Annotated in this window: 51 protein-coding genes and 1 pseudogene (1 of these 52 only partly in view); 23 read left to right on the plus strand and 29 right to left on the minus strand. The window is 62.8% G+C overall.

Annotation, left to right across the window (positions count from 1 at the left end; all coding sequences use genetic code 11):
• From flaF to ABLE86_RS21120, 26 genes are all read right to left on the minus strand, one after another.
• On the minus strand, window positions 1–89 hold the 5' portion of the coding sequence (flaF, locus tag ABLE86_RS20995) for a flagellar biosynthesis regulator FlaF (RefSeq protein ID WP_348780935.1). 259 nt of this gene lie to the left of the window's left edge; the window shows 89 of its 348 coding nt (coding positions 1–89); it begins with the start codon at window positions 87–89; its stop codon lies off the left edge, out of view.
• An 11-nt stretch (window positions 90–100) separates the two neighbouring features.
• Window positions 101–1,147, minus strand: a complete 1,047-nt coding sequence (locus ABLE86_RS21000; protein WP_348780936.1) for a flagellar hook-associated family protein — start codon at window positions 1,145–1,147, stop codon at window positions 101–103.
• A 4-nt stretch (window positions 1,148–1,151) separates the two neighbouring features.
• Complete coding sequence (gene flgK, locus ABLE86_RS21005) at window positions 1,152–2,603, minus strand: flagellar hook-associated protein FlgK (protein WP_348780937.1); 1,452 nt, start codon at window positions 2,601–2,603, stop codon at window positions 1,152–1,154.
• Between the two features lie 30 nt (window positions 2,604–2,633).
• Window positions 2,634–3,893 (minus strand): flagellar hook protein FlgE, encoded by a 1,260-nt coding sequence (locus ABLE86_RS21010; RefSeq protein WP_348780938.1) that lies wholly within the window; start codon window positions 3,891–3,893, stop codon window positions 2,634–2,636.
• 102 nt (window positions 3,894–3,995) lie between these two features.
• Window positions 3,996–4,664, minus strand: a complete 669-nt coding sequence (locus ABLE86_RS21015; RefSeq protein WP_348780939.1) for a response regulator transcription factor — start codon at window positions 4,662–4,664, stop codon at window positions 3,996–3,998.
• Between the two features lie 217 nt (window positions 4,665–4,881).
• Window positions 4,882–5,445 (minus strand): lytic transglycosylase domain-containing protein, encoded by a 564-nt coding sequence (locus ABLE86_RS21020; protein WP_348780940.1) that lies wholly within the window; start codon window positions 5,443–5,445, stop codon window positions 4,882–4,884.
• Window positions 5,408–6,763 (minus strand): flagellar hook-length control protein FliK, encoded by a 1,356-nt coding sequence (locus tag ABLE86_RS21025; protein WP_348780941.1) that lies wholly within the window; start codon window positions 6,761–6,763, stop codon window positions 5,408–5,410. The genes ABLE86_RS21020 and ABLE86_RS21025 overlap by 38 nt, the downstream gene beginning before the upstream one ends.
• Window positions 6,760–8,061 (minus strand): chemotaxis protein MotC, encoded by a 1,302-nt coding sequence (locus tag ABLE86_RS21030; RefSeq protein ID WP_348780942.1) that lies wholly within the window; start codon window positions 8,059–8,061, stop codon window positions 6,760–6,762. The genes ABLE86_RS21025 and ABLE86_RS21030 overlap by 4 nt, the downstream gene beginning before the upstream one ends.
• On the minus strand, window positions 8,058–9,296 hold the full coding sequence (locus ABLE86_RS21035; RefSeq protein WP_348780943.1) for a MotB family protein: 1,239 nt from the start codon (window positions 9,294–9,296) through the stop codon (window positions 8,058–8,060). The genes ABLE86_RS21030 and ABLE86_RS21035 overlap by 4 nt, the downstream gene beginning before the upstream one ends.
• The gene (locus ABLE86_RS21040) at window positions 9,293–9,925 is read right to left on the minus strand and encodes a hypothetical protein (protein WP_348780944.1); all 633 of its coding nucleotides are present in this window, start codon (window positions 9,923–9,925) and stop codon (window positions 9,293–9,295) included. Before ABLE86_RS21040 ends, ABLE86_RS21035 begins: the two co-directional genes overlap by 4 nt.
• Complete coding sequence (fliF, locus tag ABLE86_RS21045; RefSeq protein ID WP_348780945.1) at window positions 9,925–11,562, minus strand: flagellar basal-body MS-ring/collar protein FliF; 1,638 nt, start codon at window positions 11,560–11,562, stop codon at window positions 9,925–9,927. The genes ABLE86_RS21040 and fliF overlap by 1 nt, the downstream gene beginning before the upstream one ends.
• A 130-nt stretch (window positions 11,563–11,692) precedes the next feature.
• Complete coding sequence (locus tag ABLE86_RS21050) at window positions 11,693–12,574, minus strand: flagellin (RefSeq protein ID WP_348780946.1); 882 nt, start codon at window positions 12,572–12,574, stop codon at window positions 11,693–11,695.
• Window positions 12,575–12,740: 166 nt separating this feature from the next.
• Window positions 12,741–13,472 (minus strand): flagellar type III secretion system pore protein FliP, encoded by a 732-nt coding sequence (gene fliP, locus ABLE86_RS21055; RefSeq protein ID WP_348780947.1) that lies wholly within the window; start codon window positions 13,470–13,472, stop codon window positions 12,741–12,743.
• Window positions 13,469–13,945, minus strand: a complete 477-nt coding sequence (locus tag ABLE86_RS21060; protein ID WP_348780948.1) for a flagellar basal body-associated FliL family protein — start codon at window positions 13,943–13,945, stop codon at window positions 13,469–13,471. The genes fliP and ABLE86_RS21060 overlap by 4 nt, the downstream gene beginning before the upstream one ends.
• A 17-nt stretch (window positions 13,946–13,962) precedes the next feature.
• The gene (gene flgH / locus ABLE86_RS21065; RefSeq protein WP_348780949.1) at window positions 13,963–14,664 is read right to left on the minus strand and encodes a flagellar basal body L-ring protein FlgH; all 702 of its coding nucleotides are present in this window, start codon (window positions 14,662–14,664) and stop codon (window positions 13,963–13,965) included.
• Window positions 14,661–15,200 (minus strand): MotE family protein, encoded by a 540-nt coding sequence (locus ABLE86_RS21070; RefSeq protein ID WP_348780950.1) that lies wholly within the window; start codon window positions 15,198–15,200, stop codon window positions 14,661–14,663. The genes flgH and ABLE86_RS21070 overlap by 4 nt, the downstream gene beginning before the upstream one ends.
• A 9-nt stretch (window positions 15,201–15,209) precedes the next feature.
• The gene (locus tag ABLE86_RS21075; protein WP_348780951.1) at window positions 15,210–16,403 is read right to left on the minus strand and encodes a flagellar basal body P-ring protein FlgI; all 1,194 of its coding nucleotides are present in this window, start codon (window positions 16,401–16,403) and stop codon (window positions 15,210–15,212) included.
• Window positions 16,400–16,873 carry a flagellar basal body P-ring formation chaperone FlgA gene (flgA, locus tag ABLE86_RS21080; protein ID WP_348780952.1) on the minus strand — a complete coding sequence of 158 codons (474 nt, stop codon included), beginning with the start codon at window positions 16,871–16,873 and terminating at the stop codon, window positions 16,400–16,402. The genes ABLE86_RS21075 and flgA overlap by 4 nt, the downstream gene beginning before the upstream one ends.
• A gap of 6 nt (window positions 16,874–16,879) precedes the next feature.
• Window positions 16,880–17,668 (minus strand): flagellar basal-body rod protein FlgG, encoded by a 789-nt coding sequence (flgG, locus tag ABLE86_RS21085; RefSeq protein WP_348780953.1) that lies wholly within the window; start codon window positions 17,666–17,668, stop codon window positions 16,880–16,882.
• Window positions 17,669–17,682: 14 nt separating this feature from the next.
• Window positions 17,683–17,940 carry a flagellar hook-basal body complex protein FliE gene (locus tag ABLE86_RS21090; RefSeq protein ID WP_348780992.1) on the minus strand — a complete coding sequence of 86 codons (258 nt, stop codon included), beginning with the start codon at window positions 17,938–17,940 and terminating at the stop codon, window positions 17,683–17,685.
• Between the two features lie 62 nt (window positions 17,941–18,002).
• Window positions 18,003–18,416 (minus strand): flagellar basal body rod protein FlgC, encoded by a 414-nt coding sequence (flgC, locus tag ABLE86_RS21095; protein WP_348780954.1) that lies wholly within the window; start codon window positions 18,414–18,416, stop codon window positions 18,003–18,005.
• Window positions 18,417–18,420: 4 nt separating this feature from the next.
• Window positions 18,421–18,801 (minus strand): flagellar basal body rod protein FlgB, encoded by a 381-nt coding sequence (gene flgB / locus ABLE86_RS21100; protein WP_348780955.1) that lies wholly within the window; start codon window positions 18,799–18,801, stop codon window positions 18,421–18,423.
• A gap of 63 nt (window positions 18,802–18,864) precedes the next feature.
• Complete coding sequence (locus ABLE86_RS21105) at window positions 18,865–19,494, minus strand: hypothetical protein (protein WP_348780956.1); 630 nt, start codon at window positions 19,492–19,494, stop codon at window positions 18,865–18,867.
• Window positions 19,481–20,887, minus strand: a complete 1,407-nt coding sequence (fliI, locus tag ABLE86_RS21110; RefSeq protein WP_348780957.1) for a flagellar protein export ATPase FliI — start codon at window positions 20,885–20,887, stop codon at window positions 19,481–19,483. Before fliI ends, ABLE86_RS21105 begins: the two co-directional genes overlap by 14 nt.
• Window positions 20,888–20,899: 12 nt before the next feature.
• On the minus strand, window positions 20,900–21,622 hold the full coding sequence (flgF, locus tag ABLE86_RS21115) for a flagellar basal-body rod protein FlgF (protein ID WP_348780958.1): 723 nt from the start codon (window positions 21,620–21,622) through the stop codon (window positions 20,900–20,902).
• A gap of 10 nt (window positions 21,623–21,632) precedes the next feature.
• Entirely contained in the window at window positions 21,633–22,754 is a 1,122-nt protein-coding gene (locus tag ABLE86_RS21120; protein ID WP_348780959.1) for a DUF1217 domain-containing protein, read from the minus strand.
• A gap of 191 nt (window positions 22,755–22,945) precedes the next feature.
• Between ABLE86_RS21120 and motA the strand changes: the two genes are divergently transcribed.
• The 6 genes from motA to ABLE86_RS21150 are packed head-to-tail and all read left to right on the plus strand — an operon-like array spanning window position 22,946 to window position 27,805.
• Window positions 22,946–23,824, plus strand: coding sequence for a flagellar motor stator protein MotA (motA, locus tag ABLE86_RS21125; RefSeq protein WP_348780960.1), 879 nt, complete (start codon window positions 22,946–22,948; stop codon window positions 23,822–23,824).
• A 28-nt stretch (window positions 23,825–23,852) separates the two neighbouring features.
• Entirely contained in the window at window positions 23,853–24,785 is a 933-nt protein-coding gene (locus tag ABLE86_RS21130; protein ID WP_348780961.1) for a FliM/FliN family flagellar motor switch protein, read from the plus strand.
• A 40-nt stretch (window positions 24,786–24,825) separates the two neighbouring features.
• The gene (fliN, locus tag ABLE86_RS21135) at window positions 24,826–25,215 is read left to right on the plus strand and encodes a flagellar motor switch protein FliN (RefSeq protein WP_348780962.1); all 390 of its coding nucleotides are present in this window, start codon (window positions 24,826–24,828) and stop codon (window positions 25,213–25,215) included.
• Window positions 25,216–25,258: 43 nt separating this feature from the next.
• Window positions 25,259–26,266: a FliG C-terminal domain-containing protein gene (locus ABLE86_RS21140; RefSeq protein WP_348780963.1), complete on the plus strand. Its 1,008-nt coding sequence runs from the start codon at window positions 25,259–25,261 to the stop codon at window positions 26,264–26,266.
• 22 nt (window positions 26,267–26,288) lie between these two features.
• The gene (flhB, locus tag ABLE86_RS21145; protein ID WP_348780964.1) at window positions 26,289–27,371 is read left to right on the plus strand and encodes a flagellar biosynthesis protein FlhB; all 1,083 of its coding nucleotides are present in this window, start codon (window positions 26,289–26,291) and stop codon (window positions 27,369–27,371) included.
• A complete protein-coding gene (locus tag ABLE86_RS21150; protein WP_348780965.1) occupies window positions 27,368–27,805 on the plus strand; it encodes a hypothetical protein in 438 nt (145 codons plus the stop codon). Before flhB ends, ABLE86_RS21150 begins: the two co-directional genes overlap by 4 nt.
• Window positions 27,806–27,826: 21 nt before the next feature.
• Here ABLE86_RS21150 and ABLE86_RS21155 read toward each other — a convergent pair whose 3' ends face one another.
• Together ABLE86_RS21155 and ABLE86_RS21160 are read right to left on the minus strand one after the other, a co-directional pair.
• Entirely contained in the window at window positions 27,827–28,591 is a 765-nt protein-coding gene (locus ABLE86_RS21155) for a helix-turn-helix transcriptional regulator (RefSeq protein ID WP_348780966.1), read from the minus strand.
• Window positions 28,588–29,298: a LuxR C-terminal-related transcriptional regulator gene (locus tag ABLE86_RS21160; protein ID WP_348780967.1), complete on the minus strand. Its 711-nt coding sequence runs from the start codon at window positions 29,296–29,298 to the stop codon at window positions 28,588–28,590. Before ABLE86_RS21160 ends, ABLE86_RS21155 begins: the two co-directional genes overlap by 4 nt.
• A 513-nt stretch (window positions 29,299–29,811) precedes the next feature.
• Here ABLE86_RS21160 and ABLE86_RS21165 point away from each other — a divergent pair.
• From ABLE86_RS21165 to ABLE86_RS21245, 17 genes and pseudogenes are all read left to right on the plus strand, one after another.
• Window positions 29,812–30,837 (plus strand): ABC transporter substrate-binding protein, encoded by a 1,026-nt coding sequence (locus tag ABLE86_RS21165; RefSeq protein ID WP_348780968.1) that lies wholly within the window; start codon window positions 29,812–29,814, stop codon window positions 30,835–30,837.
• 172 nt (window positions 30,838–31,009) lie between these two features.
• Window positions 31,010–32,512 (plus strand): sugar ABC transporter ATP-binding protein, encoded by a 1,503-nt coding sequence (locus ABLE86_RS21170; protein ID WP_348780969.1) that lies wholly within the window; start codon window positions 31,010–31,012, stop codon window positions 32,510–32,512.
• Window positions 32,512–33,501 (plus strand): ABC transporter permease, encoded by a 990-nt coding sequence (locus ABLE86_RS21175; RefSeq protein ID WP_348780970.1) that lies wholly within the window; start codon window positions 32,512–32,514, stop codon window positions 33,499–33,501. The genes ABLE86_RS21170 and ABLE86_RS21175 overlap by 1 nt, the downstream gene beginning before the upstream one ends.
• Window positions 33,498–34,490: an ABC transporter permease gene (locus tag ABLE86_RS21180; protein ID WP_348780971.1), complete on the plus strand. Its 993-nt coding sequence runs from the start codon at window positions 33,498–33,500 to the stop codon at window positions 34,488–34,490. The genes ABLE86_RS21175 and ABLE86_RS21180 overlap by 4 nt, the downstream gene beginning before the upstream one ends.
• A 1-nt stretch (window position 34,491) precedes the next feature.
• Window positions 34,492–35,517, plus strand: a complete 1,026-nt coding sequence (locus ABLE86_RS21185; protein WP_348780972.1) for a LacI family DNA-binding transcriptional regulator — start codon at window positions 34,492–34,494, stop codon at window positions 35,515–35,517.
• 13 nt (window positions 35,518–35,530) lie between these two features.
• Entirely contained in the window at window positions 35,531–36,775 is a 1,245-nt protein-coding gene (locus ABLE86_RS21190) for a Gfo/Idh/MocA family oxidoreductase (protein WP_348780973.1), read from the plus strand.
• Between the two features lie 6 nt (window positions 36,776–36,781).
• The gene (locus ABLE86_RS21195) at window positions 36,782–37,687 is read left to right on the plus strand and encodes a carbohydrate kinase family protein (protein ID WP_348780974.1); all 906 of its coding nucleotides are present in this window, start codon (window positions 36,782–36,784) and stop codon (window positions 37,685–37,687) included.
• Window positions 37,688–37,909: 222 nt separating this feature from the next.
• Window positions 37,910–38,572, plus strand: a pseudogene (locus ABLE86_RS21200) (XRE family transcriptional regulator); the annotation flags it as partial.
• Window positions 38,573–39,089: 517 nt separating this feature from the next.
• On the plus strand, window positions 39,090–39,986 hold the full coding sequence (locus tag ABLE86_RS21205; RefSeq protein ID WP_348780975.1) for a glutamine amidotransferase: 897 nt from the start codon (window positions 39,090–39,092) through the stop codon (window positions 39,984–39,986).
• Between the two features lie 4 nt (window positions 39,987–39,990).
• Entirely contained in the window at window positions 39,991–40,725 is a 735-nt protein-coding gene (locus tag ABLE86_RS21210; protein ID WP_348780976.1) for a GXGXG domain-containing protein, read from the plus strand.
• A 12-nt stretch (window positions 40,726–40,737) separates the two neighbouring features.
• On the plus strand, window positions 40,738–42,066 hold the full coding sequence (locus ABLE86_RS21215; protein ID WP_348780977.1) for an FMN-binding glutamate synthase family protein: 1,329 nt from the start codon (window positions 40,738–40,740) through the stop codon (window positions 42,064–42,066).
• A 27-nt stretch (window positions 42,067–42,093) separates the two neighbouring features.
• Complete coding sequence (gene glnT, locus ABLE86_RS21220) at window positions 42,094–43,437, plus strand: type III glutamate--ammonia ligase (RefSeq protein WP_348780978.1); 1,344 nt, start codon at window positions 42,094–42,096, stop codon at window positions 43,435–43,437.
• A gap of 55 nt (window positions 43,438–43,492) precedes the next feature.
• Entirely contained in the window at window positions 43,493–44,746 is a 1,254-nt protein-coding gene (locus ABLE86_RS21225) for a sarcosine oxidase subunit beta family protein (RefSeq protein ID WP_348780979.1), read from the plus strand.
• Window positions 44,747–44,763: 17 nt separating this feature from the next.
• The gene (locus ABLE86_RS21230) at window positions 44,764–45,096 is read left to right on the plus strand and encodes a sarcosine oxidase subunit delta (RefSeq protein WP_348780980.1); all 333 of its coding nucleotides are present in this window, start codon (window positions 44,764–44,766) and stop codon (window positions 45,094–45,096) included.
• Entirely contained in the window at window positions 45,096–48,077 is a 2,982-nt protein-coding gene (locus tag ABLE86_RS21235) for a sarcosine oxidase subunit alpha (RefSeq protein WP_348780981.1), read from the plus strand. Before ABLE86_RS21230 ends, ABLE86_RS21235 begins: the two co-directional genes overlap by 1 nt.
• Complete coding sequence (locus ABLE86_RS21240) at window positions 48,070–48,711, plus strand: sarcosine oxidase subunit gamma family protein (RefSeq protein WP_348780982.1); 642 nt, start codon at window positions 48,070–48,072, stop codon at window positions 48,709–48,711. The genes ABLE86_RS21235 and ABLE86_RS21240 overlap by 8 nt, the downstream gene beginning before the upstream one ends.
• A 123-nt stretch (window positions 48,712–48,834) precedes the next feature.
• Window positions 48,835–49,398 (plus strand): DUF2380 domain-containing protein, encoded by a 564-nt coding sequence (locus tag ABLE86_RS21245; RefSeq protein WP_348780983.1) that lies wholly within the window; start codon window positions 48,835–48,837, stop codon window positions 49,396–49,398.
• Window positions 49,399–49,504: 106 nt separating this feature from the next.
• Here ABLE86_RS21245 and ABLE86_RS21250 read toward each other — a convergent pair.
• Window positions 49,505–49,628: formate--tetrahydrofolate ligase (locus ABLE86_RS21250; RefSeq protein ID WP_348780993.1), on the minus strand; the 124-nt coding region annotated here is incomplete at its 5' end.

The following is a 49,628-nucleotide window of genomic DNA, read 5'->3' on the forward strand; positions in this document are numbered from 1 at the left end:
TCGATCGAGCGGCTGAGAAGCTGCTTTTCGCGATCCTTGGCGTCTGCGGCGGAGTCGGCCTGGACGTCTGCGTAGGAGAATTGGTACATCGTATTCCCGATCAGCTCAGGTATCGCAGCAGGCTGAGCTGCTGGATACGCGCGGTAATCGCGTAGGCGGTCTCGATATGAGATAGCAGATCGGAAACCCGTGCCGCGGCCTCGTAGGGGTCCACGCCCTCGGTCGCCAGAATGTGCTTCTGGATCAGGGTGCTTTGCTGCTCCAGTCGGTCGCTCGCATCGGCGACGCGCTTTTCGGCGATGCCGACCTCACTGCGCTGCTTGACAAGGTCGCTGATCGCCTCTCCGACCAGTGCAAATGAACGCTCAACAAGGGCTTTGCTCGCGGCAGTATTGAGGTTCCCCGTCATTAGCTCGTTCATCAGCGTCGCCGCCATGGCAAGCTTGCGCGGGGCAGCCCCATTAGCGCTGACAGAGGTCTCGGTGGTGTCGTTAAGGGAAATGCGACTGACGATGACCTGGTCCGAAGCGTTGGACCAGTTTTGCCAGCCTGCTCCCAAAAACTGAGGTTCGACGATATTGGTCAGAAAGTCGTCCATGTCGGCTGCCGTAATTGAACTGGCGGCCGGGTCGCTCGCGGTAAAGCCGAAGCGGTTGAAGAAGGCATCATCGAAGGCAATCTTGCCGTTCGTGGCAGGATCCTGCAAATCGTTGAGCGGCCTCACGTCGGTGTTGATCCCGGCGAACAGATATTCGCCGTCCATGCTGGTATTGAACATGGCGTCAAGGCTGGCCAGCACGTGCTTCGCGCCGTTGGTGACCACGTGAGGCATGGCGTTGCCGGAGATAACGGTGGCAAGCAGCGAAAGGAAATTCTGCGCCGTATCCGAGACCTGGCTCAGCGCGATCTGCGTAGATGACAGTCGCGCAGCGGCCCGGGTGTTGGAATCTACTATTCCGTTGATGCGTTCCAGTTCGCGGTTGAAGGTTACGGACTGCGAGCTGCGAGCTCCGAGCGCCTGGCCCTTGTCGGCGAAGAAGCCAGTTGTCTGCTCCTTCTGTGCCTTCGCCAGAGCTGCCTGCGTTTTCATCAGCGAATAGCGCATCGCTTCTGAAACGGCTGAGGATGAGACGAAGCTAGCTTTCATCGGATTACCTCACTGCGGCCAGCAGGGCTGCCAGCATTTCATCCACGGCCTTTATGAGGCGGGCGGACGCTTGATAGGAGTGCTCGAGATCGAGCAGCATGGACATTTCCATGTCGACATTCACGCCCGTCATGTTGGAAAGCGCTTCGGCGCTGCGTACCGCAAGAGCTTCCTTCGTCTCTGCCGCGCGCGAGGCTTCCTGCCGAAGACCCTGGAACCAGCCGATCGAATTCGCCGAATAGGCAGCGACACTTGCCTTGTCACCGATTCCGGCGGCCGGATCGAAGCTGACCGGCTCGTCCAGCCGTTGGCTGTAGGCGATAATCAACTCTGCGTAGGAAGAGCCGCCGGGATTATGAATGTAGTTGGCACCATTGGCCCCGCCGTCGCGCAAATATTCCGGATGGGTAACGAAATCGGGGTTGAGTGAGATCGCGCTTGCCAGTCCATGGACCAGACCGGTCAGCGGCATGCCCGGTGCCGGCGGCGGGGTAGTGAACAAACCGGCCATCGGATCGCCGGGGGGCGGGGCAGACGGGTTTGTCTCGGCAAAAGCATTGATCAGCCCGCGCGCAATCTCGTCAAGCTGGCTTTGCATGGTCACGGCCACGCTGTCGCGCAACTGGACAAGAGCGGCGAGCTTTCCGCCCGCACCGACAGTGCCGCCCGAGCCGATCGGCACGGGTACGCCGTCGATATAGATCTTGTTGCCTGCTTCACCGGCCGGATAGGCAGGCGAAGCCTCGAAAGCGATGCTGCGCGGGATCGTTTCGAAAACCGTCGTACCGTCGCTGGTCATGATGACCATGTCATTGTCGCTGCGGGTGATGGTCGAGATCGGCAGAAAGTCGGAGATCTGCTTCAGCAACCCGTCGCGTCTGTCGAGTTCGTCATTGACGTCGCGCCCAGCGCGCGTGCCCGCGACGATCCGATTGTTGGCATCCTTGAACTGCGCCAACAGGTTGTTGAGATCATCGACCGCGTAGGCGATTTCCTGGTCGGTTTCGGCGCGGAATGCCTGGATTGAACTCGCGCCGTCATTGAGGCTGCGCACGACTTCGCGCGCGGCATTGATGGCATTGTCTGCCAATGTCCGGTTGGACGGCGCGGCGGAATATATCTGCAGAGCTTTCTGCAGCTCCGTGATCGAGGCCGCCGGAGACATCGCGTTTTCGACGCCGTTCACCCGCAGGTTCAGGTGGTCGAGGCCGATATACAGTGTGGCCTGCCCGCTGTAGGCGGACACCGCCGACAGGTTCTGGCGGAACAGCTGTTCGTTGGTTGCGCGCTGGATGACAACAACGCGCGCACCGGGGGCCGAACTTGAGAGCACCGCTGTCCGCCGCGCATAGTCGCTGTTGTTCTGCTCCATGACGTTGCGCGAGACGACGTTTGTTTGACGGCCCGTATTGAGGAGCGACGACTGCGCGATGCTGAGTGCGGAGGATAATGACATACTTTATTCCTGTTCGGCTTTCGCGCCGGACTACCTTTTCAGGTTGACCAGAATGTCCATAAGGTCTGCGCCTGTCTGGAACACTTTCGAGTTGGCGGTGTAGCTGCGCTGCGACTCGATCATGTCGGTCAGCTCTTGCGCTATGTCGACGTTGGAATTCTCCAGCGCGCCGGCCACTATCTTGCCCCGGCCGCTGTCGTTGGCCCATCCCATCTGGACGGTGCCTGAGCCTGCCGTGGTGGCAAACACGTTGCCGGGCAGAACCTGAAGCAGATCCGGGCTTGCCACATCGGCAACCGGGATGCGGAACAGTGCCTTCACGGCGCCGTTTTCGTAGCGCGCGTAGACGACACCATCCTCGGAGATTTCCACGCCATCAATGCCGCTCGGTGCGGCGCCGTCGTTCTTCGCATCGATGACGGTGTAGCTCTTGTCTAGCTGCGTCATCTTGGAGAGGTCGATGGTGAGCGACTGCCCCCCCGGCACGGTGAGCGTAATGTCCGTGGCGCTTGCGGGATCCAGCTTGCCGTTCGTTGGGTCGAAGGTCAGCGTCTGAACCTGCAACGCAGCCGCCCCGTATGGGAAGGAGGTGTCCGGCGCCGCGTCAGCCTGGTTATAGATCGCAACTTCCCAGGTGGTGGGGCCCGTCTTGGTGTAGTAGACGTCGAGGATAACCTCTCCACCGAGATTATTGTAGGCCACGAGGGACGACTTCGCGGTGTAGCTTGCGGTGGCCGCATTCAGCGAAGGCAGATCGCCGGCGGCAACCGGCGTTGCGCCCGCCGGAAGGTTGGCGGTGAAGACACCATTCTTGGACGGCACCGCCACCAGCTCGTTCTGCGCGATGGTGACCGGCACCAGGCCGCCAAAGCCGTTGGCCACCGCGGCCGGGTCGCCGTTTGCGAAGCTGTAGCCCATCAACTGGAAGCCGGCAGCGTTGATCAGTCGGCCCTGGGCGTCCGGCACGAATGAGCCGGCGCGCGTAAGCACCGGCGCGCCGCCCGGACTCTGGACCACGAAGAAGCCGGCGCCGTTGATGGCCAGGTCGCTTCCCGACGTCGTGTATCGAAGGTCGCCTTGCTGGCTGATAGCGGTGCGTATCGTGGTCGTGACGCCGCCGGAGGTATAGTTTCCGGTCACGGTCGGGATGATGAGAGACGAAAACTCCGCGCTCGAGCGCTTGTAGCCGGTAGTGCTGGAATTGGCGATGTTGTCGGCCACGGCGCCAAGGCGATTAGCCTGCGCGTTCATGCCGGAAACGCCGGTTCGCATCATTCCATACAAGCTCATCGAAACGTCTCCTGATTTTCCGACCTCGGTTGGAGAGGCTATAGGCGCTGTCTTGCGCGAAGCTGGCGATTTGCTCTCGGCCGCGCCGTAGCGCGGCGCGGTTCAGACTATCAGCCGGTAACCGAGGAAACGCTTGGAATCGATCGGGTCGAAACCCAGCTTCTCGCGCAGTTTCTTGCGCAGCTTGCTGATGTGGCTTTCCACGACGTTCTCTTCGACCTCTTCGTCGAAAATTCCGTAGATCGCGTTGAACACCTGGGTCTTGGTAACGCGCCGGCCGCTATTGCTGGCCAGATATTCAAGAATGCGGCGCTCACGACGCGGCAGAGGCATGGGCTCGCCGTCGATTTCCGGGTCCCGGCCATCCAGGAAGATCCGCATCGGCCCGATCTGGGTGAAACTCGGGTCTTCCTGGGCACGGCGGCGGATCGCGTTGATGCGCGCCAGAATTTCGCGAATATGAACCGGCTTGTGAACCACGTCATCGACGCCGGATTCAAACAGCTTGAGGGTGTTTTCGAGCGAATGGTGCTCGCTCAGCGCAATAACCGGCGCACTGCTTCGGTCGCGGATCTTGCGAGGCGCAAACATATCGTCGCCGCAATCTCCGATCAGAAACGCCCGTACGGATTTGAGATCCGATTCGGCTGCGCTTTCGACCCACTCTCCGAATTCGCCCGAGCGGAAGCCGGCGCTAGCCACGCCCTCCCGGTTGAACATTGAGTGATATCCATTTTTGACGAGCTCTCGCTCGTCCACGATCACGATCATCGGCCGCCCCCGAATCATATGAATTGCCCTTACGGGGAAGTGGTAGACCCTGGCGGGAGTCCTGAAAAACCATCAATTCTTGTGGCTGGTTTCTTGGGTGTTGGGAATCGCATGGGTTGCACCGCAATTTCCCGCCGGAGCGCGCGATAGCTGCCGGGGGCAGCAAAACAGGGCGTTTGCGATTCAATCCTGCCGGAACGTGCAGGCAAGAATGCTACTATGGCGAGCAAAAGGACCGCGCATTGCTGGTCCATTTGCCGAAACCGGTGGCCACCATGTTGGCGATGACGCGACAAACGTAGCGCTTTTGGGCCGGGTCGTTGTCGGGCCCTGCATGATATCGTGCGACCGCCATCGACCATGTGCTGTGCCGTGCGCGCAATTGCGCCAGGAAACGCGCGGCGTAGTCGACATTGCGGTGCGGGTCGAGCATCTCGTCCACGCTCCGAAAATGCTGGCCGTGATAGTGGTGATTGATCTGCATGCAGCCGAGATCAATCAGTTTCGCACCATCTCTGCGCGCGGCGTTGAAAGCCGTGAGGGCATCCGACCTGGACTTCGGGAAGACGGCCTTGCCCTCGATGTTCATCGCGTTGGGCTGGAGGCTGCCCTTGCGCCCGGTTTCCGTAAGGCCGACGGCGTAAAGTATTCCGACGGGCACGCCGTAGCGATCCGCGGCGCGCAGGATCTCTGGCTCGCAGGGATTGCCGGCGGCGGCCGCCGCCACCGACGATGCCGCCACGCTAGATATAAAGACCGTCGCTAGCAGGGTTCGAAGCATTGGACGCGGCATTGCTGGACCCTGTGGCCCCATCGCTGGTGTTGGATGCGGAAGCCTGCTTGCCAGAGCCGCCGCCATTGCCGCCCGACTGGGCGGAGGTGGAGGATTGCTGGTCGCGCGCCGCAAAGCCGGCGGCCGCATTGTTGTCGTCGGCGCGCCCTTGGGATGCCGACGATGCCTGGGGCTGCTGGATGGTAACCTGGTCGATGTCGAGCCCCATGGCGCGCAGAGATTTGACTATGTTTTCGCTGTCCGCGGTCAGGCGACGATAGGCCTCGCCGTTCTCGACCCGCAATTCGACCGTGAGCTGCTCGCCGGTGAGGCGCAGATTGGCGGTGACCATGCCAAGCTCGGCAGGATGAAGCTGAAGCTTCAGCGTATGCGCGGATGCAAGGCCGGAGGCCGCGGCCAGGGGCTGGAAGGCTTGCGTGGCTGCGGCGCGCCAGGTGGGCTCGGTCGCGATGAGATTGGACAGCGCCGAAGCCGTGGACGTGCTCGGCTGGGCGACCGGGGCCGGGATGTTCTGTTGCGCAACGATGGTGGGGCGCTCGCTGCGCTGATCCATCCGCCTGCCAAAGCCTTCGGCCCCAGCGCGACCCTGGCCACTGCTCGCCGCCAGCGTCTTGAGGAGGTCGCGATTGGACGAACCGAGCGCGGGGTCGGTGGCGGTGTCAGCCGGCTGATTGCCGGGCGCCAAAGACAAGGCAACGGGAGCCGTCCCGCCCGGCATCTTGCCAAGGGAGGCCTCGGAACGCTGCGCGGCAGGGGTCGTCGGCTTGTCGACGACAAAGAGTTCTCGCGACAGCGCGGCGGCTGCGCTACCTGGCATCTTGAGCTGGGCTTCAGCGGCGCGGGAGGAATGCTCCCCCCCGTCGGGCATTTCGATGACTGCCCTGGCTGCACGGTGCTCGGCCGTTGTTGCGGTGGTCCCATGGGGCCCTGCAGCCTTCGCGCCAGCCTCCCGCCCGCCGGAGCGCTCTGCCAGATCGCGCGCGGCCATCATTGCGGACAGGGAGGCTCCCGCGTCCTTTATGACATTCGCACCATCAATGGTCGCCTCGATGTCCGCCTTTTCTTTGGGGCCATTGGCGTGACCTTCCCGGTGAGGTGCTTTCGCGCCTATTCGTGAGCCACGCGACCACCGTTCCCCCTCTTGCCGGGAGACGCTGGCGGTTTCCTTTTGTCGCTCCTTGCCGTGTTTCGGGGCATCGAGTTCCGCCCCGAAATCGGCTTTGTCGTCGTGGGTTCTCGTGCCCATCCCGTCCGGTTTGACCGAAGCGGTCGCCGCAACTCCACCAGGGTTGACGCCTATGGTCATTGAACGCCTCCCAACATTCTATCGATCTCATCAAGTTTCTTGCGCGTCGACGCGACAACCTCGTCCGTCGGTTCTGACGGAACCGCGTTGTCTGCCTGCTGCACAGGCTCCTGGGGTTGAACGCTTTCGGGCTGCGCGGTTTGCGGTTGTTCCCCGGTTGTCTTTTCAGCCTCGATTATGATGAGCTCGTCCGCATCGTCTGCCTGAGCCTCAGCGCCTGGCTGATCGGCAGGCGCCTCCTCATTCAGCGTCGGGGGGCGGGCGGTGAGCTTGGTGGCGACGGAGGCGACGGCATCATAGAGCTCCCGATCGCTTTGCGACAACTTGCTGCGATCGATGCGGCTCAGCTTTGCGTTGATCTCTTCGGAGGTGCCGGCGGAGATCGAGGCCAGGCTGGAATAGAGCAGGGCGCGCGGATCATCGCTCTTGCCCACCACCTTGCCTTCCTGTTCGACCTTGGCCGAAGCGAAGGCAGAGAGTTCCTTGAGGCCGTCGATGCCGGCACGCCGGGCGATCCGAAGATAGATCACACGCTCCTGCTCGGCCTCCATCATGGATGTGATGGCCTCGACCGTCGCGGTGTCCAGCGAGCCGTGCAACGCAATGACCCCGGACACGAAGGAATCGGCAAACTGGCTAGCATAAGGCGAGCGCAGATAGCGCTCCACATATTGGATCGAGGAGAGGGTGAAGCGGTGGGCATCGCCAAGTGTGGCGGTCAGGTCGACAGAGCGGCGCAGCGCGCCTTCCTCGATCAGCGTGCCTGGAGCAAGCAGGCGGGCCTGATCGAACAGGGTCAGCGCTTCCTGGGGCTCGTCTACGGCGATTACCGATCCTTTCACCAGCGCCACAAAGGCGCCGAGGTCGGGCGGCAGGGCGATTGGATCGACCGGCGCAAGGGCGGCGCGTGCCTCCAGGACTTCGCCGTTCAGATAGCTGGACACGCCCTTGCCGATATCTCCGGTGCTCGTATCCAGTTCAAGCCGCGACAGAACGGTTCTTATCGTCGCCGGGTTTCCGCCGCTCATCGCATAGACCAGCAGGGCGCGCAGGTTGCGCGGATCGGAAAAGTCCTCCTTGCTGCCCGAATTCAGCCTGCGGTCGATGATCTCCAGCAACTTGCGCTGCATGGGCATGATGGCGTGTTCGCCCGCGGCGATGCGGTCCTGCACGATCTGCAGGGAACGGACCATCTGGAACGGCTGCAGCCTGCTTGTGCCATCCTCTGCCCGGCCGGGCAGAGTGGCTGCCAGCAGCGCGAAGCCGACAAGACCGCCTAGCCGCGCCGCCAATCTCATTCACTGGTCTCCAGCAGTATTTCGATGCGGCGGTTGACTGCCGCAAGCGGCGTGCTCTCGTCCTTCAGCTTGCGGTCGGCGAAGCCCGCCACCTCCCTGACGCGGCTTTCATCCAGTCCCCCGCGCACCAGCATGTAATAGGCGGAATGCGCACGGGCGGTGGAGAGACGCCAGTTGTCGTATTTCTCGCCCTTGAAAGGCCGCGCGTCGGTGTGGCCGCTGATGATGATCTTGCCCTTCTGCTCGCTCAGGGCCTTGCCGATCTTCTCCATCGCCATCACCAGTTCGCGACGCGGAACGGCCGAGCCGATCTCGAACATGCCGAAATCGAACTGGTCGGTGATGGAGATGGTCACGCCTCCTTCGGTAGCCACAACAGAGATACCGTCGAGCAGCTTGTCTCCCGGCTGGAAGGCGGCATTGAGTTCGCGCGAGAGCGCCTGGGCGGCCTGCATCGCGGCTGCCGACGGGCCCTCATCCTTCTTCGCCGGCTCGGCTTCGGTCGCCTCGGCCTTGACCTCGAGCCGGGTTTCGTTCTCGGCCTTTGTCAGTTCCTGAAGCGGCGAAACGTCTTCGGCCGGCTTGAATTCGGCGGCCTGTTGGCTGGTTTCGCCGGCTGCCCGCTCAGCACTCGCCTCGGCAAGCGGCGTAGCAACCTGCTGCGACCAGAAGTCCGGAGCAAACGGATCACGATAGGATTCGCCACCCGACGCGCCGGTAGCCGGGCCTGCCTCTTGCGCACCGCCATCGCCCTTGTCGCTGACGTTTTGCCGAATGCCTGAGTTTGCCGCAATCTCGGCCAGCACGGCATAGGGGTCCGCAAACAGGTGTTCGTCGGAGTGCTGCGTCGCATCCAGCGAGGCGGCAGAATTCTCCTGCGTCGACGGGCCGGAATTGCCGACGCCATCGATGCCGCCCTGACCTTCTGTTGGCTGCGGGGATTCGGCTGTTCGGCCGACAGCATTGAGGCCGTCCCCTTCTTCCTCGATACCTTTGCCGCCCGAGGTCCTGTCGATCAGCTTGACCGGGTTGAAATAGTTGGCAACCGCCGCCTTGGTGTGCTCGTCGGCCGCATTGATCAGCCACATGACGAGGAAAAAGCACATCATCGCCGTCATGAAGTCGGCGAAGGCGATTTTCCAGACGCCGCCGTGATGGCCCTCTTCGTCCTCGCCGTAGTTGCGGCGGACGATGATGATCTGATGCTTGACGTCGCCGATATCCACTGTGTTCACGACAGAATCTCCGACATCGCGGTGGACCATTCCGAAATGCGCGTTTCGAAGATGTCCTCGTCAATTGCCACTGTAAGGTCGAAACTGGGCTCCTCGACGTGATCGAGGCTGGCGGCCAGTTCCGGCACGGCGGCGCTGAGCGCTTCGAACAGCGCCTGCGGCCCCTTCACCTGTATTCGGGTGGCTCCCGCAGTGGCGGCCCGGATCGAACGAGCCAGGCTCTCGATGGAGCGCCTTTGCATATCCTCGTTCAGCATGTTTCCGAGGATGCGGGCCGTTGCGGTGGTGGCGAGTTCTGCTACGCGTTCTTCCAGTTCTGCCATCCGGGCAGCGATCGCGATTGCAGCCTCTTCGCCAAGCCGTCGCGTCAACGCCTCCATCTCGGCGGCGTGCTGTTCGCGTTCTGCTGCCAGCGCGGAGGCGTGCTCCTGTTCCAGCCGTTCGCTCAACTCGGCTTCGGCGCGGGCTACCTCTGCCGCTATCAGCTCGGACATGTCGGGCGCGCCTTGCGCCTGGGCGATTTCGTCTTCCGGCGTTTCGAAGAATGAGCGCATGGGCGCGGCATCGCCCGCGCGGGGCGGGCGTTTGCCGAAATCCTGGAGGATATCGAAAAGGGCGATTGCAGACATCAGCCGGCGGCTTCCTGATGCGCCCACTTGCGCAGGATGAGCGCGGTGCGTTCCTCATTCAGGTCGACCATACGGGCGAGGCGTTCCTGCGGCGCGGGCTTGAGCTTGCGGCGAAGTTCATCCAGCGGGCTGTTGCGCGGGGGCAGCGGCAGTGCGCCGCTGTCGCCGGTTTCGTCGAAGGCGAAGTCGGGCGTCGGCAGCGTGCGCTGGATGTCCTCGAAGCTCGGAGCCGGCAGTTCCTCAGACTGGTTGAGGCTCGCCATCATCGGACGCAGGCCGAAATAAGCGACGAGGAATGCGACGATGACGAAGGCGGCCGCGTTGATGATCGTGCCCAGATGCTGGCTGAGCGTGTCCAGCATGCCGGGCTGGGCGATCTGCACGCCGTCGAGGCCGTCGATGAACTCGACGGAAGAGACGATGATGATGTCGCCGCGGGCCTGGTCGAGGCCGGTGGCGGAAGCGACGACCTTCTCGATCTCGGCGACGCGGGCGGTGATCATTTCGGGCGTGGCACCCTCACCGAGGATCTCGGCCAGCCGCTGCTGGTTGACCACGACGGCGATCGACATCTTCGTCACCGTGTAGCCATTGCTGACGGTTGCGATGCGCTTGGAGTTGATCTCGTAGTTGGTGGTCTCTTCCTTGCGCTCGCTCTGTTCAGACGATTGCGGACCTTCCACGGTGCCGAGGTTCGCTTCCGGCAGGTTCTGCTCCACCGTGGCCGGCGCAGCCGCGTCGCGACGGTTGGCGTTCTCGTTGGAGCGAACGACCTGCACCGAGCGCTCGACGCGGGATTCGGGGTCGAAGATCGTCTCTTCGGTCTGCTTGGAATCGGTGTTCACATCGGCTTTGACGCTGGCCCGGAAATTGTCGGGCCCGAGATAAGGCGTCAGCGCGCGGCGGATGTTCTCCTCGATCTGCATCTCGACAGTGCGCTCGACGCCGAGCGAGCGGCTGGCGCTGGAGTTGATCGGGTCGTCGCCGGCGGCAAGCAGCGTGCCGGCGGAATCGAGCACGGTCACCTTCTCGGCGCTGAGGCCGGGCACGGCGGCGGAGACGAGGTGGCGGATCGACATGGCGCTCTTGACAGCATCGATGCCGCCGGATGCGCGGATGACGACCGAGGCGGAAGGCGGCTGCTCTTCGCGGCGGAAATTGGCGCGCTCGGGCATCACGATGTGGACGCGCGCCGCGCGAATGCCGTTGATCGACTGGATGGTGCGCGCGATTTCGCCTTCCAGCGCCCGCACGCGGGTGATCTGCTGCATGAAGGAGGTGAGGCCCAGCGAGCCGACATTGTCGAACAGTTCGTAGCCGGCATTGGTGGAGGTCGGCAGGCCTTTTTCAGCCAGCAGCATGCGGGCGTCCGCAGTCTTGCCCACCGGTACCAGAACCGAGGTGCCGTCCGAGCCGACGTCGAAGCCAATGCCCGCTTCGCTGAGCGCCAGGCCCATCTGCGTGACGTCGGAGCGCTCGAGGCCGACATAGAGCGTCTCGTATGCCGGGCGGTTCAGATAGAAGGCGCCGATGCCGATGACGGCGAGCACCAGCGCCGCCACGCCTGCCATGATGCCCAGCCGGCGCGGGCCGAAACTCTGCAGGTTCTCGATGATGGTCTGAAGCTGTTGCGGCACGGTTCGACGGCTCCTGCATGACTGTCCGCCGGAACAGTAGAGGTCGAAGCTTGTGCGAAAATGAAATCGGGCCGCGCTTCCGGGGAAGCGCAGCCCTTGGCTGTCCGTCAGCTTGTGACGGAAACCGGTCTTAGCGGAACAGAGACAGGATCGACTGGCTGTTGCCGTTGGCGATCGACAGCGCCTGGATGCCCAGCTGCTGCTGGACCTGCAGAGCCGCAAGGCGGGTCGATTCCTTGTTCATGTCGGCGTCGACGAGCTGGCCAACGCCGCGGTCGATCGAGTCCTGAAGACCCACCAAGAAGCTTTTCTGGCTGTCGATCTGCGACTTTGCTGCGCCAAGCGTGGCTGCACCCTGGATGAGGTCTGCCAAAGCTGCTTCAACGTCATCGAGAAGACCACCCGTGCGGGCACCGGTGGTCGCATCCAACGCGCCAGCGATAACGTCATCAGTCATTGCCGCGGCAAAGAACCCATCGGTTATGATGGTGTCCACCATAGCTTCAGCGTCGGTCTCATCCTTGTCTACAGTGATCATATCAAAGGAAACGGTCGTCCCGGTTCTGTTGTATGACGAGACTATTTCCAAATCTGCTGAAGGGGACTTCAGGAGGTTTGATCCGGCGTAGTTGGCGTTGTTAATCGCCGACTTGATGTTGGCAACAATGGATTTTACTTCGGCTTCAATCTTTGCTTTGTCATCCGCGCTCGCGCCGATCGCCGATACAAGCTTCTCTTTGATCTGATCAACAGAGTCTTTTACCTTGTTAATCGCAGAGTACGCCGTATCAACCTTGCCAGCTCCGAGGCCGAGGGCGTCCTGAACGGTGGAGTTGGCCTTGTTATCAGATTTCATTGAGGTCGCGATCGACCAGTAGGCGGCGTTGTCGGAAGCTTCGGCAACGCGCAGGCCGGTCGAGATGCGGTTCTGGGTGGTGGCGAGGTTCTTGTTGGTGCTCGACAGCGTCTGCAGAGCGGTCATTGCGGACGCATTGGTGAGAAGGCTGCTCATATGTATTGCCCCGTTATGTAAGGATTTTCTGAAAGGGACATGCCGGTCTTCTACCGGCCAGGACGGAGCGGCTTCATGCCTGTGGTCTCGGTTGAAACCACCCTCCCTGTATGAATGTCTTTATGGCCGGGCAGTTCCTACCAAACTGCTAACGGGCACCAGCAAATTAGCTGAATGATCGCACAAGGCTGCCGACCAGCAGATTCCATCCGTCGATGAGAACAAAGAACAGCAGCTTGAAGGGCAACGACACCACGGTGGGCGGCAGCATCATCATGCCCATGGCCATGGTGATTGTGGCCACGATCAGGTCGATGACCAGGAAGGGCAGCACGATCAGGAAGCCGATCTCGAAACCGCGGCGGATCTCGGAAATCATGAAGGCCGGAACCAGCACGCGCAGATCGACATTTTCGCGCGAGATGGTCTGGCCCTGTTCACGCGCAAGGTCGGCGAAAAGGTCAAAATCCTTGTCGCGCACATGCTTGGCCATGAAATCCCGGAACGGGTCGGAAATGCGCTCCAGCGCCTGCTGCTGGCTGATCTCGTTGTTCATCAGCGGCCTGACGCCGTTGTTCCACGCCTGATCGAAAGTCGGCGCCATGACGTAGAAGGTCATGAACAGGGATAGGCTGATCAGAATCAGGTTGGCCGGGGTGGATTGCAGGCCCATGCCGGCGCGCAGGATGGAGAAGGCGATGACGAAGCGGGTGAAGCTGGTCACCATGATGAGCAGGCCCGGCGCGACCGACAGCACGGTCAGGAGGCCGAACATCTGGATGATGTAGCCGACCGTGGCGCCGTCGGCCTGGCTGATCGCCCCGAGGTCGAACTGCTGCGCGCTGGCGGCCGTGACCGTTGCGATCAGGGCGGTGCCGGAGATGAGAAGTTTTTTCATTCGAAGAGCAGCGTCCGGATAAGTACCTGTTTGACGTGGCCGCTGCTGCGAATCCTGGCCCGCTCCTCGAGATCGGCCTTCAGGTTGCGGAAGCCGCTGGCGCCTTCGATCTGATAGACCTTCACGGTGCGCATATAGGCGAGGAGGTCCTGGTGAATCTCGTCGGCAAGGGTCGGGGAGGGCGGCTGGTCGAGCACGATGGAGGCCTCCAGGCGCACCCACATGGTGTTCGGCACCGCCAGGTTGGTGGTGATGGCTTCCAGCTGGATTTCGGTTCCACGGAGCTGGTCCTGCTCTGCGGCGGCATCCTGGGTTTCCACCGCAGCTGCGGCTTCGGCGCTGCTACGGTTCAGATATTGTCCCGCAAACCACCCCAACGCGATCGCGGCCACGGTCACGGCGGCCAGGACACCTGCCTGAAGCGGCAGCGACGGCGTTTTCGGCTGAGGCGAGAATTGCTCGATGATAGACATTCTGGTCCGCTTCCCGCCTAGAACGGAAGGACGTTGTCGAGGATCTGCTGGCCATATGGCGGCTGCTGCACCTCGGTCAGTCTGCCGCGGCCGCCATAGGAAATGCGTGCCTCGGCGATGCGCTCATAGGAAATCGTGTTGTTCGGGCCGATATCCTCCGGGCGCACGATACCGGCGATCGTCAGGATGCGCAGCTCGGCATTGACGCGCACTTCCTGCGAGCCGTTGATGATCAGGTTGCCGTTGGGCAGCACGTCGCTCACCACTGCCGCCACCGAAAGCTGGATATTTTCCGAGCGCTCGGTCTTCCCCGATCCCTTCGTCGAGGTGTTCGAGCCGACATCGGCATTGAACGAGCCGCCCTGCTTGGTGCCGTTCCAGCCGAAATCCATGCCGAGGCCCAGGCCGCGCGCCACCTTGCGGTCGCGGTCGGACTCGTTCTTGAATCGCGCGCGATCGTTGATCTCGATCCTCACGGTCAGAATGTCGCCGGGCATTATCGCGCGCGCATCGGTGAACAGGCGGCGCTGGCGGTCGTCCCACAGCGAGAACTTCTTCACCGGCTGGGCTGGCTGGTCGGGATAGTTGTAGACGGCGGGCGACTGGGCCAGGCCCGCGCCGACCGGCGAAAGCGCCGGCTCCCGGCCGATCTCTTCCCTGGGGGTAGTGCATCCGGAAACCGCCAAGGCAGCCAGCGCTAGGAGGCAATAGCGTTTCATGTCGGGTCTTCCTTGCGTGCGGCGAGTGCCATTATGCGCGTCAGTTCGGCAGCGGCGTCGCGCTCCATCTCGTTGAGGATGACGCCCGCCTTGCGCGAATCGAGCTTCATGAGGATGCCTGCGGCGACCAGCGCATCCACAGCGGCAAGTCGCTCCGCTGCGGCGTCCGGCTTCATCGTGGAGTAGATCTTGGCGACGTTGTCCTCGGTCTTGGACAGGAAATCGTCGCGGCGCTTCAGCCACTCCTCATATTCCGCGCGCTTATCCTCAAGCAGCTTCATCCGCTCGTCGATGTCCTTGCGCAGGGCTTCCAGTTCCTGGGTCTGCAGCGCATAGCGACGGTCGCGGGCGGCGTCGGTGATATTGGAGCAGAAGCGCTCGATCTCGGTAGGCTGCGGTTCGTCGGCGCCAGTCGCCGTTTCGGCGGTTGTCTCGGCAATGGCGATGGCCGGAACCGCCAGCAGTGTGGCAAGCGCGCCGGCAGCCAGCAGCCGGCGCCTCCTTGCGGAAATCGAAAATGCGGGCAGGACGCTCATAGTCAGTCCTTATTGCAGCACGAGGTCGGCCTGCAGGGCGCCCGTAGACTTGATGCCCTGAAGGATCGCGATGATGCCAGCCGGCTTCACGCCCAGTCGGTTCAGGCCGGCGACCAGCTGGTCGAGGCTGGGACCGTCAAGGATCGCGACCTTGGCGTTGGGCTGATCGACTTCGATATTCGTCGAAGGCTCGACCGCGGTCACGCCGCGCGAGAACGGATCCGGCTGGACGACCCGAGGCGTTTCCGTGATCCGCACCGTCAGCGTGCCGTGGCTGACGGCCACGCGCGAGATCCGCACGTCCTGCCCGATCACGATGGTGCCGGTGCGCTCGTCCACGACAACGCGGGCGGGCATGTCCGTTTCGACCACGAGATTTTCCAGTTCGGCATAGAATCGGGCGGTCGATATTCCCTTCGGACGACGAATGACGACCGATCGGGCGTCCTGTTCCGTGGCAACGCGGCTGCCGAAGCGTGCGCGCGAATACTCGTTGATCACGTCAGCCACGCGCACCGCCGTCGAATAGTCGGCATTGTGAAGCTGGAGGGTGAGCACTGCCTGCTCGCCCAGCGCCGCCTGCACTTGGCGCTCTATGATGGCGCCATTGGGAATGCGGCCGGCGGTGGGTGTACCTTGCGTGACCCGTTCGGCCTGCCCTTGGGCATCAAAGCCGGCAACGAAGACCTGACCCTGCGCCACGGCGTAGATTTCGCCGTCGGCAGCCTTCAGCGGCGTCATGACGAGCGTGCCGCCGGCAAGCGAAGTGGCATCGCCCATCGACGAGACGGTCACGTCGATGCGCGCCCCCGACTGCACGAATGGCGGCATGTTGGCTGTCACAATGACGGCGGCGACGTTTTTCGTGCGTGTCCTGCCGCCTTCGCTGGCGATGCCAAGATTTTCGAGCATGGCGGCCATGGACTGCTCGGTGAAAGGCGCATTGCGCAGGCTGTCGCCCGAGCCCTGCAGGCCGATGACCAGGCCATAGCCGATCAGCTGGTTGTCGCGAGAACTTTGAAGCTGGGCAATGTCCTTGATGCGCGAAATAGGGCCACCGGCGCCGGGAATGCGGCTGTCGGCGTAGCGGCCTTCGGAAGCCAGCGCCCCGTTCGAGCCCAGGAAGCGTCCGTCGGGACCGTCGGCGAGCGCGGGTTGAAGCCCGGTCAGCATCGCCATTGCCAATGCCAGAATTCGAATCATAGATCGCCCACCCGAACCGATCCGTCGCCCATGACGGTGCCGGTCAGAACCTTGCCGCTGTCTACGTTGCGAACCTTGATCAGGTCGCCAGAGCCGCCGGGCTCAAGGGTCACCGCAGCGGTTGAAATTGTCAGCGGCCCGGAAACGAAAGTGAGCTGAACCGCCGCGCCCCGTTCCACGAGCCATGCGTCGCGCACTGAGCTCAAGGCCACATATCGGCCGGGCAGCAGGGTGCGCCGCGCGACCTTGCCTTCCAGGTCCGATGTCGACAGGGCAACCGAGGCAGGGGGCACCTTGCCCTGGCGCAGGGTCACTTCCTTCAGCGCGTCAAGCGGGATTGTCTCGCCCGGATAGATGACGCGGTTGGTGGTCGCCACGGTTTCCTGGCCAAATGCCGCCGCGGCTCCCGCAAACAGCGCCGCGCCAGCGGCGACCGCGACAACGAGGCTACAAGAGATGCGCGGCGCCATGGCTGCTTACCTGATGTTCTTGGAGACGACGGCGGCCATTTCATCGGCGGCCTGGATGACCTTCGAGTTCATTTCATAAGCGCGCTGCGCCGAGATCAGCTCGGTAATCTCCTTGACCGGGTCGACATTCGAGCTTTCCAGGTAGCCTTGCTGGATCGCGGCAAAGCCGGGATCGCCGGGCACACCTTCAGTCGCAGGGCCCGAGGCAAGGGTTTCCTGGAATAGATTGTCGCCGAGCGGTGCGAGGCCTGCCTCGTTGGCGAATGTGGCGAGCGTCAACTGGCCCAGAAGCTCAAGCTCCATCTGGTCTTCGCGGCGTGCGAAGACCTGGCCGCTCTTGTTGACGATCACTTCCACCGCGTCCTGCGGAACCGTTATTGCCGGTATCACCGAGAACCCGTCGACGGTGACGAGTTGGCCGGTGCCGTTGGTGTTGAACGCGCCGGCACGGGTGTAGAGAGTCTGACCGTCCGCACCTTCGATCTGGAACCAGCCCTTGCCGGTCAGCGCGAGGTCGAGCGAGTTGCCGGTGCTGGTCAGCGAGCCCTGGATGTGCACGTTGCGCACGGCGGCCGTCTTCACGCCCAGGCCGATCGAAACGCCTTCCGGTATGACATTGGCATTGGCGCGGTTCGGCACGCCCTGCAGGCGGTCGACCTGGTACAGAAGGTCCGTGAATTCGGCACGCGCGCGCTTGTAGCCGGTGGTGTTGATGTTGGCGATGTTGTTGGCGATGACCTCGAGATTGGTCTGCTGCGCGTTCATGCCGGTTGCGGCGATGGCCAGGGCTTTCATTGTCGTGTTCCCTCTCAGATCGCCATGCGGCTGATTTCAAGATAGGCGGTGACGATCTTGTCGCGGATGGCGACAGCCGCCTGCAGCGACTGCTCCGCATTCATCACGGCATCCGCCACCTGGCGGGCATCGGCGTCGCCCTGCAGAGCCTTGATGGAAACCTGCTCGGCGGCCTGCAGCGTGTCGATGGTTCGATTAGCGGTTTCAGAAACCATCGCTGCAAAGGATTGACCCGGATTGACGCCAGCCGACGCCGCGCCGGTCGACGACATGGTTGCGAAACCGTCAGAACCCTTCGACAGGGAATTGATCGGCGCGATGCCGCTGATCATGGTTAGCCTCTCATAAGATCGATGGTCATGGAGATGAGGTCGCGCGCCTGTTTGACGACTTGAAGATTGGCCTCATAGGAGCGGTTCGCCTCGGTCATGTCCGCCATTTCAACGAGCACATTGACGTTCGGCATCTTGACGTAGCCGTTCTCGTTCGCCGCCTCGTGGCCCGGCGAGAATTCCAGCGGATATGCCGACCGGTCGCGGTCGATGGAGGCCACATTGACGGTCGAGGCACCGACAGAACGATCGAGCTCGGCCGAGAAGACGATGGTTTTTCTCTGATAGGGATCGGAGCCAGGGGTTTCGCCGGTCGACTGGGCGTTGGCGAGGTTTTCCGAAACGATCCGCAGGCGTTCCGACTGGGCGGTCAGGCCGGAAGCCGCAACCTTGAGAGTGGCTGACAGTGCATCCATGGCGTCAGCTCTTCACGCTGAGCATCGTCATGCGATGGAACGCCTTGACGATTGCAGTGTTGAGTTCGTAGCTGCGACGGACCTCGCCAGCCTTCATCAGCTCATTCTCGAGCACGACCGTGTTTTCGGACGGCAATACCGAGTTCTTGCCATTTTCGTTGCGTACGTCGAAGCCGGCGTTGGTGACGCCAGCGCCGAAATGGCCTTGCTGGGTTGCACGCAGCGTGACGCGCTTGTTGTCGAGAACCTTTTCGAAGGGCTCGATCTCGGCGGTGCCGTAGCCGGGCGTGTTCACATTCGCGATGTTGCCGGCGATGGCCGACTGGCGAACGGCCAGCCACTGGGATTGCTGCGAGGCAAGTTTGAACAGATTGACAGGCTGCATTGGAGTCTCCGGGCAGATTTCCAGACTCTAGGCAGCCAGTCTTGCGCGGGCCTTGCGCCCGCCCTACCGGGTAAGCGTGATCGCTCTCTCCCGGTCGGTGAGCAAAACCCATGTCCCGCCGCGCTGCTCTATGGCGGCCACGCGGCTGCTGTCGGGCAACAGGGAGCCTGTCTGCACCACCCAAAGGCCTGTATCGTCTTCAATCAGCCCGCGGCCATTGGCGACGTGCAGCAGACGGTAAGGAGTGTCTACAGTCGGGAAGGGCTGTTCGCGAACCGGCGCCTTCTTGTCTTGCTCGTCTGCAAGCGTACTGGTGGTGAACGGGTCCAGCTTTCCTTCAGCGCCGTCTTCCTCGGCAATTTGCTCGCTGGGAAGCAAAAAGCGCGAGGTGAGCGCCAGCGGGCGCGAAACGCTTGACCGACCTTCGTGGTCAAACCTCAGTGCTTCAACGCCGAACTTCTCCGGATTGAAGAAAATATACCAGGGAAACATCGCGCAAACGAGGCCGAGTGTTATGCCGAGGCCCGCAACAACCATGTCGCTGCGGCGGCTGGACGACCGCATCGAACCTTTGAGTGCGTCGGCGGTGCGCTTGCGAAGCTGCACCCACCGCTGCAGGCGCCGCTGCTTCTTCGCCGCCTTTTCCGCCTCAAGCATCACCTCAAGGGTCTGCTCAATTTCACTGGGCTGCATGGGGCTTGTCCTTTGCTCGGAGATGGCCGGCCAGATCGGCGAGCGGATCTATCGATGGCGGGTCGGCTGGCGACTGCGTCAGAACCTCGTAGACGAGGGGCACCTGGCGAACGGCCATGTCCAACTCGGGGTCAGCGCCGGGCTGGTAGGCGCCCAAGAGGCGAATGTCGCGCGTGTCCTCGAACCGGGAAATCATCGACTTCAGGCGAGACACCAATGCTCGCTCGTCGTCGCTCCAGACCTTGCCGGCAAGGCGCGATATCGAGGACAACGGATTGACCGCCGGGTAGCGTCCTTGCTCGACAATGGCTCGATCCAGAACGATGTGGCCGTCCAGAATGCCGCGCACGGAGTCCGCCACCGGGTCGTTGTGGTCGTCGCCGTCCACCAGCACCGAGATAATCGCAGTGACCGAGCCGGAACCTTCGACCCCGGGGCCGGCGCGCTCAAGCAGCTTGGGCAAATCGGTGAACACGGATGCAGGATAGCCACGCGCGATGGGCGGTTCGCCAGTGCCGATCGCCACTTCGCGAAGCGCATGGGCAAAGCGGGTGATGGAATCCAGCACGAGCAGAACACGGTCGCCCATCTCGGAAAAATGCTCGGCGATCCGCATGGCGGTGTCCGGTGCGCGCCGGCGCATCATGGCGCTTTCGTCGCTGGTCGCCACCACGGCGACCGTCTTGGCCATGCCGCTCTCGCCAAGCGTGTCTTCCAGGAATTCGCGAACCTCTCGGCCGCGCTCGCCCACCAAGGCCACGACGACCGTGTCGAAGCTAGCGGCTTTCGCAAGCATGGCGAGCAGTGTGGACTTTCCCACGCCCGATCCCGCGAAAATGCCGAGCCGCTGGCCAAAACAGATCGGCGTAAAGATATCGATGATGCGAACGCCGGTCAGGAAGGCGGTTCCTACGCGCTGGCGCGCAAGGGCGGCGGGCGGGGCGGCATCGCCTGCCGCGCGAAAGTCGCCGTGCAGCAGCGCTGGTCCAGCGTCGATCGGGCGGCCGAGGGCGTCTATCACGCGTCCACGCCAGGAGACGTGAGGTGCAACTGTGAAGGGGCCTCGGTTGAAGACCAGGTCACCGACGCCGGCGTCGGCGGTCCGTTCGAAGGGCGCGATCAGAACCTCGTCGGACCCGATCTGCACGATCTCGCCATGTCTCGTTCCGGTGTTGCCTCGGTGCTCCACGATGTCGCCGAGCCTTGCCGTGGCGGAAAGACCGCACACGCGGTAATGCGTCGGCGAAACCTCAGTGACCCGTCCGCCGCGCTTCACGATCGTGCGTTCGTCGGCGAAGCGGCGAAACGCGCGCTCCAGCATCGTCAGCCTGTTGTCGCCGGGATGGCAAACGGGCTGTTCGGAGTTGACCGCAACCGGCGTGATGCTCGACATAAGCGTCTGCGCTTACTTCGATCCGAGCGTCTTGACCGCCTCGGAGAAGGTCTGTTCCGAACTCCGCATGAGAGCCGCAGTGTTTTCGAAGGCGCGCTGCACGCTGATCAACCTCGTCATTTCCAGGATGGGGTTGACGTTGGATTCCTCCACGTAACCCTGGACGACGCTCACGTCGATGCGGTCGACCACGGGCTGCGGCGCGCCATTGGGTATGATCCCGGAATTAGCGAAGCGGGTGAAATTCACGCCCGGATCGAAGGTGAAAAGGCCGAGGGCGCCAACTGGCTGACCACCCTGGCGCAACATGCCGTCCGCGCCTGCTTCCGGCGTGCCGTTGCGCGGATCAAGCTGGATCGGCGCACCGCCCGCATCCAGCACAGGGTAGCCTTCGACCGTAACAAGCTGCCCGTCTTCCTGCATGGTGAAACGACCGTCCCGGGTCATGACGATGCCGGCCGGGGTGTCGATACCGAACCAGGCATCCCCCTTGATGGCAAAGTCGAGCGGATTGCCGGTTTGCCGAAGCGCGCCTGACGCCGTCGAAAGATAGGTGTCGCCGGAGGAGACAAAGGCAACCGACTTCTGCCCGAGGCCCGAAACCACGTCTTCGAATTTCACGCCAGTGGCGCGAAAGCCCACCGTGGAGGCATTCGCAACGTTGTCGGCGATCGTGTTCAGGCGACGTTCCAGCGCGATCTGCGAGGAAAGGGCAACATAAAGACCGTCCTGCACGTGGTTGTCCTCAGCGTTTCATTTTCTGGATGGCGAGCATGAGATTGGTGGAGACGCCATACTCGGGCGGTTGACTGAACAGCACACTGAGCGAACTCTGTGCAGGCGATGATGGATTTTCGATCTCCCACATCGTGGTGAAGCGGGTCATGAGCTTTTCGAGCGCCTTCGGGTCGGACAGATCCGAAATCTTCAGGCGCTTTTCGAAATATTGCACCTGCTTGTCGATGTCGGTCTGGGCGGAGCTGGGGGGCAGGGAAAGAACCGTGCGTATCACCTTGGCGAGCGCGGGGTCGCCCAGCACCTGGTACCACGACTTGATGGTTGGCGCCTTCCGCTGGAAATAGAGAGCAAGCCGCACGCCCTCGTTTTGCGCGCCGGCATCTTCCTCAAGCGTCTGTCGAAGAAACTTGTCGACCGCCGGGCGCTGCGCCGCGTTGTAGGTCGTTGCCGCTTCGCCATGCGCCTCGAAATTGAAGGCCGAAACGAAGGCCGCATAGCGAGGCTCGCTCGCCTTGTTGGCCTTGCTGTTCGGATCGCGCACGCCGCCTTCCAGCATCTCGCGGATCAAGGCCTTGGTGTCCGTCTCGGAATTCATGCCGAAGGCGGTCATGGCATAGCTGTAAAGCCTGTCGTTGGCCAGGAACTCGTCGATCGACTTCACCTTGACGATGTTGGCAAGGTAGTAGGCGGTTTCGTTCTTGACGGCCTCGGAATTGGGGTCGATGCCTCCGATCTTGGCCTGGGTCGCAAAGTTCGCAGCGGTGAAGTGCTGCGCCTTGTTGTAGACTGTGGCCTGCTCGCCATGCTCGGCGAAATTGAACGCCGCGACGAATTCGGCATAGCGCTTGTCGTTGAGCTTGTTGGCGAAGCTGTTCGGATCGGACACGCCTTCCTTGAGCGCCTTCACCATGAACGCCTTGGCATAGTTCATCTGCTCGAGGCCGAATGCCTTCATGGCGTATTTGAAGAGACGGTCGTTTTTCACGAACTCGTCGATGGATTTCACTTTGGTAATGTTTTCCAGATAGTACTTGGTGTCTCTGTCGACCAAAGGCTGCTTCTCGACCCGGGCGAGCGAGGTCTTCAGGTTCGAAGCGATCATCTGGTAGTTTGTATAGGTATTGAGCACGTCGCAATCTCCGCCCGGATGATAACAATCGACGCTAGCAGGGCTTCCTTGCGCGAAACTGAATCCGATCGCGGGCATTCGACCGACCGCCGGGAGGTTTCATGCCCCGGACGGAAAAGGAGCAGTTTCAAGCCTCACACAAGGCAAGCGCGGTAGTTCCTTGCCGAAGACGAGTTTCGGAAGGGCTTACAGTGGGCATACTTATCGGTATCGTTGTTACCATGGGCTGCGTGCTAGGTGGCTTCATGGCCATGGGTGGCCATGTAAACGTGCTCATGCAGCCGTGGGAGTTCGTCATCATCGGCGGCGCTGCCTTTGGCACGTTTCTGGTTGCCAACCCGATGTCGACGGTGAAGGATACCGGCAAGGCCTGCATAGAGGCATTCAAGCAGGCGGTTCCGAAGGAACGCGACTATCTCGAGACGCTCGGCGTATTGCACAGCCTGATGCGGGAATTGCGCACCAAGTCGCGCAGCGAGGTCGAAGCCCACATCGACAGCCCCGACGAATCCGCCATTTTCCAGGCTTTCCCGACCGTGCTCAAGAAGCAGGACCTTACGCATTTCATTTGCGACTATTGTCGCCTCATCATCATCGGCAATGCCCGGCCGCACGAGATTGAGGCGCTGATGGACGAAGAAATCCACACGATCCGCGCGGACAAGCTGAAGCCGTATCATGCGCTTTCCGCCATGGCGGACGGTCTGCCGGCGCTCGGCATCGTTGCTGCGGTGCTGGGCGTGGTGAAGGCCATGGGCGCGCTCGACCAGTCGCCCGAGATCCTGGGGGCGCTTATCGGAGCGGCTCTGGTGGGCACCTTCCTCGGCATCTTCCTGTCCTATGCCGTGGTCGGTCCGATTGCCACGAAGATCAAGATCGTCCGCGAAAAGAACAATCGCCTCTACATCATCGTGAAGCAGGCGCTGCTCGCCTACATGAACGGATCGCTGCCGCAGGTCGCGATCGAGTTCGGGCGCAAGACCATCTCTTCGTACGACCGACCGTCTATCGATGCCGTGGAGGAGAGCACGATGAACGCTGCCGTCGCTGACAGCAAGAAAGCTGCCTGATCGTGACTGACCGGTGCAAGGACAAGACATGGTAAGTCCGGCAAGTCCCGCGGAAACACGCGCCTTCATCGTTGAGCGACTGGTTGGTGACACCGGTGAGCCCGACCGCGTTATCGCAGCCGCAAGGGCGCTGGCGGAAAGGTCCCTTCCGTCAGTCATCCAGAAATTGGATGAGACCCTGGCGACGCCAGTCGACATTGAAGTCGAGGCGGTGGAGCTGGTGCGCTTTGTGCAGGCCCGGCCGGCAGACAGTCGCCACGCCATGACGGTGGCATCCTCGGCATCATCGCCGGACGCCCTGATCCTGACCATGGATCCCTCGGCAGTCGCATTGTTCGTGGACGCCTTGTTCGGCGGCGATCTGGAAGAATCCGTGCCGCAACAGAGCCGGGACCTTTCCCCGGCGGAGACCGAAACGGCTTCGATGGTGTTCGACGTCGTTGCCAAGTCGTTTAACGGAACCGGTCCTCGCGCGTTCGAATTCAGGCTGCCCTTGCCTGCCGCGATCACGGGCGCCGAACTGAAAAGGCACATCCTGCGCGACGGCCCCGCGGTGCAGGTGGTGTTCTCGGTGTCGGCTGCGTCCAGGAGTGGAAACATCCGCCTCACCATGCCGCAACGCGTTCTGCTCAAGCATCGCGGCGAAGCCGGCAAGCAGGCGGCGGGCCCTCAGCCGGAGGCGGATTGGCAGGAGCGCTTCAGCGAAGAGGTGATGCGCTCGACCGTGAATTTGCAGGCCACCTTGCCGCTGGCGCGCATGACGCTGGAAGAAATTGCGTGTCTGCAAGCCGGCCAGATCATAGAGCTTGGTGAGGCGGCGCAATCGGAAGCGCGTCTTTCTGCGCGTAACAGCACGTTGTTTATGTGTGAATTCGGTAAACTGGGGCAACATTACACGGTGCGAATCAGGCATCCGTTCGATGCCGGCCAGGACTTGATGGACACCTTGTTGCCGGAATGACGAACGTCGTTTCGCGTATGCCCTGAATTGGAGACGGCTGATGATGCAGACCAACCCGGCCCCGGAAACAGACATCCCGGAAGAACAGCTGAACCGGGCTATCGAGGAACTGCGTGGAGCTCTGCATGACGAGGAGGCGCGGGAGCCGGAAAAGGCCCGCCCGGAGCGTCAGTCGCCCAATGCCAGCGTGATCATGAACATTCCGGTTGATGTCCAGATCGTTCTGGGCAGCGCGGAAATGCAGGTCTCCGAGCTGATGTCCTTGCAGAAGGGCTCTACCGTTGCGCTCGACCGGCGCATCGGAGAGCCGGTCGACGTGGTGGTCAACGGCCGCAAGATCGCACATGGAGAGATCACCGTCCTTGAGAACGATCCGTCGCGGTTCGGCATCAAGCTCACCGAAATCATCACTGCGGCGAAGCCGGCCTGATGTTTGACTGCGCCTTCATAGCTCGCTCCAAAAGGTTTGCGGCATGACGACGCCGTTAGCCAACCTGACTCGTGCGCAGAAAGCCGCGGCCATTCTGGTGGCCATGGGCAAGCCATCCGCGAGCCGTCTTCTCAAGTTCTTCAAGCAGGAAGAGCTGAAAGCGCTGATCGAGGCTGCCCGGCTGCTGCGCACCATCCCGCAAGCCGATCTGGAACAGATCGTCGAAGAGTTCGAGGCTGAATTTGCGGAAGGCGCAGGCCTGCTCGACTCGGCCGAGGACATGAACGCCATCCTGAATGAATCGCTGACGCCGGAAGAGGTGAACGCGATCATGGGCCGCGGCCGGAAGGGACCCGATGGGCTGGTGCCCGTGTGGCCTGAACTCGAGAAGGTCGATCCGGGCCGCATCGGCGCGTTCATGACCACCGAACACCCGCAGATATCGGCGGTCATCCTGTCGAAGCTTGCGCCGACGGCGGCTGCCAAGGTGCTCCTGACGATCGAAAAGCCGGTGCGCGGCGAAATAATCCGGCGCATGATGGCATTGGGGACAGTGCCGGAGGCCGCCACGCGTATCGCGGAGAACCAGTTGCGCAGCCGCGTTCTTTCCGACCGGGCAACCAGGGATATTTCGGCCGGTCAGAACCGCGTTGCCAGCCTGCTCAACGAGATGGACAAGGAACAGGCCGAGGAGGTCATGGCCGACCTGGAGGCTCAGGGCACGGCCGATCTCGACGGCATCCGTGCACGGCTGTTCTCCTTCGACGACGTGGTGCTTCTCAGCCAGAAGGCACGGGTGGCGCTGTTCGACGGTCTGTCGACGGAACTCGTTACAATGTGCCTGCGCGGGGCAGCGCCCGACATGGTCGAAGCGGTGCTGTCCTCCATCAGCGTGCGGTCGCGGCGTATGGTCGAATCCGAGCTGGGCCAGGAGTTCGATGGAGTTTCGATGGCCGACGTGGTAGCCGCGCGCAGAACCGTGGCCTCCACCGCCATCCGCATGTCGCTGGAAGGGGCCCTGGAGCTTCCGTCTGCCCAGAACGCCGCCTGACGCCGGCTGATCGGAAGTCATCATGTCGGAGGATGCCGACAAGGACAGTAAAACAGAAGAGGCGACAGAGAAGAAGATTCGCGACACGATCGAGAAGGGCAAGCTGCCCGTCTCGAAGGAAACATCGATCTTCGCCTCCTTTCTGGCCATTCTGGTTTTTGCCGTATTCTTTGCCCAGGGCAGCATCGGCCAGCTAGGGGCATTCCTTTCCATGTTCATGGAGAAGCCCGAGGCCTGGCCGCTGGCGACGGCGCGCGATGTCACCGACCTGTTTCGCGTCGTGTTCTTCGAGGTCGCCAAATTGCTCGGCGTGCTGATGCTGTTGCTGGTGACTGCAGGCATCGGCGCGTCTGTGCTGCAGAACATGCCCCAGTTCGTGGCGGAACGCGTACGGCCTCAAGCCTCACGCATTTCGATCAGCAAGGGCTGGAAGCGGCTGTTCGGCATCCAGGGCTTCGTCGAGTTCCTGAAGTCGCTGGGCAAATTGGGTCTGGTGTCGCTGGTTCTGGTCTTTGTTCTGAGCGGCGACTATCGGCTGCTCCTGGCCGGCATGTTTACCCATCCTACCGCATTCGTGCTGACCATCCGCGAACTCGCCATCGATGTGGTCGTGTCGATCGTCTTCGTGATGGCGCTCATTGCAACTGTCGACCTTGTCTGGTCGCGGTTCCATTGGCGCCAGGAACTGAGGATGACGCGGCAGGAGGTCAAGGACGAGATGAAGCAGTCGGAAGGGGATCCGATCGTCAAGTCCCGTCTGCGTTCGCTTGGTCGTGACAGGGCGCGCCAGCGCATGATGCAGGCTGTGCCGCGCGCGACCCTCGTCATCGCCAATCCCACGCACTTCTCCATCGCGCTGAAATACGTCAGGGACGAGGATACGGCGCCGCTCGTGCTCGCCAAGGGGCAGGATCTCGTAGCGCTCAAGATTCGCGAGATTGCCGAGGCGAACAATATTCCAGTCTTTGAAGATGTTGCGCTCGCCCGCTCCATGTACAAGCAAGTTTCGGTCGATAGTGTTATCCCGACTAAATTCTATCAGGCGGTCGCAGAACTCGTGCGCATCGTCTATGGCAACCAGGCGCAGCGTAAAGTCATCTCATGATCAAACAGCAGCACGCATCAAGACGCGAGATAATCGTTGCCAATGCCATCAAGGAAGTGGTGAGCGAGCTACGCCTTGTCGATGTTGCCGATTACATTGCCTTCATCCGGCTGGAGCAGTTCGGCTGTGTGTCCGACCTGGTCGATTCCGCGGCCGAACTTTATTTCGTTCCTGGGTCGCTGAAGCTCGGCCATGGCGGCGAGGCCCATGTAGGGTGGACCGAAACGCCGCGGATCGTGCTCGATCTCGAACTGCGGCCAATCGGAGCAACTGTCTACTTCACACTGTCCCTGACGGCGCTGAATGCAATCGTCGAGGTGAACTATGTCTCGTTCGCCGATCCGCATGAAGACCCGGAGCTGAATACCGCGTTTCTGGCAGATACCGTCGAGCGAGCGAGAATCCGCCGCACGGCTCCGCTCGCGAGCGGTTGACCAGGCTTCGGCATCTTCTTTCTATTCGATCAGGCCCAACCGGAGTGCCTTTGCCACCGCGTGCATGCGGTTGACGGCATTGAGCTTCTGGGTGGTGTTGGTGAGATACTGGTTGGCCGTGTGCACGGACAACTTCAGCCGGGTCGCGATCTCTTCGCTGGTCAAGCCATTGGCGGTGAGCTTCAGGCATTCCAGTTCGCGCTTGGAGACCGAAGGGATCGCGTCGCAATCGTCCGCGCGGATGCGCGCCACGGCGGTGAACACCGTGAAGCAGCGGGCATGGATCTCCGGAAGCTGATCGGATTCAAGCCCCATGTCGTTACCGAAGAACATGACGAAACCGCATTGGTTGCGCTCGGCAAAGACGGGAAACGCGATGCCGTCGGTTTCAGGCAGGAGCGGCGCGATTCTCGTTGTCCAGTCGAGCTTCTCGAAGCGCCTTGCTGCGGCTGACTTGCCGCCGCTGCTCCACCAGCATGGGGTGGTGGACATGCGACTGTGCCGGGTCAGTTCCTCGCTGCTCATGTCCGAGATGAACTTCGCCATCGGAGAGTTGCAAGGATGGTCGGAGTCGAAGCAAGGCGTCAGCCGGGCCCGCTCTACCGACGGGCTCACAAAAAACAGCCCGAAGGCGCTGGCGTTGAGGTCGGCTGCAATCCAGCGGCACCGCCGCACGGCATCCGGTATGGTGACGGCCGGCACCTGTTCGAGGCCGGACGCCGACGAGCCGAACGGGCGCTGCCGCTCTGCGGCCATGGAGAAGCTTGCCACTGCTGCCTGTGTCAAATGATGCCGCTCCTGATCGCCGTTGCCACCGCCATGGCGCGGTTGCTTGCGGAAAACTTCCGGATCGCCTGGGTGATGTAGCTGTTGACCGTGTTGGACGACACGCCAAGGATCACCGCCACCTCATCGGTTGTCTTGCCCTCCGATACCCAGAACAGGCACTCGCGCTCCCGTTCGGACAGCGGGTCCTGCGTGGCCACGGAGGCCAGCAGTTGCGGCATCCGGGACAGGGCGTAGCAGCAGTGGAACTGCGCCGTCATCAGCGCATCCGGATCGATGCGGCCGACGCAGGCTGCTGAAAAGAGGACGAACAGGCACCGGCGCCCGACATTCAGCTTGAGGGAGTAGATTTCGCCGTGGCCGAGCACGTCGAGCAGCCTGGCCTTTTCTCCGCTCAGTCCTTCGAGATCCGGCGCGGCCGCGGTGACGATGCTGCGCGGCCTGCCGCCCGGCGCCGTGATCAGCGCGCTCTGGGCCAGGCAGGCGATGACCTTCTGTCCGGTGAGCTGGACGGCATCGTAAATCCAGTTTGACGCTATGATCTGTGCGTCGCTCTTGTCCTGGTCATGCTGAATGGCGAGCAGCATGTAATTGTCTGCGCCAACCGCTTCCGTAGTTTCCATGAGAAAGGCAGTCAGATCGCCGCGAGACGCCGGTCTGTTGCCGGGGATCTCAGTGTCGGAAAGGTTGGCGGCGATACTTGTCATTACAAAAAGGCGGCTCGAAATTTGCCAGAATCAATCCAAATGCCCGGACTTGGCTGCGCCGCGACCGAGCTTGAGAACGCTTTCACTGGATACGAAAACATGCACCGAAAGGGTGCTGCGTGATCGGCCGACCGCTTTGAGTTTCGCCCCGTTCCGCCCAACCTTTCCGCTGCAGAAAGACAGCAGTGGGGCGGTCGGTTGGTTCGCTGAATCTCGCGGATCAGCTGATTCGAACCAACTGTAACCCACGGGAATCAAACATCAAACCCGAAAGTTAACCTGGTGTTAACTTTCGTGACCGGGGGGGCGTGCCGCGCCAGCATTTTGGCGGCCTCAGGCGCGATCGCGGCTGTGGATGAAGGTGTCCGTGGGAGGAAGTGCGGCGGCTCGGGCCCTTGCCTCGATGCGCCACTGCCGTCTCCCTCAAAGCGCCCTTTTTCGCTTCTGATTGGCTATTGAAATCGATTTCATTCGAGATAATATCGCTTTGGATCAGTAGTCCGGGAGGAACTCATGAAAAAGCTAACTACGCTCGCCTTGACCACCGTTGCCGCCATGGCTGTGTCGGTGTTTTCCACGCATGCGGAAGATTTCAAGATCGGCCTGAGCAATGGCTGGGTCGGCAGCGAATGGCGCACCCAGATGATCGACGAGGCCAAGGCAGCCGCCGAAGCCTGGAAGGCGAAGGGCGTCAATGTCGAGGTGGTGGTGCAGAGCGCCAATGTCGACGTGCCCGGCCAGATCGCCCATGTACGCAACTTCATGAGCCAGGGCGTCAACGCCATCATCATCAACCCGAACAGCCCGACAGCTTTCGACCCGATCTTCAAGCAGGCCAAGCAGCAGGGCATTCTGGTCATCTCCACCGACGCCGAGGTGTCGTCGAAGGACGCGACCTATGTCGGTATCGATCAGAAGGCCTGGGGCGCGGCCGGCGCCAAGTGGCTGGCCGAGACGCTCGGCGGCAAGGGCAATGTGGTCGCCATCAACGGCGTGGCTGGCCACCCGGCCAACGAGATGCGCGTGGCCGGCTACAAGGGAGTGTTCGCCAACTATCCTGACATCAAGCTGGTCAACGAAGTGAACGCCAACTGGGATCAGGCGCAGGGCCAGCAGGCGATGCAGAACCTGCTTGCCACCTATCCCGACATCAGTGGCGTCTGGGTGCAGGACGGCATGGCTGCCGGCGCCTGGAAGTCGATCATCGACGCCGGCAAGCAGTCGTCGATCGCCGCCACCGGCGAGATCCGCAAGGACTTCATCGACATCTGGAAGGCCGACAGCCTGAACTCCGGCGCTTCGGTGAACCCGCCCGGCGTGATGGCCAGCGCCCTCAACGTCGCCGTGCTGATGCTGCAGGGCAAGGAGCTGAAGGAGCCGGCAACGGCCGGCCAGTATGGCAACGCCATGTATCTGCCGATCCCCTTCATCGACAACAAGAACCTCGATGAGGCGGTCAAGGCTGTCGACGGCAAGCCGGGCTACTACTCTTACACCAGCCAGCTTTCCATCGAAGACGCCGAGAAGCTGTTCAAGTAAAAAACCTCTCTGCGAGAGCGCGTTCCGTGTACCTGGAACGCGCTCTTGCGACCGCAAGCGGAAATGCCTGCGGGGGCAATGGAGGCCGGGCGTATCGCGCGGCGCCATGGTCAACTCACAGCGACGGGGTCATGCTGCATCGGCCCGAAACCTGTCGACAGGAACCGAAGAAATGTCCGAGCTGCTGATACGTGGCGCGCGCAAGGCATATGGCGCGACGCTCGCCCTGCGCCGTGGCGATCTTCATCTTCTGCCGGGCGAAGTCCATGTGCTGATCGGCTCGAACGGGTCGGGCAAGAGCACGCTGTGCAAGATCGTTGCCGGCAGCGTGAAGCCGGATGCCGGCGAGGTGCTGCTGGACGGCAAGCCGGTCGCCATTGCCGGGCCGCAGGCTGCCCGCGCGCTCGGTATCGGCATCTTCTACCAGGAGCTTTCGCTCGCCGCCCGGCGCACCGTGGCCGAGAATATTTGCCTGCCGGCGCTGCCGGTGCGGGGCGGCGTGTTCGTCGATCGTGCCGCTTTGGAAGAGAAGGCAGCACGTATCATCGCCGATTTCGCCGATGTTGCCGGCGATGGCTTTGCGGCTGACGCGCCGGTGCAAACGCTGCGCGCTGACCAGCGGCAACTGGTCGAGATCATGAAGGCGCTGGCGACCGAGGCATCCATCCTCATCTTCGACGAGCCGACCTCGGCGCTGGACCGGGCGCAGGTGGACCGCTTTTTCGAGATATTGCGCAGGCTGAAGGCGGAGGGCCGCGCCATCGTCTTCATCTCGCACCGAATGGACGAGATCTTTGCCATCGGCGACCGGGTGACCGTGATCCGCGACGGCGAGACGGTCGCTACGTCGAAGATCTCCGAAACCGACCAGGCCTCGGTGATCCGCCAGATGGTGGGCGAGCGCGACGACCTTGCAACGCCCGCGGTGGCGCCGCCAGCGCACGAAACTCAACGGTCGGCCGTGCTTTCGGTCGCGGGCTTGAGCGGACCCGGCTTCCGCAATGTCAGCTTCGAGGTCGCCAAGGGGGAAATCCTTGGCTTCGGCGGCCTGCATGGACAGGGCCAGTCGGCGGTCATGCGCTCGATCTTCGGCGCTACACCGCATCTGACTGGCATAATCAGGTTGGGCGGCAAGCAGATCGCGATGAGGTCGCCGCGCGAAGCCATCGCCCATGGCTGCGCCTATGTCTCGGGCGATCGCAGCCGCGACGGCATCCTGCAGGGGCGGCCGATCCTCGAAAACGTCACGCCGATCCATTTCCTGCGCAACCGGCTGGCGCTGGCGCGGCCGGGCTCGCTACGCGAGCGCGCCATGCAGCCGCTGCAGGCGCTCAAGACAAAATTCCAGGGGCTCGAACAGCCGATCAACTCCCTCTCCGGCGGCAACCAGCAGAAGGTCGTCATCGCGCGCTGGCTCATCGACCGGCCGGACGTGCTGCTGCTCGACGATCCGACCAAGGGCATCGACCTTGCCGCCAAGACCGATCTTTTCGCGCTGATCCGCAAGCTGGCCGAAGAGGGCATGGGCATTGTGCTTTATTCGTCCGAGGACGCCGAACTGCTCAACAATGCCGACCGTATTCTTGTCTTCAACAGCGGGTCGGTGACGCGCGAACTCACCGGCGCGGAGCGTACGCGCTACAATCTCTATCACGCCGCCTATGAGGCCGCCTGATGCAACAGTCCCTTGTCTCTCCCGCAGTGAAGGGCAGCCCGCTCAAGAACGTGCTGCAGCGTTTCCCCTTCGTTCCCGCGCTCATCATCCTCATCGCATTGGTGGCGCTCAACGGCTTCTTCCAGCCGCGAAGCCTGAGCTTCGGCTCCATCACCGGGCTCATCAGCACCTATCTGGCGCTGATGCTGCTGGCGGTGGCGCAGACCTATGTGGTCTTTGCCGGTGACATCGACCTGTCGGTCGGCAGCATCGTCTCGCTGGTCAACGTCGTCATCATCGTGCTGATGGAGAAGTGGGGCGGCGGCGGGCTTACCGTCATTGCCGCCTGCCTTGTCGGCATCCTGACCGGGCTCGCCTGCGGTGTCGTCAACGGCATCATGATTGCTGGGCTGCGGCTGCAGGCCATCGTCGCCACCTTCGCGACCAGCATCTTCTTCACCGGCCTTGCGCTCTACGTGCTGCCGGTGGCTGGCACGCCGGCGCCGGAGGCCTACTGGCTGACCTATGGCGGCACCTATTTTGGCATTCCGTTTGTTTTCTATGTCGCTGCGGCCGTTGCCATCGTGCTTGGCATTCTGGCGCGCATGCGGCTGACCACGCAGATGCTGGCGGTCGGCGACGACGCCATGGCCGCGTTCCAGAGCGGCCTGCCGGTTACGCTGATCCGCATCAAGGGCTATGTTCTGTGCGGGCTGTTCTCCGCGCTCGCCGCCCTCTGCATCACCGGCGACACCGCAAGCGGCGATCCGCTGGTCGGCGGCAAGATGACCCTCTACAGCGTCGCGGCGGTGGTGCTCGGTGGCTCGGCGCTTTCGGGCGGAGCGGGCACGGTGACCGGCTCGCTGATCGGCGCGTTGATCATCGGCCTCATCAACTCGCTGGTCTTCTTCGTCGGCACGCCGTCCGAATGGCAGAACCTCGTGCAGGGTCTCGCCATCCTGATCGCGCTGATGGCCGGCATCCTGGTCAGCCGGGGGGCACGCGCATGAGCACCGAAGCCGCAGTTTCGACCACCATCACCCCTTCCAAAACAATTGAATTCCTGAAGCGGCCGCTGGTGGTAGCGCTGATCCTTATCGTGGCGCTGCTGGCGCTGGGCGAGGCACTGTCGCCGGGTTTTGCCTCGGCCGAGCAGATCCTGCGCCTGCTGATCGTCGCGTCGGTCATGGGCATCGTCGCGGCCGGCCAGAACCTCGTCATCCTCGGCGGGCGCGAAGGCATCGACCTGTCGGTCGGCGGCATCGTCTCGCTCGCTGCCATCCTCGCTGGCAATGTGATGAACGGGGCCGACGCTGGCATCCTGCCGGCGATCCTGGTCGCGGTCGGCGTCGGCGCGCTTTTCGGCCTGTTCAACGGGCTTGGCGTCACATTGCTGCGTATTCCGCCGCTGGTGATGACGCTCGGCATGCTGGGCGTGCTGCAAGGGCTGCTGGTGGTCATCCGCAACGGCATTCCGTCAGGTCGCGCCGCACCTGGCCTGTCGCAGTTCGTGACGCAGCCTTTCCTCTTCGGCCTGCCCGGCATCATCTGGCTGTGGATCGCCATCGGCCTGTTCATGGCGTTTCTGCTGAAGCGCACGGTGTTCGGCTATCGCATCTACGCCATCGGCTCCAACGAGCAGGCGGCCTTCATGGCCGGTGTGCCGGTGAAGACCATACGCGTCGGCCTGTTCGTGCTTTCGGGCGCTTTCGCCGCGCTGGCCGGTGTCTGTCTGCTCGGCTATTCCGGCTCGTCCTTCTCCAATGTCGGCGAGCAATACATGCTGCCTTCCATCATCGCCGTGGTGCTGGGCGGCACGCCGCTTTCCGGCGGCAAGGGCGGCTACACCGGCACCATGGCCGGCGCGGTGCTGCTGGTCATCCTGCAAAGCATCCTCACCACCATCCACATCGACGAATCCGGCCGGCAGATGGTGTTTGGCGCGACGCTGCTGGTGCTGATGCTGTTCTACGGCCGCGGCCGGGCCATGCGAGGCTGATGTGAACAGCCGGGCGAAGATCAAGGACATTGCGCAGCGCGCCGGCGTCTCCCCGGCGACGGTGTCGCGAGCGCTGTCGGATTCCGGCCTCGTGGCCGAGCCGACGCTGAGCCGCATCCGCGAGGCGGCGCAATCGCTCGATTATCGGCCCAATGTCCGTGCCCGCAACCTGCGCACCCAAAAATCCATGGCGGTGCTGCTGGTCGTGCGCGATGTCAGCAATCCGTTCTACCTCGAGATATTCAAGGGCGTGGAGGCGACGGCGCGCGAGGCAGGCTACTCCGTGCTGATGGGCAACACCGAAAACCACCCCGACCGTGAGCTCGAATATTTCGACATGCTGCGCGACGGCCATGCCGACGGCATGATCCTGATGAATGGCAAGCTGCCCGCGAGCCATGCGCGCGATGCCGAGAAGCTGGCGCGTCTGCCCATCGTCGTGGCGCTGGAAATCATCGAGGGTTGCGCGCTGCCGCATGTGCAGATCGACAACGTGGCGGCAGCCTATGAGGCGGTGCGGCATCTGCTTTCGCTGGGCCACAAGAGGATCGCCCATATCTGCGGCCCGATCCCCGAGGTGATGAGCGTGCTGCGCCGCGAAGGCTATCGCAAGGCCATGGCCGAGGTCGGGCTTGTCGTGCCGGAAGGCTACGAGCCGGTCGGCGACTACACTATCGCCTCCGGCGCCGCGCTCTGCCGTCAGCTGTTTTCGCGGCCCGACCTGCCGACGGCGTTGTTCGTCGGCAATGACGAGATGGCTTTTGGCGCCATCAACGAGCTCAGGCGGCTGGGGCTCGAGGTGCCGGGGGATGTCTCCGTCGTCGGCTTTGACGACCTCTTCCTCAGCGAATGCTTCTATCCTCCGCTCACCACCGTCAGCCAGCCGCGTGCCGACATTGGCAAGCAGGCAATGAAGCAACTGCTCAGGGTTATGAACGGCGACGACAGCGTCGAAGCGCTCGTCGAGATGCCGACGACGCTGAAGATCCGCGGGTCTACCGGCCCGGCCAAGACACCCGACAATTGAAAGGAAGGCATCCATGACCAATCTGCCGAAAGACAGGCTGCGCGTAGGCTTCGTGGGCACCGGGTTCATCGCCCAGTTCCACCTGAAGTCCATGGTCGGTGTGCGCAACATCGACGTGGTCGGCGTCTACAGCCGCAAGGCCGAGAACCGCGCCCGCTTCTGCGAGCTGGTTTCGGAACTTGGCCTCGGCTCCTGCAAGAGCCATGACAGCCTGGAAAGCCTGCTGCGCGACGAGAGCGTCGACGCCATCTGGATCCTTTCGCCCAACTACACGCGCCTCGACGTGATGCGCACGCTGCACGCCGAGGTTACCGCCGGCCGCAGCAACGTCTTTGCCGTCGCCTGCGAGAAGCCGCTGGCCCGCACCGTGGCCGAAGCGCGCGAGATGCTGCGGCTCGCCACCGATGCCAAGCTCAACCACGGCTATCTCGAAAACCAGGTCTTCTGCACGCCGGTGCTGCGCGGCAAGGAGATCGTCTGGCGCCGCGCTGCTTCCACCACCGGCAGGCCTTATCTGGCGCGCGCGGCGGAAGAGCATTCCGGCCCGCACGAAGCCTGGTTCTGGCAGGGCGACAAGCAGGGCGGAGGTGTGCTGTCCGACATGATGTGCCACTCGGTCGAAGTGGCGCGCCACCTGCTGACCGAACCGGGGGCGCCGCGCAAGTCGCTGACTGTGAAATCGGTCAACGGCACCGTCGCCAATCTGAAATGGACGCGACCGCACTATGCCGACCAGCTCAAGCAGCGCTATGGCAGCGGCGTCGATTACCGCAATCATCCGTCCGAGGATTTTGCGCGCGCCACCGTGTCGCTCGAAGACGAGCAGGGCAACGAGCTGATGATCGAGGCGACGACCTCGTGGGCCTATGTTGGAGCCGGCCTGCGCATCCAGCTCGAGCTGCTCGGGCCGGAATACGCGATGGAGTTCAACTCGCTCAACACCGGCCTGAAGATCTTCATGTCGCGCGCGGTTACCGGCTCCGAGGGCGAGGACCTCGTCGAAAAGCAGAATGCCGAGCAGGGCCTGATGCCTGTGCTGGAGGATGAGGCCGGCGTCTACGGCTACACCGACGAGAACCGCCACATGACCGAGTGCTTCCGCAAGGGCGAGACGCCGCTCGAGACTTTCGACGACGGGCTTGCCGTTGTGGAAATCCTGATGGGGCTTTACCGCTCGGCTGAAATAGGCGAGACGGTGCACTTCCCCGCACCGGAACTCGAAGATTACGTGCCGGTCGTCGCACGCCACATCAGCTAAGAAGTCATGTCCGTACCGCCGCTCCTCATTCTCGGAAACGTCAATGTCGACCTCGTCATGGGCGAGATCGACGGTTGGCCTGCGGTCGGCACCGAGATCGTGGTGCCGCGCAGCGAGATGCGGCCGGGCGGTTCGGCTGGAAATACCGCACTGGCGCTGAGCGGCATGGGCATTGCCCATCGCCTGCTCGCCAGCGTCGGCAACGACGCGATGGGTAGCTGGCTTGCCGGCGGCTTCGACGAAGCCTGCTCGACCTGGGTGACCGACGATTCCGACACGACCATCAGCGTCGGCATCGTCCACAAGGGCGGCGATCGCGTGTTCTTCACCGCGCCGGGCCATTTGCACCATGCCCGGCTCGAAGACCTGCTTCCCCATATTCCGCCAGCACCTACAGCAGCGAGCTTCGCCTGCATTTCCGGCGGCTTCCTCATGCCATCGCTGATGGAGGGGACGCGCGAGTTGCTGCGGCTTCTCAGGCAGCAGGGCTGGCAGACGGCGATCGATCCGGGCTGGCCGCCGGAGGGGTGGACCGATGCCAACAAGAAGCGCTCTTTCGAATGGCTGGCCCTGGTGGACTATGCTCTTCTCAACGCCGAGGAAGTGAAGGGCCTGGGTGAGAGCGAGGACCTCGACGCAGCCATTGCCACGCTTTCGGCGCGGTTTGCCGCCGGCCAGACGCTGGTCATCAAGAACGGCCCGGAAGGAGCTTCGGCCGTGCGCGACGGCGTAACCGTGGCGGCAAAGGCCCCGCCGGTCACTGTCATCGACACCGTGGGTGCCGGCGATACATTCAATGCGGCCTTCCTGGACGGCCTGAGCCGCGGCGATGAATTGCAGGCTGCGCTCGAGCGGGGTGTGCGTGCAGCTTCGCTCGCGATCTCGACCTTCCCCCGCAGATACAGCGCCTGAGTCCTCCTCGTCAGACCTAGGCAGCATTCATTTCCGGGTGAAATTCCTCGGAAACTGGACCTTGTGGTCCGATAAGGGTTGATATCCGCCTTGTAAACGCGTACCCAAAATAAAAAAATATTTACCACCAGTGAAATGGCCAGCGGAGTGAGCGAGTTGACGAAGACATCGACACAAGCGGCTGAGCCGCGCAAATCCAATGCAAGCAAGGTCCAACCTGATAGCAGGGGCCCGGCCAAGGATCCGGCCGCAGCCCGTGTCTTGAAGCAGAATCCGCATGCCGTGCGCGACACGCGCGAGAACGTGCTGGAAGTGGCAATCGGGCGCGAGGTTCGCGCCTTCCGCAAGAAGCTTGGCATTACCGTCGCAGACCTGGCGGCCGCCACCAACATTTCGTTGGGCATGCTGTCGAAGATCGAGAACGGGAACACGTCGCCGTCGCTGACGACGCTGCAATCCCTGTCGCGCGCGCTCGGCGTGCCGCTGACGGCTTTCCTGCGCCGGTTCGAGGAAGAGCGCAACGCAGTCTTCGTCAAGGCGGGCGAGGGTGTCGACGTGGAGCGGCGCGGCACGCGCGCCGGCCACCAGTACACGCTGCTTGGCCATGTCGGCTCTAACACCAGCGGCGTGGTGGTCGAGCCCTATCTCATCACATTGAGCGAGGATTCGGACGTGTTTCCGACCTTCCAGCATGACGGCATGGAGTTCCTCTACATGCTGGAAGGCGAGGTCGTGTACCGCCACGGAAGCCACCTCTACACCATGTTGCCGGGCGACAGCCTGTTCTTCGATGCCGATGCGCCGCATGGGCCCGAACAGCTGACCAAGCGGCCGATACGCTACCTGTCGATCATTTCCTACCCGCAAGGCAGCGGCAGCGACTGAGTTACGGCTCTGGCCTTGTCAGCATCCCGCTAATGAGCGGCGATGTTGGTGGAGCCGCGCCGCCCGGCGCCGGGGCGAGCACTGTAAGCGTCCATTTTGGGGGCCTGCTGCCTTGAACTCGGCAGCAGGCCCTTTCCTTTGCACATTGTCGTCGGCGGATCGAAGCATCCGACCGATCTGGCCATGCATCTCTGGCCGGACACGCCGGTCATTGGCCTTCTTTCAGCATGCATGCGGACAAGCCCGCTCGTGCGGGTTTTGGCAGGGGGTTCTCTGGACCAACACTCCGGTGCAAAAAATATTATTTAGAGGCAAATTGGCGATTGCCGAAACGGGATCAATCAGGGAATGTTTGCATGTCCGGCTCGGAGGAGGAGAGGGGCAGCGTCAGCTGCGGCGCGGCGGTTCCGCACTGTGAATTAGTTTTCTGAGATGAAAAAATAATTCATGGTGGTTGAATTGGAATTTTAAAGCTGCTAGCCATTGAGGCAGAAAATTTTCAAGGAGGTGGAAGCCGATGTGTGGCATTGTCGGACTGTTTCTCAAGGACAAGTCGCTAGAGCCGCAACTGGGTGCGATGCTTTCGGAGATGCTTGTCATGCTCACCGATCGCGGCCCAGACAGCGCGGGAATTGCGATCTACGGATCGTCGGAAAAGGATCATGGCAAGGTCACGATCCAGTCGCCCTGGCCGGAGCGTGATTTTGCTGGCCTCGATCAGGAAATTGCCAAGAAGATCGGCGCGCCGGTGATGATGACGGTGAAGTCGACGCATGCGGTGATCGAAGTGCCGGGCGACAAGCTGGCCGCCGTTCGCGGTGCCGTCGCCGAGTTGCGCCCCGACGCGCGCGTCATGGGCATGGGCGAGTCGATCGAGATCTACAAGGAAGTCGGTCTTCCGGAAGACGTCGCCAAGCGCTTCGAGCTTTCCAAGATGAGCGGGTCGCATGGTATCGGCCACACCCGCATGGCCACTGAATCGGCCGTGACGACGATGGGTGCGCACCCGTTCTCGACGGGCCCCGATCAGTGCCTGGTCCACAATGGCTCGCTCTCGAACCACAACAATGTGCGCCGCGAACTGCGCCATGAAGGCATGACCTTCGAGACCGAGAACGACACCGAAGTTGCGGCCGCCTATCTGTCGCACAAGATCGCGGGCGGCATGGCTCTCGGCGAGGCGCTGGAAGCAAGCCTGAACGATCTCGACGGCTTCTTCACCTTCGTCGTCGGTACCAAGAACGGTTTCGGCGTGGTGCGCGATCCGATCGCCTGCAAGCCGGCCGTGCTTGCCGAGACGGATCAGTACGTTGCGTTCGGTTCCGAATACCGCGCGCTCGCCATGCTGCCGGGCATCGAACAGGCCAAGGTATGGGAGCCCGAGCCGTCCACCGTCTATTTCTGGGAGCACTGAGACGATGCCTACATCCAACCTTGCAACGGCGCCGCGCGACTCGAGTTTCGCGACCAGGGTCGTCGACCTCGACGAAGTCTCCCTGCGCGAGCTTAACCAGGCGCTGCACAAAATAGATGCCGGCTCCAACGAGACTGCCTGGGAAGTTCTGAACCCCAAGGGAAGCCATGCGGTGGCTGTCGGCGTTGATGCGCCGATCAGCGTCGATGTGCGGGGCAGCGTCGGCTACTATTGCGGCGGCATGAACCAGCACAGCACCATCACGGTGCATGGCTCGGCCGGCCCCGGCGTCGGCGAAAACATGATGTCGGGCAGCATCGTCGTGAAGGGCAATGCCAGCCAGTATGCCGGCGCGACCGGCCGTGGTGGTCTGCTTGTCATCGAAGGCAATGCTTCTTCGCGCTGCGGCATCTCCATGAAGGGCATCAACATCGTGGTGCGCGGCGATGTCGGACATATGTCGGCTTTCATGGCGCAGTCCGGCAACCTGGTGGTTCTCGGCAACGCCGGCGATGCGCTGGGCGACTCCATCTACGAAGCGCGCCTTTTCGTGCGCGGCTCGGTGAAGAGCCTGGGCGCCGATTGCATCGAAAAGGAAATGCGCCCCGAGCACATCGCCATCCTCAAGGATCTCCTGGAGCGTGCAGGCATAACGGATGTGAAGCCGGAAGAGTTCAAGCGCTACGGTTCGGCGCGCACGCTCTACAATTTCAACATCGACAACGCCGATGCGTACTGAGGTAAGATAGATATGACCTACCACAATCCTCCGACCACTCCGCGCAAGTCGGCTACTTTCGATGACTACACGATGTCGGAAATCCGCCGTGCGGCGGCCACAGGCATCTACGACATTCGCGGTTCGGGCGCCAAGCGCAAGGTTCCTCATTTTGACGACCTTCTGTTCCTCGGCGCCTCCATCTCGCGCTATGCGCTGGAAGGCTATCGTGAGCGCTGCGACACGTCGGTCGTGCTCGGTACGCGCTTTGCCAAGAAGCCGATCGAGCTGAAGATCCCGATCACTGTCGCCGGCATGAGCTTCGGCTCCCTGTCGGGTCCGGCCAAGGAAGCGCTGGGCCGTGGTGCGACGCTCTCCGGCACGTCGACCACCACGGGCGACGGCGGCATGACCGAGGAAGAGCGCGGCCATTCCGAAAAGCTGGTCTACCAGGTTCTGCCCTCCCGCTACGGCATGAACCCGCGCGACTTGCGCCGCGCCGATGCCATCGAGGTGGTGGTTGGCCAGGGCGCCAAGCCCGGCGGTGGCGGCATGCTGCTCGGCCAGAAGATCTCCGATCGCGTTGCCGAAATGCGCACGCTGCCCAAGGGCATCGACCAGCGTTCGGCTTGCCGTCATCCCGACTGGACGGGCCCGGACGATCTCGAGATCAAGATCCTGGAGATCCGCGAGATCACCGACTGGGAAAAGCCGATCTATGTGAAGGTCGGTGGTGCGCGCCCCTATTACGACACTGCGCTTGCGGTGAAGGCGGGCGCGGACGTGGTGGTCCTCGACGGCATGCAGGGCGGCACCGCCGCCACCCAGGAAGTCTTCATCGAGCATGTCGGCCAGCCGATCCTCGCCTGCATCAGGCCGGCGGTCCAGGCGCTGCGCGATCTTGGCATGCATCGCAAGGTCCAGCTGATCGTGTCCGGCGGCATTCGCAATGGCGCCGACGTGGCCAAGGCCTTGGCTCTCGGTGCCGACGCGGTGTCGATCGGAACGGCGGCGCTCATCGCGCTGGGCGACAACGACCCGCGCTGGGAGGAAGAGTATCGTAAGCTCGGCTCGACGGCCGGCGCCTATGATGACTGGCATGAGGGCAAGGATCCGGCTGGCATCACCACCCAGGACCCGGAGCTGATGAAGCGTGTCGACCCTGTCGCGGCAGGACGCAGGCTCGCCAACTATCTGAAAGTGATGACGCTGGAGGCGCAGACCATCGCGCGTGCCTGCGGCAAGAACCACGTGCATAACCTGGAGCCCGAAGATCTGTGCGCGCTGACGATCGAGGCGTCGGCCATGGCGGGCGTCCCCCTTGCTGGAACGAATTGGGTGCCGGGGAAAAACACTTTCTGAACAAGAATTGCCGGGAGGAGAAAATAAATGGGAACGGCTTTCGATACAAAAATCGACCATACGAAAACAACCGACCTCGCCGAATTTGCTAAGGCGAGGAGCATCAGATACTTCATGGTCACCTACACCGACCTTCTCGGCTACCAGCGCGCGAAGCTGGTGCCGACCCGCGCTATCAGCGGCATGCAGAAGGACGGTGCCGGGTTTGCGGGATTTGCCGGCGGAATGGATATGACGCCGGCCCATTCCGACATGCTGGCGGTGCCGGATCCGGCATCGGTCATCCAGCTGCCGTGGAACCCGGAGGTTGCCTGGGTTGCCTCCAACTGCGTGATGGACGGCAGAAGCGTAGACCAGGCGCCGCGCAACACGCTCAAGCGGCTCGTCGAGGAAGCAGCTTCCGTCGGTATCCGCGTCAAGACCGGCGTTGAGCCGGAGTTTTCGCTTACCTCGATGGATGGCAAGCGGGTCGCGGACGAGCACGACAACTCGGCCAAGCCCTGCTACGACCAGCAGGCGTTGATGCGGCGCTACGACATCATCGCCGAGGTCAGCGACGCCATGCTGGGGCTTGGCTGGGAGCCGTACCAGAACGACCACGAGGACGCCAACGGCCAGTTCGAAATGAACTGGGTCTATGACGACGTCATGGTGACGGCCGACAGGTATTCGTTCTTCAAGTTCATGATGAAGACGATTGCGGAAAAGCATGGCGTGCGCGCAACGTTCATGCCTAAGCCTTTCCCGACGCTGACGGGCAATGGCTGCCACGCGCACATCTCTGCCTGGGACCTCGACGGCAAGAAGAACATCTTTGCCGACGACAGCTCGCCGGATGGGCTTTCCGAGAGCGGCATGCACTTCCTGGGCGGCATCATGCGTTATGCGCCGTCCATGACCGCGATCATCTGCCCGACGGTGAACTCCTACAAGCGCATCAACGCGCCGCGGACTGTCTCGGGTTCGACCTGGGCACCCAACGCGGTTACCTGGACGGGCAACAACCGCACGCACATGGTGCGGGTGCCGGGGCCTGGCCGCTTCGAACTGCGTCTGCCCGACGGCGCCGCCAACCCCTATCTGATGCAGGCCGTCATCTTGGCTGCTGGCCTTCGTGGCCTGCGGGAAAAGATGGATCCGGGTCCGCGCAGCGACATCAACATGTACACTGACGGGCACACCGTGAAGAACGCCCCCCGTCTTCCTCTGAACCTGCTCGATGCGCTCCGTCTTCTGGACGAGGACACCGAGTTCAAGGAAGCCCTGGGCGTGGAGATGGTCGACGGCTTCGTCAAGATGAAGATGAGGGAATGGAATTCCTACGCGTCGCATCTGACGCAGTGGGAACTCGACAACACGCTGGACTGCTGACGAGCCACTCGCTCCGGAACGGAAAACTGCAGGCCGCCTCGCGGAAGACAAAGAGATGAAATACTCAATTTTTTCGGTCGCGAAGGCGGCGCTTTCCGGCCACAAGAGCTGGGGGCGCGCTTGGCGTGATGCGGCTCCCAAGTCGCACTACGACGTCATCATCATCGGCGGCGGCGGCCACGGGCTCGCCACCGCCTACCACCTGGCCCATCGATATGGCATCCGCAACGTCGCGGTGCTGGAAAAGGGTTGGATCGGTTCAGGCAATGCCGGCCGCAACACCACGATCATCCGCTCCAACTACGGGCTTCCCGGCAATACGGGCTTCTATGAGCTTTCGATGAAGCTCTGGGAGCGCATGGAGCAGGATCTCAACTACAACGCGATGGTCAGCCAGCGCGGCATCGTGAATTTGTATCATTTCGACGCCCAGCGCGATGCCTTCGCGCGCCGCGGCAACACCATGCGCATCAACGGCATCGATGCGGAACTGCTCGATCGGGCGCAGATCCAGCGGATGATGCCCTTCCTGAATTTCGACAACGCACGCTTCCCCATCCAGGGCGGGCTTCTACAGCGCCGCGCCGGCACGGCTCGTCATGACGCCGTGGTCTGGGGCTATGCGCGCGCCGCCGACCAGCTTGGGGTGGACATCATCCAGAATTGCGAGGTCACCGGTTTCGTCCGCGATCAGAACGGCAAGGTGACTGGCGTCGAGACCTCTCGCGGTCGCATCGGCGCCGGCAAGGTGGGCATGGCAGTTGCCGGCAGCACTTCGCGAGTTGCTGCCATGGCAGGCCTCAGGCTACCCATCGAGAGCCACGTGCTGCAGGCATTCGTGTCGGAGGCGATCAAGCCGCTCATCCCGGGCGTCGTCACCTTCGGTGCCGGCCACTTCTATGTCAGCCAGTCCGACAAGGGCGGCCTGGTGTTCGGCGGCGATCTCGACGGCTACAATTCCTATGCCCAGCGCGGCAACATGCCGGTCATGGAAGACGTCTGCGAAGGCGGCATGGCGCTGATGCCGATGATCGGCCGCATTCGCCTGCTGCGCCAGTGGGGCGGCATCATGGACATGTCGATGGACGGCACACCGATCATCGACAAGACACCGGTGGACGGGCTCTACCTGAATGCCGGCTGGTGCTACGGCGGCTTCAAGGCAACGCCGGCGTCCGGCCTAGTATTCGCGCATCTGCTGGCGACCGACACGCCGCACGACGAAGCGAGGCTTTTCCGCCTCGACCGCTTCGAGCGTGGCGCGATGATCGACGAGAAGGGCCAGGGCGCCCAACCCAATCTGCACTGAGAGCGAGGCAGACGGAAATGCGTATTGCATGTCCCTTTTGCGGCGAACGCGAAAACGGCGAATTCACCTATCTGGGCGACGCCAAGCCGAAGCGCCCGGTCGTCATGGCCGTGGAAGCGGGGAAGGGCGCCGAGAGCGAGCAGAATGCCTTCTACGACTATGTCTATCTTCGCGACAATGTCGCCGGCGTGATGAGCGAATATTGGTACCACGGCGGTGGTTGCCGCTCCTGGCTCGTCGTCGAACGCAACACCGTGACCCATGAAATCAGCTCTGTGCGCGCCGCTGCCGGCACCGGGGCAGCCGCTGCCAAGGCAAGCGCAGAATTCGCGAAGGCAGGTGCAGAATAATGGCATCGCATCAATCACACCGGCTGGCCAAGGGCGGCCTGATCGACCGGACCAGGGCGATCGACTTCACCTTCGACGGCAAGCAGATGACCGGCTATGCCGGCGACACGCTGGCTTCGGCGCTGGTCGCCAATGGCGTGACGCTGGTCGGCCGTTCCTTCAAGTACCACCGCCCGCGCGGCATCCTGACCGCCGGCCCGGAGGAGCCGAATGCGCTGGTGGAACTGCGCACCGGCGCGCGGCGCGAGCCCAACACCAAGGCGACCACGGTCGAACTCTATGACGGGCTGGTGGCGCAGAGCCAGAACCGCTGGCCTTCGCTGGCCTTCGACGTCATGTCGGTCAATTCTCTGGCGTCGCCGATCTTCGTCGCGGGCTTCTACTACAAGACCTTCATGTGGCCGGCGAAGTTCTGGGAGTCGATTTACGAACCCGCCATTCGCCGGGCCGCCGGCCTCGGCCGCCCGAGCGGCGTGGCCGACCCCGACCACTACGACAAGGCATGGGCGCATTGCGACGTGCTAGTGGTCGGCTCCGGTCCGGCCGGCCTTGCCGCAGCCCTTGCCGCCGGCCGCACCGGCGCACGCGTCATTCTGGCCGAGGAAGACCGCATCGCCGGCGGCCGCCTCAACAGCGACGGCGGCGAGATCGACACCATGCCGGCAGCCGAGTGGACGTCGAGCGCGCTGGCCGAACTCGAAAGCATGCCCAATGTGCGCGTGATGACGCGTACCTCCGTCTTCGGTGTCTACGACGGCGGCGTCTATGGCGCGCTCGAACGCGTCAACGACCATGTTCCGGTTCCGCCCAAGCACCAGGTGCGCCAGCGCCTGTGGCGCATCGTGGCCAAGCGCTGCGTTGTGGCGGCCGGCGCGAGCGAACGGCCGATCGTCTTTTCCGGAAACGACCGCCCCGGCGTGATGATGGCTTCGGCGGTGCGTACCTATGTCGAGCGCTTCGCGGCGGCTCCCGGTAGGCGCCTGGCGCTGTTCACCAACAATGACGATGGCTGGAAGACGGTTGAGGCGGCGCATCGCGCCGGCATCGCAATCGCGGCTGTCATCGACGCGCGCGGCGATGTTCCGCAGCAGTACCGGACGCTGGCGCAGGCCGGCGGATTTTCCGTGCTTAACGGCACGGTAACCGGCGTGCGCGGCGGCAAGTCGGGCATCACCGGTGTCGACGTGGCACTGACAGGCGGCGGAAGCGCCAATGTCTCGGCTGACGTGCTGGCCATGTCGGGCGGCTGGAACCCCTCGGTGGGCCTGGCCTCGCATCATCGCGGCCGGCCGAAATGGCGGGACGACATTGCAGCCTTCGTGCCTGATGGCTGTCCGCCGGGAATGGCCGTTGCAGGCGCTGCAAATGGCGACTTGTCGCTCGGCGCCTGCCTTCGCAGCGGCCACGCGGCAGGGTTTGCCGCGGCACACGACTGCGGGCACTCCGGGACCAACCACTTGGCACCTGCCGCGACTGATGAAAGCTCGGCCATCGCAGCGCTCTGGCACGTTGAGGGCAAGCAGAAGGCCTTCGTCGACTTCCAGCACGACGTCACAGCTTCCGACGTGGCGCTGGCGCAGCGCGAGGGCTACGAGTCGGTCGAGCACCTGAAGCGCTACACCACGCTCGGCATGGCGACCGACCAGGGCAAGAACTCGAACGTCACCGGCCTTGCCATCATGGCCGAACTCACGGGCCGTTCGATCCAGCAGACCGGCACCACCATCTATCGCCCGCCGCATGTGCCGGTGGCGATCGGTGCTTTTGCTGGCCATAACCGCGACGAAAGCTTCCACTCCACCCGTCTGGCGCCCTCACACCATTGGGCTCTCGAGCGCGGCGCGGTGTTCGTCGACACCGGTCTGTGGAAGCGTGCGCAGTGGTACCCGCTTCCGGGCGAGAAGGACTGGCTCACTTCGGTCACCCGCGAAGTCCTGGCCGTGCGCAACGGCGTCGGTTTCTGCGACGTGTCCACGCTCGGCAAGATTGACGTGATGGGTCCGGACGCCGGCACCTTCCTCGACCGTGTCTATATCAACGCCTTTTCCTCGCTCGGCGTCGGCAAGGCCCGCTACGGCCTGATGCTGCGCGAGGACGGCATCGTCATGGACGACGGCACCACCTCGCGGCTGGCGGAGGACCACTATTTCCTCACCACCACCACGGCCAAGGCCGGACCTGTGATGCAGCATCTCGAATTCTGCCGTCAGGTTTTGTGGCCCGAGCTCGACGTGCAGCTCACTTCCTGCACCGACCAGTGGGCGACTTTCTCCATCGCCGGGCCGAAGACCCGCGACCTGCTGCGCGAGATCGTCGATCCGGCGGAAGACCTGTCCAACGAAGGTTTCCCCTTCATGGGCGTGCGGGAAGTGCAGCTTCGCGGCGGCATGTTCGCGCGGCTGTTCCGCATCTCCTTCTCGGGCGAACTGGCCTTCGAGATTTCGGTTCCTGCCCGTTACGGCGATGCCCTGGCCCGCAACCTGATGATAGCCGGCAAGCCTTTCGGCGTGACGCCTTACGGCACCGAGGCGCTTGGCGTCATGCGTATCGAGAAGGGGCACGTCGCCGGGCCGGAACTCAACGGCACGACGACGGCCGACGATCTCGGCCTCGGCAAGATGATGTCCAAGAAGAAGGATTTCGTCGGCCGCGTCATGGCCGGTCGCGAGGGGCTCGTGGCGCCAAACCGCCAGGTGGTCGTGGGTCTCAAGCCTGTCGACAAGGCACGCCGTCTGCGGTCGGGCGCTCATATCCTGCCGAAGGGCGCTCCGGTCGGTCCGCAGGCGGACCAGGGCTACGTGACCTCCGTCTGCTTCTCGCCGATGCTCGGCCAGTGGATCGGACTTGGCCTTGTCGAACGGGGACGCGAGCGCATTGGCGAGATCGTGCGCGCGCACGACCCGCTGCGCGGCGAAGACTACGAAGTCGAAATCTGCAATCCGGTCTTCTACGATCCCGAAGGAGGGCGTCAGCGTGGCTGATTTTATCTGGACCGCTCGTTCCCCGCTGCAACCGGCCGTCAACCCTGGAGCGTTCGGCGCGCTGACGGCAGGCGCTGGCGTGGTGCTCACCGAAATCCGCGATTTCGATCTGGTGCAGATCATGGCCAGGCGCGGGCAATGGGACGCGACGGCAAAGGCGGTCAAGGCCCACTATGGTGTGGCAGCGCCGACGCCACGGACGGTGGTTGCAGGCAAGGACGCCACTTTGATCTGGTCAGGAGCCGACCAGATCATGGCGCTGTCGCCGCGCGCGACTGGCGCCTACCAGCCCGTCCGGGCGTTGAGCGCGATCTTCGAGGACGTTGCCTCCCTGTCCGATCAGTCGGATGGCCGCTGCCTGGTCCGCATGTCGGGTCCGCGCGTGCGCGACATGCTCGCCAAGCTGTCCTCGGTGGACCTGCATGATCACGCATTCCCCGTTGGCACCGCCGCCACCACGTCGGTCGACCATACGGCAGTCAATCTGTGGCGCGATCCGGATGCGGCCGACGGTTCGCCCGTCTTCAACCTGCTGGTCTTCTCCAGCTTTGCCGACAGCATCTGGGACGGCATCGTCGATGCCGCGGCCGAATACGGCATCGAGGTCGAACGCCCCGCCACCTTGGCAAGCTGACCCTTCAAACTCCCTGCTTCCCCTCGCAGGGCCGACATCGGTTGCCGCCGGTGTCGGCTTTTTCTATGTTGGCCGTTGCGGCGGCCGGCCGAGTGGCCTGCGCCTGACACGACGGAGGCTGTTATGGATAAGCCCGCCCGTTCATCCGCGCAGCGACCAGAGCGGGGCAAGCGTGCCTGGCGCATCGTTTGCTCGGCCGCGCTCCTGGCCTGTATGTGGCTTTTGACCGCCGCTCATTCCAACGCTTTGGCCGAGGACAGTCCGCCATCCTTGGCGCTTTCCGGTTTCTTCCTGGTCGACACGTCGGGCGAGTTGCGAGACCAGACAGCCGAGCATGACGCCCGCCTGGAGCGGTTCGATCGCATCATGCATGAGGAAGTCGCCGCAAGCGGTCGTTTCACGCTTGCGGAGATGAAATGCCCGCAGCCGCGCTGCAGCGGCCACTCGATGACGATGGACGAACTCTTCAGCCGCGCGAAGGATGCCGGCGCGCGCTTCCTTGCGGTCGGTGCCGTTGAAAAGATGAGCACGCTCGTGCTCTGGGCGCGGCTCGAGGTCTATGACACGGCTTCGCGCAAGATGGTGTTCAATCGGCTCATCACGTTTCGCGGAGACAACGACGAAGCCTGGCGGCGCGCCGCGCACTATGTTGCCCGGGAGCTGATCACGAACGCGCCATCGCAGTGAGGGAAGGGGGCGCTGGCCCTAGCCCAAACAGAAACGCCGCGCGGGTGGCCCGCGCGGCGTCGTCCTGGGAAGATGGCCGGCGCTGACCGCCGGCCGGGGTTCAGACCTAGAACAGGCCCTCGATCTGGCCGTGCTCGTTGAGGAAGATCCTTTCCGACGACGGCACTTTGGGCAGGCCTGGCATGGTCATGATCTCGCCGCAGATGACGACGACGAAGCCGGCGCCCGCC

Origin of the sequence: Mesorhizobium sp. KR2-14 (genome assembly GCF_040049255.1) — a bacterium.
GTDB lineage: Bacteria > Pseudomonadota > Alphaproteobacteria > Rhizobiales > Rhizobiaceae > Pseudaminobacter.

What these genes read in the sequence shown, in the direction of transcription:
- ABLE86_RS21235 (WP_348780981.1), top strand. Translation starts at nt 45,096, where the DNA reads ATGGCATCGCATCAATCACACCGGCTGGCCAAGGGCGGCCTGATCGAC.
- fliI (WP_348780957.1), bottom strand. Translation starts at nt 20,887, where the DNA reads ATGTCGAGCATCACGCCGGTTGCGGTCAACTCCGAACAGCCCGTTTGC.
- ABLE86_RS21140 (WP_348780963.1), top strand. Translation starts at nt 25,259, where the DNA reads ATGACGACGCCGTTAGCCAACCTGACTCGTGCGCAGAAAGCCGCGGCC.
- ABLE86_RS21105 (WP_348780956.1), bottom strand. Translation starts at nt 19,494, where the DNA reads ATGCAGCCCAGTGAAATTGAGCAGACCCTTGAGGTGATGCTTGAGGCG.
- ABLE86_RS21175 (WP_348780970.1), top strand. Translation starts at nt 32,512, where the DNA reads ATGCAACAGTCCCTTGTCTCTCCCGCAGTGAAGGGCAGCCCGCTCAAG.
- ABLE86_RS21225 (WP_348780979.1), top strand. Translation starts at nt 43,493, where the DNA reads ATGAAATACTCAATTTTTTCGGTCGCGAAGGCGGCGCTTTCCGGCCAC.
- ABLE86_RS21020 (WP_348780940.1), bottom strand. Translation starts at nt 5,445, where the DNA reads ATGCTTCGAACCCTGCTAGCGACGGTCTTTATATCTAGCGTGGCGGCA.
- ABLE86_RS21230 (WP_348780980.1), top strand. Translation starts at nt 44,764, where the DNA reads ATGCGTATTGCATGTCCCTTTTGCGGCGAACGCGAAAACGGCGAATTC.
- ABLE86_RS21075 (WP_348780951.1), bottom strand. Translation starts at nt 16,403, where the DNA reads ATGATTCGAATTCTGGCATTGGCAATGGCGATGCTGACCGGGCTTCAA.
- ABLE86_RS21010 (WP_348780938.1), bottom strand. Translation starts at nt 3,893, where the DNA reads ATGAGCTTGTATGGAATGATGCGAACCGGCGTTTCCGGCATGAACGCG.
- ABLE86_RS21070 (WP_348780950.1), bottom strand. Translation starts at nt 15,200, where the DNA reads ATGAGCGTCCTGCCCGCATTTTCGATTTCCGCAAGGAGGCGCCGGCTG.
- ABLE86_RS21050 (WP_348780946.1), bottom strand. Translation starts at nt 12,574, where the DNA reads ATGAGCAGCCTTCTCACCAATGCGTCCGCAATGACCGCTCTGCAGACG.
- glnT (WP_348780978.1), top strand. Translation starts at nt 42,094, where the DNA reads ATGGGAACGGCTTTCGATACAAAAATCGACCATACGAAAACAACCGAC.
- ABLE86_RS21170 (WP_348780969.1), top strand. Translation starts at nt 31,010, where the DNA reads ATGTCCGAGCTGCTGATACGTGGCGCGCGCAAGGCATATGGCGCGACG.
- flgB (WP_348780955.1), bottom strand. Translation starts at nt 18,801, where the DNA reads ATGCAGCCTGTCAATCTGTTCAAACTTGCCTCGCAGCAATCCCAGTGG.
- ABLE86_RS21150 (WP_348780965.1), top strand. Translation starts at nt 27,368, where the DNA reads ATGATCAAACAGCAGCACGCATCAAGACGCGAGATAATCGTTGCCAAT.
- ABLE86_RS21040 (WP_348780944.1), bottom strand. Translation starts at nt 9,925, where the DNA reads ATGTCTGCAATCGCCCTTTTCGATATCCTCCAGGATTTCGGCAAACGC.
- ABLE86_RS21245 (WP_348780983.1), top strand. Translation starts at nt 48,835, where the DNA reads ATGGATAAGCCCGCCCGTTCATCCGCGCAGCGACCAGAGCGGGGCAAG.
- ABLE86_RS21090 (WP_348780992.1), bottom strand. Translation starts at nt 17,940, where the DNA reads ATGTCGTCGACCGGCGCGGCGTCGGCTGGCGTCAATCCGGGTCAATCC.
- ABLE86_RS21130 (WP_348780961.1), top strand. Translation starts at nt 23,853, where the DNA reads ATGGTAAGTCCGGCAAGTCCCGCGGAAACACGCGCCTTCATCGTTGAG.
- flgA (WP_348780952.1), bottom strand. Translation starts at nt 16,873, where the DNA reads ATGGCGCCGCGCATCTCTTGTAGCCTCGTTGTCGCGGTCGCCGCTGGC.
- ABLE86_RS21030 (WP_348780942.1), bottom strand. Translation starts at nt 8,061, where the DNA reads ATGAGATTGGCGGCGCGGCTAGGCGGTCTTGTCGGCTTCGCGCTGCTG.
- flgG (WP_348780953.1), bottom strand. Translation starts at nt 17,668, where the DNA reads ATGAAAGCCCTGGCCATCGCCGCAACCGGCATGAACGCGCAGCAGACC.
- ABLE86_RS21160 (WP_348780967.1), bottom strand. Translation starts at nt 29,298, where the DNA reads ATGACAAGTATCGCCGCCAACCTTTCCGACACTGAGATCCCCGGCAAC.
- ABLE86_RS21205 (WP_348780975.1), top strand. Translation starts at nt 39,090, where the DNA reads ATGTGTGGCATTGTCGGACTGTTTCTCAAGGACAAGTCGCTAGAGCCG.
- fliN (WP_348780962.1), top strand. Translation starts at nt 24,826, where the DNA reads ATGATGCAGACCAACCCGGCCCCGGAAACAGACATCCCGGAAGAACAG.
- flhB (WP_348780964.1), top strand. Translation starts at nt 26,289, where the DNA reads ATGTCGGAGGATGCCGACAAGGACAGTAAAACAGAAGAGGCGACAGAG.
- flgH (WP_348780949.1), bottom strand. Translation starts at nt 14,664, where the DNA reads ATGAAACGCTATTGCCTCCTAGCGCTGGCTGCCTTGGCGGTTTCCGGA.
- ABLE86_RS21025 (WP_348780941.1), bottom strand. Translation starts at nt 6,763, where the DNA reads ATGACCATAGGCGTCAACCCTGGTGGAGTTGCGGCGACCGCTTCGGTC.
- ABLE86_RS21195 (WP_348780974.1), top strand. Translation starts at nt 36,782, where the DNA reads ATGTCCGTACCGCCGCTCCTCATTCTCGGAAACGTCAATGTCGACCTC.
- fliP (WP_348780947.1), bottom strand. Translation starts at nt 13,472, where the DNA reads ATGAAAAAACTTCTCATCTCCGGCACCGCCCTGATCGCAACGGTCACG.
- ABLE86_RS21180 (WP_348780971.1), top strand. Translation starts at nt 33,498, where the DNA reads ATGAGCACCGAAGCCGCAGTTTCGACCACCATCACCCCTTCCAAAACA.
- ABLE86_RS21000 (WP_348780936.1), bottom strand. Translation starts at nt 1,147, where the DNA reads ATGAAAGCTAGCTTCGTCTCATCCTCAGCCGTTTCAGAAGCGATGCGC.
- ABLE86_RS21190 (WP_348780973.1), top strand. Translation starts at nt 35,531, where the DNA reads ATGACCAATCTGCCGAAAGACAGGCTGCGCGTAGGCTTCGTGGGCACC.
- ABLE86_RS21165 (WP_348780968.1), top strand. Translation starts at nt 29,812, where the DNA reads ATGAAAAAGCTAACTACGCTCGCCTTGACCACCGTTGCCGCCATGGCT.
- ABLE86_RS21015 (WP_348780939.1), bottom strand. Translation starts at nt 4,664, where the DNA reads ATGATCGTGATCGTGGACGAGCGAGAGCTCGTCAAAAATGGATATCAC.
- ABLE86_RS21060 (WP_348780948.1), bottom strand. Translation starts at nt 13,945, where the DNA reads ATGTCTATCATCGAGCAATTCTCGCCTCAGCCGAAAACGCCGTCGCTG.
- flgC (WP_348780954.1), bottom strand. Translation starts at nt 18,416, where the DNA reads ATGGATGCACTGTCAGCCACTCTCAAGGTTGCGGCTTCCGGCCTGACC.
- ABLE86_RS21210 (WP_348780976.1), top strand. Translation starts at nt 39,991, where the DNA reads ATGCCTACATCCAACCTTGCAACGGCGCCGCGCGACTCGAGTTTCGCG.
- flgK (WP_348780937.1), bottom strand. Translation starts at nt 2,603, where the DNA reads ATGTCATTATCCTCCGCACTCAGCATCGCGCAGTCGTCGCTCCTCAAT.
- ABLE86_RS21215 (WP_348780977.1), top strand. Translation starts at nt 40,738, where the DNA reads ATGACCTACCACAATCCTCCGACCACTCCGCGCAAGTCGGCTACTTTC.